Below are 56,088 nucleotides of genomic sequence, written 5' to 3'. Positions count from 1 at the left end.
GCTCGGCGAGCTCCCTGGCCGTCATCCGGCCCCGTGTCTGCAGGAGCAGCAGGATCGAGACGAGGCGGGAGGCGCGCACATCACTGACACTACATGTCAGCGACCCGCCCTTACCGTCTCCGCATGAACGACTTCGACTTCCTCGCCGGCACCTGGAACGTGGCGAACCGCCGCCTGGTCAAGCGCCTGGCCGGCAGCGACGACTGGGAGGAGTTCCCGGGCGTCTCGACCAGCACCCGCCACTTCGGCGGCGCCGCCAACTTCGACGAGATCCACTTCCCGACCCTCGGCTACAGCGGGCTGACGCTGCGGCTGTACGAGCTGGCCACGCGGCTGTGGTCCATCTACTGGTCCAGCAGCCGCACCGGCACGCTCGACCTGCCGCCCATGGTGGGCGGCTTCGACGGCGACCGCGGCCGGTTCTACGCCGACGAACTGCACGAGGGGACGCCGGTGCGCTCCCGGTTCCTGTGGACCGTGCTCGGGCCGGACGCCTGCCGGTGGGAGCAGGCGCTCTCGGCCGACGGCGAGCGGACCTGGGAGACCAACTGGACGATGGACTTCACCAGGGCCTAGGAGTTGGCCGACAGCAGCACGGCTGCGGCCAGCGCCACCACCAGCAGCAGGACGCCGCCCACCGCGAACAGCCACCACCAGCCCGACCGGGACCTCCTGGTCTCGTAGGCGACGTCGGGCAGCAGGTCCGGCGTGTAGTCCAGCCGCTGCGTCCGGTTGTCCTCCGGCGGCGGCATGCGCGGAGGCTGGGGGAACAGGGGCGCCGCGTTCGCGGGCGGCGGGAGGGGGTGCGGGGGCGTCGCCTGCCGCCGCGGCGGGGGCGGGGCCGGGCCGTCCCAGCGACGCCTGATCGTCATGTCCCCTTCGGGACCGCCGGGCTGCTCTGGATTCATGATGCCCTTCGGAGGCGGGGTGTGCTCCAAGATTGTCACATCTGCCGCCTTCGTCCCATCCGGATCGGTCAGGTCGGGGGCTGCTGCCAGCCCTGCGGGTTCTGGTAGGGCCCGGGGTTCGGGTTCTGGTACGGGCCCGCCTGCGGGTTCTGGTGCGGGCCGGCCGGGGGCTGCTGCTGCCAGCCCTGCTGGGGGCCGGGCTGCGGCTGCTGCCAACCCGGGGCGGCGGGCTGCGGGGTGCGGCGGGCTACCACGGCCCAGATCAGGAGGCCGACGCCGGTCGTCGCCAGCACGAACGAGACCAGCCCCAGCAACGCCAGCACGCCGCCCGCCTCGCGGAGGCCGACGGTCTCCACGATGGTCCGCAGGAAGATCGTCTGGCCGAGCCGGAGCAGGCCCTCCAGCAGCAGCGCGACGCAGCCCAGCAGGCCGATGACCGCCGCGCGTCCGTGGGTCCGCCGGCCCATGGCCGTGACCACGACGCCGATGCCCGGCACCGCGCAGGACAGGATCGCGAGCAGGACGTTGAGAAGGTTCGAAGAGGCCATGCCGGAGATCTCCATCCGTCAGGGGGTCTTTTTCCCGGGGGCGGCGGCGGGGCGTGCCTTCTCCACCGCTTCGATGATCGGTGCGAGGTCCAGCCTGCCTCGGTAGCGTACGCCGTTGATGAACAGGGTCGGGGTGCCTCGTACCCCGCTTTCCCGGCCTGATCGCTCGTCGCGCTCGATCCTGGCGGCGCGGGCGGCGATCGGAGCCGACAGGTCGACCTTCAGCTCGGCCGCGTAACGCGCGAGGTCGGCGTCGGCGAGCGCGCGCTGGGCGGCGTAGAGCTTGTCGTGCATCTCCCAGAACCGGCCGTCGCGGCCGGCCGCCTCGGCCACCAGCGCGGCGGCCAGCGCGCGCGGGTGCATGTCGCGGAGCGGGTAGTGGCGGAACACGAACCGCACGTCGGGGCGGCGGCGCCGCAGCTCCTCCAGGATCGGGTGCAGCCGCCCGCAGTAGGGGCACTCGAAGTCGCCGTACTCGACCACGGTGACGGCGGCGTCCGCCGGGCCGCGCACGTGGTCGTCGGGGCCGACCGGCGTGCTGAGCAGCTCCGGCCGCTCCTCCTCCGGCTCGGCGGCGGCGTCCGGAGGGGCGCACACGCCGCCCCGGTTCCACGCCAGTTTGAAGATGATCCAGCCGAGCAGCGCCGAGGCGATCGACCCGGCGAGGATGCCGATCTTGGCCTCGCTGATCAGCAGCGGGTCCTCGAAGGCCAGCTCCACGATGAACAGCGAGACCGTGAACCCGATGCCGGACACCGCCGCGCCGCCCAGCACCTGGCCCCACACCAGGTTGCCCGGCAGGACGCCCCAGTTGAGCCGGAGCGGCAGCCAGGTGCCGAGGGTGATGCCGAGGAGCTTGCCGGCGAGCAGGCCCAGCGCCACGCCGATGGAGATCGGCGAGGTCATCGCCGCGCTCAGGGTCTCGCTGTCGAGCCGGATGCCGGCGTTGGCCAGCGCGAAGATCGGCACGATCACGTAGCTGCTCCACGGGTGGAGCAGCAGCTGCAGCCGTTCGTTCACGGAGACCGACATGCGCACCAGCCGCGTCGCCTCCACGGCCGCCCGCGGGTTGGGCGCGTAGGTCAGCTCCTGCACGGCCTCGCCGGCCCTGATCAGCTTCCGGTCGCTGGGCGCGTACACGAAAACCAGCACGCCGAGCGCGATGCCGACCAGCGTCGGGTGCACGCCGCTCTCCAGCGTCGCCACCCACAGCGCGAAGCCGAGCACGATGTACGCGGGCGCGCGCCAGATCCGCAGCCACCGCAGCAGCATGATCGCGGCGAGCAGCAGCACCGCGGTGACGAGCGCGGGGACGGACAGGCTCGCCGTGTAGAAGATGGCGATGATCATGATGGCGAGCACGTCGTCCACGATCGCCAGCGTGAGCAGGAAGGCCCGCAGCGGGTCGGGGCAGCGCGCCCCCACCACGGCGAGCAGGCCCAGCACGAACGCGGTGTCGGTGGCGATCGGCACGCCCCAGCCGACGGCGCCGGGCCCGCCCGCGTTGAGCATCAGGTAGATGCCCGCGGGGACGACCAGCCCGCCGAGCGCGGCGAGGGCCGGCACGGCGACCAGCCGGCGGTCGCGCATCTGCCCGAGGCGCATCTCGTAGGAGATCTCCAGGCCGATGACGAAGAAGAAGATCGCCATCAGCCCGTCGTTCACCCAGTGGCGCAGATCGAGGGAGAACGTGGCGTCGCCGAACGTGAGCCCGACCGGGATGTGCCAGAACGCCTCGTAGGTGTCGCCCCACGGCGAGTTGGCCCAGAGCATGGCCACGATCGTGGCGGCGAGCAGCAGCGTGGTGCTGCCTGCCTCGGTCTTGAATATCGCCCGGAGCATCGGCGGCTCACCCCCTGCGCTCGATCTTAGGGTTCCGCGGGGAGTGCACGGGAGACCTTTCGGGTTAGGTAAGGCTAAGCTAATATACGGACCACAGATCGGTAAATCCGGAGGAGTCCCCATGCCCACTGTCCCGCGTAGGGGACTCGTCACCCTCGCCGTAGCCGCTCTGCTGGGAACCGCCGCGTGCGGCGGGACGGAGGCGCCGCCCGCGTCCGCGCCGTCCGCCTCCGCGCAGGAAGCCTGGACCTGGACGGACGACCGCGGCAAGAAGATCTCCCTGCCGCAGCGGCCGGAGCGGGTGGTGGCCCAGTCCGCCTCCGCGGCGGCGCTGTGGGACTTCGGCGTGCGCCCGGTCGCCGTGTTCGGCCCGCACCGGCTCAAGGACGGCGGGCGCGACCCCGAGGTGGGCGAGGTCGACATCGCCGCCGTGGAGTCGATCGGCAATACGTGGGGCGAGTTCAACGTCGAGAAGTTCATCTCGGTCCGGCCCGACCTGCTCGTCTCGGGCATGTACCTGAAGGACTCGCTCTGGTACGTGCCCGAGGAGTCGGCGGACGCCATCGAGCAGGTCGCCCCGACGCTCGGCGTCCTGCTCGGCGGCAAGAAGCTCACCGAGGTCATCGAGCGCTACGCCGGCCTGGCCGCCGCGCTGGGCGCCGACCTGGACGCCGCGCCGGTCGCCGAGGCCAAGTCCCGCTTCGAGGCCGCGAGTGCCCAGCTCAAGGAGTCCGCCGCCGCCAGGCCGGGGCTGAAGGTCATGGTCGTCACGGCCACCCCCGACAACCTGTACGTCGCGTACCTGCCCGACCACCCTGACCTGGCCTACTTCAAGGAGTTGGGCCTCGACGTCGTCTCCCCGGCCGGTCCGACGGAGAGCGAGGGCGGCTTCTGGGAGGTGCTGAGCTGGGAGAACGCCGACAAGTACGAGGCCGACGTGATCCTGGTGGACGCCAGGGCCCAGTCCATGAAGGCCGGCGAGATGGCGAAGAAGCCGACCTGGAGCGAGCTGCCCGCGGTCAAGGCCGGTCAGGTCTACCCGTGGCGTGCCGCCGAACGGTACAGCTACCTGGGGTACGCCGAGGTGATGGAGGAGCTGAAGACCAACGTGGATTCAGCCAAGGACGACGTAGTGGGCTGAAAATCGCATATCTGGGTCTTTTCAGGGTGCCGTGCTCTGGTTAACGTTCCAGCGCGACTTGAATCGGGGGAGACAGTCCCAACCAGATTCCTTGCGGAGGAGCCGAATGCGCTTCCACCTCCCCAAGGGCGTGGCCCGAGCCGGCACCCTGGCAGTGGCCCTCGCCCTTCCTGTCGCCCTCGTCACCCCGGCACAGGCGGATCCCGATCCGACGGCCTTGGCCAGATCGGTCAAGGCCAAGCCTGTCGTCCGGCACCTGGAGGCGTTCCAGAGGATCGCCGACGCCAACGGGGGCACCCGCGCCTCGGGCACGCCCGGCTACGACGCCTCGCGCGACTACGTGGCGGGCAAGCTGCGCCAGGCGGGTTACAAGGTCACGATCCAGCCGTTCGAGTTCCCGTTCTTCATGCAGAACTCCACGGCCACCATGCAACGGATCTCACCCGATCCGCGCACGTACACTCCGACCCCGCCGGACGGGAGCGTGGTCGGCGAGTTCGCGACCATGACGTACTCCGGCGCCGGGGACGTGACCGCGACCGTGCAGAACGTGGACCTGCAGATCCCGCCGCCCGCCCAGCCGGGCTCGACCTCCGGCTGCGAGCCGGCGGACTTCGCCGGTTTCACGCCCGGCAACATCGCGCTGATCCAGCGCGGCAGCTGTGACTTCCGCGTCAAGGCGGAGAACGCCCAGGCCGCGGGCGCCGCCGGTGTGATCATCTTCAACGAGGGCCAGGAAGGCCGCACCGCGACCTTGCAGGGCACCCTCGGCGTGCCCACGGTCACCATCCCGGTGGTCGGCACCGGCTTCGAGATCGGCGCCGAACTGGCCGCCACGACCAGCGTGGTGCGCCTGGCCACCGACACCGAGAGCGAGACCCGCACCACCTACAACGTGATCGCCGACTCCCGGAGCGGTAACCCGGGCAACGTCGTCATGTTCGGCGCGCACCTGGACAGCGTCACCGCCGGCCCCGGCATCAACGACAACGGCACCGGCAGCGCGGGCATCCTGGAGACCGCCCTGCTCATGGCCAAGCTGCCGACGGTCAACAAGCTGCGCTTCGCCTGGTGGGGCGCGGAAGAGCTGAACCTGATCGGCTCCGAGTACTACGTGGCGAACCTGCCGGCCGCGGAGCGCGCGAAGATCAAGCTGTACCTGAACTTCGACATGATCGGCTCGCCGAACTACGCGTACAAGATCTACGACGGCGACGACTCCGACGCGACCGGCGCGCCCGCGGGCCCGCCCGGCTCCGACGAGATCGAGGCGACGTTCGAGCGGTTCTTCGACGCGCTGCGCCTGCCGCACGGCGGCACCGACTTCGACGGCCGCTCCGACTACGGGCCGTTCATCGAGGCCGGCATCCCGTCCGGCGGCCTGTTCACCGGCGCCGAGGGCGTGAAGACCGAGGAGGAGGCCGCGAAGTACGGCGGCACGGCGGGAGTCGCCTACGACCCGTGCTACCACCGGGCCTGCGACACGATCGACAACGTCAGCACCGAGGCGCTGCTGGTCAACACGGGAGCCATCGTGCACTCCGCGGTGACCTACGCCTACGACCGCAGCCTGCCGGGCGGCACGACCGCCCGCACGAACGCCGGGGCGCCGCTCCAACTGCGCGGCGCGCCGTACCACGGGCACAACCACCAGGTCAGCCGGTAACCGTCACCGGCCGACGCTCCGGCGGGGGAGCGGCGCACCACGCCGCTCCCCCTCTCACCCCCCACGGAGGACCCCGTGAAGTTACTCCCGGCGCTCTGCGCCGTCGTGCTCGCCGTCCCACTGGCCCTGACCGCGCCCGCCGCGGCGGCGGCCGCCGCTCCCGACATCCCCCTGTCGAACGTGAAGGCCCACCTGAGCCAGTTGCAGTCCATCGCCACCGCCAACGGCGGCAACCGGGCGCACGGCAGGCCCGGCTACCTGGCCTCCGCCAACTACGTCAGGAACCTGCTCAACGCCGCCGGCTACGCCACCACCCTCCAGTCGTTCACCTACAACGGCGCCACCGGCTACAACGTCATCGCCGACTGGCCCGGCGGCGACATGGACGACGTGCTCATGGTCGGCGCCCACCTCGACAGCGTGACCGCCGGCCCCGGCATCAACGACAACGGCTCGGGCTCGGCCGCCATCCTCGAAGTCGCGCTGGAGGTGGCCCGCCAGGGGCTGCAGCCGAACCGGCACCTGCGCTTCGCCTGGTGGGGCGCCGAGGAGCTGGGGCTGCGCGGCTCCCGCTACTACGTGAACAACCTGCCCGCCGCCGAGCGCGCCAGGATCGGCGGCTACCTGAACTTCGACATGGTCGGCTCGCCCAACGCCGGCTACTTCATCTACGACGGCGACGACTCCGACGGCACCGGGGCGGGACCGGGCCCTGCCGGGTCGGCCGAGCTGGAGCAGGTCCTGCAGAGCTACTTCGCGGGCATCGGCGTGCCCACCCGGGGCACCGACTTCGACGGCCGCTCCGACTACGGGCCGTTCATCAGCGCCGGGATCCCGGCGGGCGGCACGTTCACCGGCGCCGAGGGCATCAAGTCCAGCGCCCAGGCGCAGCTCTGGGGCGGCACCGCCGGGCAGGAGTTCGACCCCTGCTACCACCGCTCCTGCGACACCACCGCGAACATCAGCGACACCGCGCTCGACCGCAACACGGACGCCGTCGCGCACGCCGTCTGGACCCTCGCCACCGCCGAGCAGCCGCAGCCCGTCTGGTCCGACACCTTCGAGACCGCCACCGGCTGGACGGTGAACCCCGGCGGCACCGACACCGCCACCACCGGCGTATGGGAGCGCGGCGACCCGCAGGCCACCGACTCCAGCGGCCCCAAGCAGCTCGGCACCACCACGAGCGGCGTCAACGCCCTGGTCACCGGCCCGCTCGCGGGTTCGAGCGCCGGCGCGTACGACATCGACGGCGGCGTGACCACCGTCAGGTCGCCGGCGATCACGCTCCCGACAAGCGGCCAGCTCCGGTTGTCGCTGTCGTGGTACCTGGCCCACGGCAGCAACGCCACCAGCGCCGACTTCTTCCGGGTACGGGTCGTCGGCACGACCACGGCGACCGTGGTGGAGCGGCTCGGCGCGGCCGTCGACCGCGACGCGGCCTGGGCCACCGCCACCGCCGACGTCTCCGCCTTCGCCGGGCAGACCGTGCGCGTCGTCGTCGAGGCGGCCGACGCGGGCACCGCGAGCCTGGTCGAGGCGGCGGTGGACGACGTGGTGATCACCCGGCAGTGAACCGGAGGGCCGGGCGGGACGCATCCCCGCCCGGCCCGTCACCCAGGACCCGGAAGGAAGGCGGAGCCGGCCTCGCCGGAGGACTCCAGGGCGTCCAGGCAGGCGGCCGCCTCCTCGACGTGGTCCTCGCCGAACACCCGGATGCCGTGGCGCTCCAGCAGGGCCGTGGTCACGCCCCGGCCCGCGGCGCGACGGCCGGTGAACGTCCCGTCGTACACGGCCAGCGTGCCGCACGACGGGCTGCCCTCCTTCAGCACCGCCAGCCGGGCCCCGGCGTCGCGGGCGGCGGCCAGCGCGGCCCGCGCCCCCGCCAGGAACTCGGCCGTCACGTCGGACCCGTCGGCGGCCAGCACGCGGGCCCGCCCGTCCAGCACCGCCGCCCCGCCCGCGCCGCCCTCGATCTCGGCGGCCGGCCGCGGCACGGGCAGCCCGCCCTGCACCTCAGGGCAGAACGCCACCAGCCGCCCCTCGCGCCGCCAGGCCGTCAGCCGCTCGTCGGAGCTGGTCTTGGCGCCGCCGTCGTAGCGGACCCGGCGGCCCATCAGGCACGCGCTGACGAGGATCCTCTCCATACCTCCGATCCTAGGCAGCGGGCCGAGGGCGCCGGACGGGATCGGGAACCGGCCCGGGCGGGCGATAACCTGTGCTGCGATGAACACCACCGTTGCCACGATCGTCATCGTCGGCGCGCTGCTGCTGGCGCTGGCGAGCCTGATCACCGCCATCCGCGACCGGCCCATGGGCGTGATCCTGCTGGCCGGGTTCGTCCTGCTCGAAGTGGCGGTCCTGGTGCAGGCGGGGTTCGTGATCGCCGCGCTGGCCGGCGGCGAGGGGCCGTCCGGCGAGACGGTCACGATCTACGGCTACCTGATCGCCGAGGCGCTCATCCCGCCCGCCGGGGTGTTCCTCGGGCTCGCCGAGCGCAGCCGCTGGGGTCCGGCCATCCTGGTCGTGGCCGGGTTCGCGATCGCGGTGATGACCGGGCGGCTGCTGCAGATCTGGCAGGGCGTGGCGTGACCACCACCGGCATCGGCTCCGGCCCCGGCCGGGCGCTGCTCGCCCTCTACGGGCTGTTCGCGCTGGCCGCCGGAGCCCGGGCCGCCGTGCAGATCGCCACCAGGTTCGGCGAGGCGCCGCTCGCCTACTCGCTGTCGGCCTTCGCCGCGCTGGTCTACCTGCTGCTCACCGTCGCGCTCGCGCGCGGCGCGAGGCGGCTCGCGCTGGCGGCGCTCCTCATCGAGCTGGCCGGGGTGCTCGTCATCGGCACCGTGAGTCTGCTCGACCCGGCCGCCTTCCCCGACGAGACCGTCTGGTCGGGCTATGGCAGGGGCTACCTGTACATTCCGCTCGTACTGCCGCTCGTGGGCCTCTACTGGCTGTGGCGCCGACGTTAGGCGCGCGCGTGCCCGGGCAGCAACGAGTCCCATGAGTACGATCGAGCACGCCGTAGAGGTCAACGTTCCGATCAGGGTCGCGTACAACCAGTGGACCCAGTTCGAGAGCTTCCCCGAGTTCATGGAGGGCGTGGAGTCCATCAAGCAGGTCACGGACACGCGTACCCACTGGATCACCGAGATCGCCGGCGTCAAGCGGGAGTTCGACGCCGAGATCACCGAGCAGCACCCCGACGAGCGCGTCGCCTGGCGGTCGGTCGAGAGGCCGCACCAGGCCGGCGTCGTCACCTTCCACCGGCTCGGCCCGGAGACCGCGAGGGTCCAGCTCCAGATGGAGTACGACCCCGAGGGGTTCGTGGAGAAGGCCGGCGACTGGCTCAACATCGTCCAGGCGCGCGTCAAGGGCGACATGCAGCGCTTCAAGGAGTACATCGAGGGGCGCGGCGGCGAGACCGGCGCGTGGCGGGGCGACGTCCCCGGCCCGCACCAGCACGGCTCCGCGCTCGGCGGCGGCGACCGCCCGGTCCCGCCCGGCACGGTCGGCGGCGACACCGGCTTCCCCCAGGACCCCGGCACGCTCCCGCCTCCCGGCCCCGTCCCGCCGCGCAACGAGCCGCCCCAGGGCCCCCGGCCGGTTCTGTAACGTCCCCGTTCCCCCGCAAGCCCCCGATGTTTCGGGGGCTTTGCCATGCCCGTGGAATAGATGTCTCATTTGTAACTGTTATCCTGTCGATTCATCCCATGACTTGATGAGTGGAGGATTCCGTCCGGCATGAGCGTGCTCACTCAGGAGGCCCGGCCCAGAACCGGCCCTCTCGCCTGGCTCCTCGTGCTGGGGATCGTCCTGGCCGCGCTGAACCTGCGCACCGCCGTCACCAGCGTCGGCCCGCTGCTCGACCAGCTCGCCGCCGCGCTCGGCATGTCCAGCGTCGGCACCGGCCTGCTCACCACGCTGCCGGTGCTGGCCTTCGCCACCGTCGGCGCGATCACGCCCACGCTGGCCCGCCGCGTCGGCGAGCACAGGCTGCTCCTGCTCGCCCTGGTCACGCTGGGCACGGGCATGCTGGTGCGGGTCCTGGTCGACTCCGCGCCGGTGTTCCTGGCCAGCAGCGCCGTCGCCCTGTCGGGCGGGGCCGTCGGCAACGTGCTCATCCCGACGCTGATCAAGCGACACTTCCCGGCCCGTACCGGGGTCATGACCACCGTCTACACCACCTCGCTGGCCGTCGGCACCATGCTGGCCGCCGCGGCCACCGTGCCGATCGAGCAGGCCTCGGGTGACTGGCACGTGGCGCTGGGGGTGTGGGCGGCGCTGGCCGCGGTCTCCGCCATCCCGTGGCTCGCGCTCCTGCGCAGTGAGCCTGAGCGGGGCGACGGCCGGCCGGGTGGCGGCCTGCGCCGGATGGCGCGGAGCAGGCTGGCGTGGGCGATCGCCGTCTACTTCGGCACCCAGTCGATGATCGCGTACATCATGTTCGGCTGGCTCGCCACCATCCTCACCGAGGGCGGTTACACGGTGAGCCAGGCGGGCGTGATCCTCGGCGTCTTCACCGCGCTGAACATCCCCGTCTCGCTCCTCGTCCCCCTCGTCGCCGCCCGCTTCCGCGACCAGCGGCCGGTGGTGGTCGGCCTGGTGGTCGCGTACACGGCCGGCTTCCTCGGGCTGTGGCTGGCACCCGCCTCCACCGCGCCGGTGTGGGTGGTGCTGGTGGCGGCCGGCATGGGCTCGTTCCCGCTGGCGCTCACCATGCTCGCCGTGCGCACCCGCACGCCGGAGACCACGGCGTCGCTGTCGGCGTTCGGGCAGAGCGCCGGCTACCTCATCGCCGGCGCCGGCCCGCTGCTCGTCGGCGTGCTGCGCGAGGTGGGCGGCGGGTGGACGCTCCCGTACCTGCTGATCTTCGCCGTGCTGGTCGCGCAGCTGTTCACGGGCCTGTACGCGGGCCGTGACCGGTATGTGGAGGACGAGCGGCGGGTGTCTCTGCCAGGATGACGTCCGTGAATTCGACAGTCGTCACCTTTCCCTACGGTCATGTCAGTGGCCGTTCCACGATCGTCGAGGCCGTGCCGGTGGGGGAGCGGCACGGCCTCATCGTCACCGAGACCCCGTTCCACCCCCTCGACCACACCTGGCCCGACCAGCCCGCCGACCGGGGCACCATCGGCGGGCTGCCGGTGCTCGACTGCGTGACCGGCGCCCGCCCGGCCGGGGGCGACATCGTCCTGGGCGGCGACATCCCGGTACGGCGCGGCGCCGAGGGCTGGGACTGGCTGGTCGTGCACGTCACCGAGACCCCGCTGGACGTGGGCGCCGAGGTCGGCCTGGAGGTCGACGCGGCGCACCGGGCCGCGCTCTCGGCCGGGCACACCGCCTGCCATCTGGCCGCGCTCGCCCTCAACGCCGCCCTGGCCGGCCACTGGCGCAAGGAGCCCGCGCGCGACCGGCTCGGCAACCCCGACTTCGACCAGAGCGCCATCACCACCTCGCGGATCTCCCCGTACGGGAGCGTCGACGCGTACCGGCTGGGCAAGTCGCTGCGCAAGAAGGGGTTCACCGCCGAAGGGCTGGACCCCGAGGAGACGGCGCGTGAGGTCGCCGCCCGGCTGAAGGCGTGGGTGGCGGCTGACGCGCCGGTCCGGATCGACGTGCCGGGCCCCGGGCTCACCGCCCGCCGCACCTGGCACTGCGCCCTGCCCGGCGGCGAGGCGTCGATCCCGTGCGGCGGCACCCACGTGCGGAGCACGGGAGAGCTGGGCGAGGTCACGGTCACGCTGGAGACCGGCGAGCAGTCGCTCACCATGCGCACCACCGTCACCTCGCCCTGACACATGACACGGGCGGCCCCGGATTCGGATACACTTGGCGACGCATCCGCAAGGGGCTATGGCGCAGTTGGTAGCGCGCTTCCATGGCATGGAAGAGGTCTGGGGTTCGAATCCCCATAGCTCCACCCCTGTCGGGCAGCCGATCCCCCGGAGGCCGTCCTCGTGGAGCTCATTCCCGTCGATTTCGAGGCGTTCGACAAGCGCATCGCGGCCGTCCGCGGCGACAGAAACCTCGAACGCCTCCACCGTGGGACCCGCTGGGCCGAAGGGCCGGTCTACTTCCCGGCGGGCCGCTTCCTGGTGTGGAGCGACATCCCCAACGACCGGATGCTCCGCTGGGACGAGCAGACCGGCGCCGTCGGCCCGTTCCGTCAGCCGTCCGGCTACGTCAACGGCAACACCCTCGACCGTGAGGGCCGGCTCATCTCCTGCGAGCACGGCGCGCGCCGGGTGACCAGGACCGAGCACGACGGCTCGGTCACCACCCTGGCCGACAGCTGGCGGGGCAGGCGGCTCAACAGCCCCAACGACGTCGTGGTCCGCTCCGACGGGTCGATCTGGTTCACCGACCCGCCGTACGGCATCCTGGGCGACTACGAGGGACACCGGGCCGAGCAGGAGATCGACGGCTGCCACGTCTACCGGATCGACCCGGGCACCGGCGCGACCGAGATGGTCGCCGGCGACTTCGCCAGGCCCAACGGCCTCGCCTTCGACCTCGACGAGAGCAGGCTCTTCGTCGCCGACACCCAGGAGCGCCACCTGCGGGTCTTCGACGTGCGCGACGACGGCACGCTCACCGGCGGCCGGGTGTTCGCCGCGCACGACGGCAAGGAGGGCTTCGACGGCCTGCGCCTGGACGACGGCGGCCGCGTGTGGGCCGCCGTCGGATCCTCGGTGCACTGCTACGACCCGGACGGCACGCTCCTCGGCAGGCTCAACCTGCCGGAGAGCGTCTCCAACCTGGTCTTCGGCGGGCCCAAGCGCAACCGGGTCTTCATCACCGCGACCACGTCGCTGTACTCGGTCATGCTCAACATCCGCGGCGCCCGCCCGGTCTGGGCCTGACCCGTCACTTGAAGGCCCAGGCGAAGAGGTGCAGCTCGCCGTCCTCCGCCGGGGCGAAGGTCAGGCTGGCCACCTTCTTGGCAGGGTCCAGCACGATCGGCTGAGCCGCGAACACGTGCGCGCCGATGGGCTGGAACGCCCATGAGCCCCAGAAGAGCCTGAGCGGCGTGCTGGCCACGGGCTCGTTGCCGAACGCCGGCGGCTCGCCGCCGAAGTCCAGGATCCATTCGCTGAGGCCGAGCTTGCCGGTGCTCGTCGAGCCGTCGGTGTAGGTGACCGTCACCTTCGACTCGGGCCAGCCGTTCACGCCCGACCCGAGGAACGCCAGCTCGCTCGCCCCGTCGGGCGCCGCCACCTCGATCGGCGCGGTGCCCGGCCGCAGGTTGTCCCACTCGCCGGGCTTGCGGTCGGGCCAGGTGAAGTCGAAGCCCTTCCAGGAGACGGTGCCGCCCGGCTCGACGCCCTCGTCGGCCAGGGCCTGCGCCGAGTAGCTGAACCCGGGCCCGTCGATGTTGGCCTCGTCGGGCACCGCGGCGTCGCCGATGCCGGCGTTGTTGTGGTGCCACGCCAGCGTGCCGCGCTCGGCCACGTTCAGCCGCACGCCGCCGGTCGCCTCGCCCGCGACGATCGGCACGGTGTGGAAGCCGAGCGCCACGCCGGGGTCCACGGTGATGCTGATCTTGCGGGTCGTGGCGCGCCCGGCCGGCACGAGCAGGCGTCCGCTCGACGGCGTCACCGTGATCCCCGGCGGCGGCGTGGCCTGCCACGCTACCGTGGCCGTCCGCTCCATGGACCGGATCGTGAGGTCGGCCTCGAAGGTCCCGCCGGGCGCCACCGGACCGCTTCCCGGGTTGAGCCCCAGCAGGTACGGCTCGGTGCCCTCGCCGAACGACGGCGGCGCGTCCGACGGGCGGGCCCCGAAGGCGAGGTTCGGCGAGCCGCCCACCGTGAAGTCCAGCCGCCCGCCCCGCGTGGCGAACGTCTCCGGCAGCCACGCCTGCGACACCGGGGCGCCGTTCACGCGCAGCGCCCGGATGTAGCCGCCCGCGGACCCGGGCGCGTTGATCTGGATGTCGCCGCCGGGCCTGTCGATGGTGATCCGGTCGAACAGCGGCGTGTTCACCAGCAGCTCGGCCCGGCCGGGAATGGCCGGGAACAGGCCCATGGCCGACCACACGTACCAGGCGCCCATCGTGCCCAGGTCGTCGTTGCCGACGAGCCCGTCGGGGCCGGGGCCGAACAGCTCCTTCTGCGTCTTCCGTACGACTTCCTGCGTCCTGTACGGCCGGCCCGCCCACGCGTACAGCCACGGCGACTGCAGCGCGACCTCGTTGCCGAGGTAGGCGTACGGCCGGTGCGGGCCGGCGTTCAGCTCCTTGAAGTAGTCGTCCAGCCTGGTCACCGCTTCCTGGGCGCCGCCCATCGCGGTGATCAGCCCCTGCGGGTTGTGCGGCACCATCCAGTGGTACTGCGCCCCGTTGCCCTCCATGTAGACGTCAGCGGCGGCCGGGTCGAACGGCGACTTGAACGCGCCGTCCCCCATCTTGGGCTGGACCCAGCCGTTGGCCGGGTTGAACAGGTGCTGCCACGCCTGCGCGCGCTTCATGAACTCCGCCCGCGTGCCCTGGTCGCCGAGCCGGGAGGCCAGCTGGGCGATGCCGAAGTCGGCCACGCCGTACTCCAGCGTCGCGGACGGGTCCGACGGCACGTACCCCTTGTCCATGTACGCGGCGTTGCCCGGCCGCTCGTCGTAGTCCAGCAACGGGTGACCGATGTCCATCGGGCCGCTGCGCCGGGCGGCCTCGGCCATCGCCTTCAGGGCTGCGGCGGCCTCGAAGTCGCGCGCGCCGAAGGCGTGCACCGTGGAGAGGATCACGTGGAACGGGTCGCCCACCATGACGCCGGTGACCGCGTTCTGGTGCGACCAGCGGTCCCACACGTTGCCGAGCGCCTGGGCGTTGACGTACATCGACTGCGCGATGTCGCTCGCCACGTCCGGCGCGAGCAGGGCCAGCAACTGGACCTGGCTGCGGTAGACGTCCCAGCCGGAGAAGGTCGCGTAGTGGTGGTGGCCCGGCTTGACCCGGTGGATCTCGTAGTCGGAGCCGACGTAGGTGCCGTCGGCGTCGTCGAAGACGTACGGCTGGAGCAGCGCGTGGTAGAGGCTGCTGTAGAAGGTGCGCCGCTGGGCGTCGGTGCCGCCCTCGATCCGCACCTGGCCGAGACGGGCGTTCCAGACGGCCTCCGCCTCGCTCGCCACCTGCTCCAGGTTCTTGGCGCCGATCTCCGTCCGCAGGTTGTTCCTGGCGCCCTCGACGCTCACGTACGACAGGCCCACCCGCATCTGCACCGGCGTGGCGGGGTCGAACTCCAGGTACGCGCCGGACCCCGGCCCGTTCACCACCACGTCGTCAGAGGTGACGACATGACCCTTCACCTTGCCTTCGGAGGCGTTGGCGACGACCCGCGCGCCGGGCAGCACCTGGTCGTCCTTCCAGGTGCCGAAGCCGGTGACCGGCCGGTCGAAGGTGGCGTGGAAGTAGACCTTGTAGCGCGTCGGGGGGCCGCAGAACCCGCCGGTCAGCACCCAGCCCTCGACGGTGTTCCCGCTGATCCGGGTCTCGCCGTCGTCCACGCCGTTGATCGAGCCGCTGGTGTTCAGCAGCAGCGTGGCCGGCTTGCCCTCAGGGAAGGTGAAGCGGCCGATGCCCGCCCGCGTGCTGACCGACAGCTCGGTCTTGACGCCGGTGTCCAGGGTGACGCCGTAGAAGCCGGGCGAGGCCTTCTCGGCGGTGTGCTGGAAGGTCTGGACGTAGTCCATCCCGTGCGTCGCGGGGGAGCGGCCGATCCGGCCGGAGAAGGGCATCACGGGGAAGTCCTGGGCGCCGGTGCAGCCCGGCCCGGAGATGTGGGTCATGGAGAAGCCGCGCAGGCGGTCGTCCTCCCAGCGGTAACCGCCGCCGGCGTCCTCCACCGTGTCGGGGCTCCACTGCATCATCCCGAACGGCAGCACGGCGCCGGGGAAGGTCATCCCCCCGCCGCCGCCGTGCCCGAAGTCGGCCGCCGCCTCCTTCGTACCGTGGAAGACGTTGACCAGCGAGGCCGGGTCGCGCACGGCGGCGGATCCCGGATCGGGGGTCGTGACGGCCCCGGCGGGGAACACCGCCGTGGCCAGCAACGTGGTGACAATCGGTAACGACCACAAGGACATGTCGCACACCTTTCGAGGGTGAGATCGAATCATCGAAACCCGCCCCCACACCCCGGTCAACGAGCGAAAACGGCGCGCACAAGTTGCCATCCGCGCAGGCGTGAATAGGGGTTGGCCGGCACCCCGGCCGTTGACACATTCGATGGGTGCCACGGGTCCACGGACCCGTGAGAGACCGTCGAGCACAGGGGATCAGGGATGACCGTCTTGCCCACGCTGCCGGACGAGCTGCCGGACGAGCTGCCGGTGAGCCGCGCGCCGGCCGAGCGCGGGGCGGAGCCCGCCGCCGACCCGCGCGCCCCTTCGGTCAGGCTGGCCCGGCTGCTGGACCCGGGCACGCCCGTCGCGCTGCACGCGGACGACGACAGCGGCGTGAGCGCGGTGCGGGGCCGGGTGGACGGGCGGCCCGTCATCGCCTTCTGCACCGACGCCAGGAAGATGGGCGGCGCGCTCGGCGCGGCCGGGGCCCGGCACATCGTGGCCGCCACCGACGCCGCCGTGGCGGAGGGCTGCCCGGTGATCGGCCTGTGGCACTCCGGAGGCGCCAGGCTCGCCGACGGCGTCGAGTCCATGGACGGCGTGGGCCGCATGTTCGCCGCGATGACCAGGGCCTCCGGCGTGGTGCCGCAGATCTCGGTCGTCCTCGGCCCGGCCGCGGGGGCCGCCGCCTACGGTCCTGCCCTGACCGACGTGATCGTCATGACCGGCTCCGGGCGCGTCTTCGTGACCGGCCCCGACATCGTGCGGAGCGTCACCGGCGAGAAGATCGACATGGCGGCGCTCGGCGGCCCCGACGCGCACGGCCCGAGGTCGGGCGTGGTGCACGTGCAGGCCGCCGACGAGGACGACGCCTGCTTCCGCGCCCGCCGCCTCGCCGGGCTGCTCCGCGCCGGGCAGGGCCGGTTCGAGCTGGCCCCGCTGCGCGAGCCGAGAGACCTGCGCGCGCTGCTGCCCGAGTCGCCGCGGCGCGCCTACGACGTGCGGCCGCTGGTGCGCGCCCTCGTGGACGGTGACGCGCGCGGGCCGGTCTTCGAGGAGCTGCAGCCCCGCTGGGCGGCCAACGTCCTGGTCGGCCTCGGCCGGCTCGGCGGCCGTCCGATCGGCGTCCTGGCCAACAACCCGATCCGCAAGGGCGGCTGCCTGGACTCGCTGTCGGCGGAGAAGAGCGCGCGGTTCGTCCGCATGTGCGACTCCCTGGGAGTTCCCCTGGTCGTGCTGGTCGACGTCCCCGGCTTCCTGCCCGGGGTGGACCAGGAATGGGGCGGCGTCGTCCGGCGGGGCGCCAAGCTCCTGCACGCCTTCGCCGAGTCCGTGGTGCCGCGCGTCACGCTGATCACCCGCAAGGCCTACGGCGGGGCCTACATCGCGATGAACTCCCGCTCGCTCGGCGCCACCGCGACCTTCGCCTGGCCGGACGCCGAGGTGGCGGTCATGGGCGCGGAGAGCGCCGTACGCGTCCTGCACCGCAAGACCCTGGCCGCCGCCCCCGACGACGAGCGCGAGGAACTGAGCGCCCGGCTGGCCGAGGAGCAGCGCCGGACCGCCGGCGGGGTGGCCCGCGCGATCGCGCTCGGCGTGGTCGACGAGGTGATCGCGCCGGAGACGACCCGGCTCAGGCTGGCCCAGGCGCTGGACCGGGCGCCCCGGGCGCGCGGACGCCACTCCAGCATCCCGCTGTGAACACCTCTCACCAAGAGGAGGCACCATGAAGGAGATCAGAGCCGTCCTGGTCGGCGGACCGGAGGCGGTTCCGGCCGAGCGGCGGGTGCAGCGCGTGAGCCCCGGCACCGAGGTGTTCAAGCTCCCGCACGGCGCCGGGTACGAGCACTTCAGGCGCGGCGGCGAGAGCGCCACCGTCGACGGCGAGCGCGCCGTCGTCTTCGAGTGGGTCATGCGCACGGCCGTCGCCGAGTGAGATCGCTACAGTGACCTGCCGGCCAGACCGGCCGGCAGGTCACGGCGGCGCGAGACGTTGAGCTTGCGGTAGATCCGCGTCAGGTGCTGCTCCACGGTGCTCACGGTGATGAAGAGCTTGCCGGAGATCTCCCGGTTGGAGTACCCGTCCGCGGCCAGCGCCGCCACGCGCTGCTCGGCCTCGCTGAGCGCCGCTTCCGGGCTCTGCCCGCCGGCGTGCCCGTTGAGCCGGCCGTTCACCTGACCGTTGACCTGTCCGTTCACCTGGCCGTTCCTGCGGGCGCGGGCCGGATCGCGGATCAGCGCGCCGGCGTGGCATTCCTGGGCCAGCGCGCCGGCCCGGCCGCTCAGCATCCCGGCCCTGCGGTGCTCGCCGATCGCGTGGTACGCCTCGGTGAGGTCGAACAGCGCCCTGGCGTGCTCGTACCGGTCTCCGCCCGCGCGCAGCAGGTCGGCGGCGCGGCGCAGGAGCATGACGCGGTGCCGCACCTCGCTCGCCGCGGCGAGCAGGCGCAACGCCATCCCGTGCACCCGCTTCGACCGCTTGCCACAGCCGGCGAGCTGGGTCTCGATGAGCCCGCGCGCCTCGTCCACCTCGCCGAGGCGGATCAGCGCCTCGGCCGCCTCCAGCCGCCACGGGACGAACTCCGGGACGTCCAGCCCCCACGCGCACGTCAGCTCACCGCACAGGCGCAGGTCGCGCAGCGCCTGCCTGGGCTGGCCCGACATCAGCGCGAAGCGGCCCTTGCCGTAGAGGTACTGGGCGGCGAACCGGGTCTCCAGCATGGCCTCAGGCACCGGCTGGGCGGCCTGGCGCAGGTAGTCCAGGTGGCGGCCCATGCCGGCCCCGGCCATCAGCAGGATGCCCAGCGGCGCGCCGACGGCGACCCCCCAGCTCTCCGGCGAGACGAGTTCCAGGGCCCGCTGGGCGTCGCGCGCCGCCGCGGCCAGGTCGCCCCGGCGCAGCGAGATCTCCGCCCGGATCGCCGACAGCCTCGCCTGACGGCTGGGCGCGTGCCGGTCGGCCGCCTCGGACACGAAGACGTCGCACCAGGGCGCGGCCCGATCGGCCCGGTCGCTGTAGATCAGGGTCAGCAGCGCGCACTCCACCGCGTCCATGGACATCTCGTCCAGGCGGGAGCCGCGCAGGATGCGCTCGGCCACGGTCACGAGCTCCTCCTGCGGGCCCTCGCGCAGCGTGGAGGCCAGCGCGTCGGCCGACACCAGCCGGCGGTCGGCGCCGAGCGAGCGGGCCGCGGCGCCCGCCTGCTCGGCGGGCGGCTCAGGCAGATGCGGCAGGAAGGCGGGCCAGCTGCTGCGCAGCCAGGCGCGGGTCGCGCCCAGCTCCGCCACCGCCTCGCGGTCCAGCTCCCCGCCGTCGCCCAGGCAGCCCAGGACGTCCTTGGCGTCGGCGACGTGGCCGTGCCACAGCAGCGCCCTGGCCAGCACGATGGCGTCGCCGCCGCCCAGATGGCCCTGGTGCAGCGCCTCGGTCAGCTCGGCCAGCTGGCCGGTCTGCGTCCCCGGGTCGATCCGCCACCTGGCCCGCACCAGCGTGGTGGTGATCCGCGCCCTGCGCCGCTCGTCGTCGCACGCCTGCCAGGCCAGCTTGAGGTACTCGATGGCCGACTCGACCCCGTCGTCGCGCAGCGCCTGCTTGGCGGCCTCCTCCAGCACCGACAGCGCCCACGGGTCTCCCGCGTGGGTGGCCCGCAGGAGGTGGCCGGCCACGACGGCGGCGGGCGCGCCCTCCTGGTAGGTCAGCTCCGCCGCCCGGCGGTGGAGGTCGATCAGCTCCGAGGTGTCCAGCCCGGCCAGCACGGCGGACGCGGCGGCCTCGTGCCGGAACCGGCCGCCGGCGAGCAGCCCGGCCCCGGCCAGCGCCTGGACCGCCCTGGCCGTGGCCGCCTCGCCCCGGCCGAGCAGCCGTCCGGCGGCGCCGGGCTCGCCCATCACGGCCAGCGCGCGGGCCACGGGGAGCAGGTCGGGATCGGCGCGCTGCAGGCAGGCCAGCACCGCGTCGGCGTACCTCTCGCCGGGCTCGCCGGTGGCCCGCAGGTCCTCCAGCGCCGCGTCCGCCAGCAGCCGGTTGCCGCCGCTCAGCTCGTGGCACCGGGCGGCGAAGCGGTCGGCCGCCTGCGCCCCCTCCCGCTGCCGCACCCGCTCGGCCACGCCCTCCTCCGCCAGGTGCGCCAGCCGCACCGGGCGGCAGTGCGGCTGGCGCTCCACCTCGGTGCGCAGGAGCGGGTGCGGGTGGGCGTGGTGGTCAGGGCCGCTGAGTACGAGCATGACCCGGGCGTACCTCACCCGGCGCGCGAGGTAGGACAGGCACAGCTGCGAGGCGCGATCGGCGTGCTGCACGTCGTCCACGACGATCGCCAGAGGGCGGCGCTCCGACAGTTTCAGCAGCACCGTGCAGAGGGCGTCCACGATCTGCGCGTCCACGTGCGCGAAGGACTCCGCGCCCGGCGCGCGTGACAGGTGCGCGCGGGCGCCCTCGCGCAGCAGGTCCAGCGTGGCCGCGCGGTGCTCGTCGGCCGGCGTGTTCCGCACGAGCTGCGAGAGCACGCCGAGTGGCAGGTCGCGCTCGGCGAGGGAGCCTGTCGCGGACAGCGGGAGCGCGCCGTGCCGGAGCGCCTGCTCGGCGAAGTCGTGCAGCAGCTCGCTCTTGCCGGTGGCGACGGCGCCCGTCACCATCGCGATCCGGCCCCTGCCGGCCTTCGCCTCCTCCAGCAGCTCCATCAGGAGAGCCGCGTCCTGCCGCCGATCGTCCGGTGCCATGATCCTCCTCTTGCGCGGGTTCAGTAGGGCAGCTTGCGTCCGGAGGGCGTCCGCAGGTCGAGCGCGTCCTGGCCGGATCGCCTGGGCCTGGGGCGTCTGGTCCTGATCCGTGACATGACGGGCTACTCTCCGGCGGCCATCAGGTGGGGGCGGTCGGCGGCCGGGCGCGCGCGGTCCTGCGCCTGGGCCGGCCGGTCGGCCCTGCGGGCCAGCCTGCGGCCCGCCGCCCGCACGGCCGACAGCGCCGCGGCCGTCACGTCCGCGCCGATGCCGGCACCCCACGCCACGCCCGTGCCCGCGCCGGTGCCCGTGCCGCACTCGGCGTAGACCACGACGTCATCGGGGGAGTGGCCGGCGAGCGCCGGCTGCTCCGGGGTCAGGTCCGCGTCCAGTGGCGGTGCGGTGCGGTGCACGGCGCGGAGCCGGACGCCCCACGGGGCGAGCGCGGCGCCGAGCGTGCGGACCGCGTCGGCGCGCGGCCCGCTCATCTCCATGCGGCCGTCGATGTGCAGCGTGGCCACGAGCGGTGTCCTGCCGATCGCCAGCGGTGCGGCGGGGTCGCCCCGGTACAGGTACTCCTCGCGGAACACCGCCCCGATCCCGCTCGGCGACAGCTCGCCCTCCAGCGTCTCGGCCCGCTCCTGGACCCGGGCGGCCAGCTCGGCCTGGAGCCCGCGCGGCAGGTTGAGCCCGTGCCAGGCGCTCATCACGTACGCGACGCCGCCCTTGCCCGACTGGCTGTTGACCCGTACCACCGCCTCGTAGGTGCGGCCCACGTCCTTGGGGTCCACCGGCAGGTACGGCATGCGCCACGGCAGGCGGGACGGGTCCGCGCCGGTGGCCGCGGCCTGGCGCTCCCGCTCGTCGAAGCCCTTCTTGATGGCGTCCTGGTGGGACCCGGAGAAGGCGGTGTAGACCAGGTCGCCGCCGTAGGGGTGCCGGGGGTGCACCGGCAGTTGGTTGCACAGCTCGACGGTGCGGCGCACGGCGTTGATGTCGGAGAAGTCGATGCCGGGGTCGATGCCGTGGGAGAACAGGTTCATGCCCAGGGTGACCAGGCAGACGTTGCCGGCGCGCTCGCCGTTGCCGAACAGGCAGCCCTCGATCCGCTCGGCGCCGGCCAGCAGCGCCAGCTCCGCGGAGGCCACGCCGGTGCCGCGGTCGTTGTGGGGGTGGACGGACAGGCACACGTGCTCGCGGTGCGGCAGGTTCCGGTCCAGCCACTCGATCTGGTCGGCGAACACGTTGGGCAGCGAGCGCTCGACGGTGGTCGGGAAGTTCAGGATGATGCCCCGGCCCGCCTCCGGCTGCCAGACGTCCATGACGGCCGAGCAGACTTCGAGGGAGAAGTCGGGCTCGGTCTCGTTGAACAGCTCGGGAGAGTACTGGTAGCCCAGGTCGCAGTCGCCCAGCACGCGCTCGGCGTGGTCCATCATCACCTGCGTGCCGCGGACCGCGAGCTGCCTGCAGCCGGCGCGGTCGAGGTCGAAGACCAGCCGGCGGAACAGCGGGGACGTGGCGTTGTAGATGTGGACCATGGCCCGGTCCGCGCCCTTGAGCGAGTCCAGGGTGGCCCTGATCAGCTCCTCGCGCGCCTGGGTCAGCACGGTGATCCGCACGTCGTCGGGGATCAGGTCGCGCTCGATGAGCAGCCGTACGAAGTCGTGGTCGTCGCGGCTGGCGACGGGGAAGCCGACCTCGATCTCCTTGTAGCCCATGGAGACCAGGAGGTCGAACATCATGAGCTTGCGCTCGGGGGTCATCGGGCGCGCCAGGGACTGGTTGCCGTCACGCAGGTCGGTCGAGAGCCAGCGCGGGGCCGAGCGCAGGCGCCTGCTGGGCCAGGTCCGGTCGGGGAGGTCGAGGGGGGTGAAACCGGTATAGCGTTCGGCGCCCTGCATGGTCTGATTTCCTTCCTGATGACGTCCTGTTCTGGGATATGCGGCGGATGGGAACCGGCCGTGGCGGAGGCGGATTCCGGCAGCGTGCCGGGGTTCTCGAATATCGCGGGATTCATCACGGAAATCGTCCCCGGAGCCTTCTCCGGAGGGCGACTTTGCGCGCCGGTCTCGAAAGTCGACGGATCTCTGGGTACGAGGGCGAAACTATAGGGGTCGCCAAGGCGGGACAAGCGGGTGCACCATGAGTTCGGGACCGGTATCCAAGGAGGCAATCTGGGGTATCGAAAGGCGTAGACCCACTACAACTTCCGTGCGCCCCTCTTATCAGGCGGGTCACCCCTGGTCACAATCCCGAATATGTCAGCCAATTGGACACTGTTGGCCCCTTTCCCCGCCCGCGTCATCACGCTGTGCCTCGCCGAATCCCGCCCGTCCGTGCTGGCCGTCTCGTCGCTCCGCTACCTGACCGGGGTCGCCCTGGCCCTGCCGATCACCTCGCTCGCCGATCCCCTCATGGTCTTCCAGGGAGGCGTCGCCTGGGTGGCCTCGATCTTCGCGATCTACCTCTACAACGGCGTCACCGACATCGCCGAGGACCGGATCAACGGCTCCGGCCGGCCGATCGCCAGGGGCGAGCTGCGCCCCCGCACCGCCGCGGCCGTGGCGGCGGTGGCCGCCGTGCTGTCGCTCGTCGCCACGGTGGGCCTGCCCGGCCCGATGACCTGGATCATCGCGGTCAACCTCGCACTCGGCTATCTCTACTCGGGGCCGCCCGCTCCGCTGAAGGCCAGTTCGAGCGGCACGGTGATCGTGCTCATGCTGTCGGGGCTGCTCTCCTACCTCGCCGGGTTCACCGTCGCGACGGCCGGGACCGGCGAGGTCGCGCCGACCGGGCTGATCGTGTTCGCCGCCGCCGCGGTCTGCTGGATGGTGCTGGTCGGCGTGCCGGCGAAGGACCTGTCCGACATCCCGGGTGACGCGGCGGCGGGCCGGCGCACGCTCGGCGTCCTGATCGGCGAGAGCGCCGCGCGCCGGATGATGATCGTGGCGGCGCCCGGACTGCTCGCCGCCTTCTGCGTGGCGGTCGTCGTGTGGGACGTGCCGCTGGTCGGCGTGCTGGCGGTGATGGCGGCCGGCGTCGTGGCCGTGGTCGTCGCGGGGACGCGCGCCGTCGGCCGGGAGCAGGGCCGCGCCGCGCGGCGCAGGCCTTACGAGACGTTTATGGCGACGCAACAGCTCGTTCATGTTACGGCTGTCCTGTCGAACATATGACGATAAATGTTGCGCACATCACTCGGATGATCGATAGTGGAAGGCGTGCTTGTACTCGGCCCACGGGCGGAGGGGACGTCAGTGGAGGGGGAATACAAGGCGGCCGATGATCCGGCGAGATGCGTGGAGGCCTGTCGGGACGAAATCCTGGCCGAATTCGAGTCGGCCTTGCTGACCGCCGGAAACGCGGCCTTCACTGCCTCTCAGGCCCGGCATCAGGCCCTATTGACCGCGCAGTACATCCTGGAGGACGTGGCCGCTACGCTACGCGCCGGAAAGGTTCAGGTAAGTAACCTCTACAAACATCACGCGCGGGAAGTCGGGAACGCGCGCGCGGCGGGAGGGGTTCATCCCGCCGCTTCTCTTGAGGCTGGCTCACTTTTCTTCGGCACCGCGGTCGCTCATCTCGCCCGGCGAATAGCCGCCGACTTCGATTCGCCCGCCGAGGTGCTGGCGCTGGCGGTCACCGGCATGGAGGAGAGCCTGTCGCGGCGGGTCCGCGAGGCCTCGGAGAGCTACCACGGCTTCCTGCTCAACCAGGTGCACCAGGCCCAGGAGGACGAGCGCCGGCGCATAGCGCGCGAGCTGCACGACCGGATCGGGCACGGCATCAGCGTCGCCCACCAGCAGCTGGCCCTGTCGGAGGTCTACCACGCCACCGACCCGGCGCGGGCCCTGGCCAAGATCGCGATCGTGCAGCAGGCCGTACAGGAGATCATGGAGAACCTGCGGCAGATCACCTCCGAGCTGCACCCCGCCGCCTCCGTGGGAAGCCTGGAGAAGTCGCTGCTGGCCTTCCTGGAGACCGTCGACGAAGACCGGATCTGCATCGGGCTCGACGTCAACGGCGACGAGTCGTGGGCCGAGCCGAGGTGCATCGACGAGGCGTTCCTCATCATCCGCGAGGCCGCGCGCAACGCGCTCACCCACGCCGAGGCGGCGGCCCTGTTCATCCGGGTGGACATCGCCCCCCACGCGCTGATCGCCTCGGTGCAGGACGACGGGCGGGGCTTCGACCCGGCGAGCGCCCGCGAGCACGGCGGTGTGGGACTGGCCTCGATGCGGGAGCGGGCCACGCTGCTCGGCGGCCGGGTCGCGATCTCCAGCGAGCCGCGCGGCGGATGCCTGGTCGAGCTTTTCATCCCGCTCAAGAGGCAGAGCGACGGCCCCGATGGTGGCTGACGACCTCATCATCACCATCGCCCTGGTGGACGACCACGCCCTGTTCAGGGAAGGGCTGCGGGAGATCCTGGAGTCCGTCGGCGACATGCGGATCGTCGGCGAGGCGGGCGACTCCATGTCCGCGGTGACCATGATCGCCGACACCTGCCCGGACATCGTGCTGCTGGACGTGGAGATCCCCGGAGACGAGGTCACCGAGACCGTGTCGCGGATCCGTACCCTGTCGCCGGACACCAGGATCATCATCCTGAGCATGTACGACGGACCCCAGCTGCTCAGCCGGCTGCTGGGCGCGGGCATCCGCGGCTACCTGCTCAAGAGCGTGCACCGGCACGAGCTGATCGCGGCGGTGCGCAGCGTGCACGAGGAGCCCACGAGGATCGTGCTCGCCGTCTCGCGCAACAGCGTCGCGCAGGTGGAGGCGACGGCCGCGCCCACGCTGACGGACAAGGAGCTGGAGGTGCTCCAGCTCGCGGCGCACGCGCTGAGCAACAGCCAGATCGCCCGCAAGCTCGGCCTGGCCGAGGCGACGGTGAAGCGCCACATGCGCAACATCTTCGTCAAGCTCAACGCGGTCTCGCGGATCGACGCGGTCAACAAGGCACTCGCCGCCTCCCTCATCGCGCCGCGCACCCGGGGCGACCTCGACTGAGGCGCCCGGCCCGCGTCAGAGCAGGGGAGCGGGCGACCGGCCGCCGGTGTCGGGGGGGAAGCCCTGGGGAGACAACCCCGTCAGCCACTCGCGGGACTCGGGAGGCAGCTCGACCGCCGAGGCGGCGATGTTCATCTCCAGGTGCACCTGGTCGCGCGTGCTGGGGACCGGCACGATGTGCTCCTCGCGCGACAGCAGCCAGGCCAGCGCCAGCCGGCCCGAGCCCAGGTCGAGCCGCGCCGCCACGGCTTCGAGCCGCTGCAGCGGCCCGGCGTGCGACCGGAGCCGCTCGGGCCGGAACCTGGGGTCGGCGCGCCGCCAGTCGCCCGGGTCCAGGCGGTCGTCGGACCTGATGCGGCCGGTGAGGAAGCCGCGGCCGAGCGGGCGGGCGGCCACGACGGACACGCCCAGCTCGCGCGCCGTGGCGAGCAGGGCGGAGTCGACGCAGGTGCCCCAGAGGGAGTACTCGATGGCGAGCGCCGTGACCGGATGCACGGCGTGCGCCCGCCGGAGCTGGTCGGGAGTGCCGTTGGACAGCCCGATGTAGCGGATCTTGCCGGCCCGCACCAGGGCGGCCAGGCGGGTCATGCTGTGCTCGATCGGGACGCGGGAGTCCTGGCAGTAGAGGTAGTAGATCCCGACGTGGTCGGCGCCGAGGCGCTTGAGCGAGGACTCGCAGGCCTGTTCGAGATAGTCGGGCCTGCCGTCGAACTCCACCGGCTCCTCCGGCCCGCGCACGCGGGCCCCGCCGCGGGTGGCCACCACGACGTCGTCGGACCGCCCGGCGACGGCCCGGCCGATCAGGCGCTCCACCTCGCCGGCGGCGTAGAAGTCGGCCGTGTCGAGGAGGGTCACACCGGCGTCGAGCGCCCGGCGGACCACCCGTTCGGCCTCGGCGGGGTCGACGCTGCCGTAGGCGCCGCTCAGAGCCAGCGAGCCGAGCCCGATGTTCGAGATGAGAGGCCCCATCCGGCCTAGCCTCGTGTAACGCACCGAATTCCCTTCATGCGTCCATTATCGGGAACAGTTCCCGGTGAATCGCCGGTATTTTACGACCACTCGGGTAGAGCAGGTGCCGTGATTTGCCCGAGATGTGTTATGCCACAGACTCCCCCTGCGGCAGTAGGGGTTTCAAGGCCGGGCCCGGCAGAGACCCCCCTATCAGCCCCCTAATTCCGGTGACAGAGGCGGAGGTCCTTCTTTCGGGGCCGCAGGAAATCGTGGTATTTCGTTACTGTGCGCGGGTTTCCCGCGGCGACGGGTGCGAGGAGGGAGATGCGGGTGATCGAAGCGATTCTGCCCGCGACGATCCACTCCTACGACGCCTTCGGCGACCCGCCCGACGCCGTGCTCCTGCCCGCCGAGGAAGAACTCGTCCGCCAGGTTGCCGACAAACGGCGCCAGGAGTTCACCACGGCCCGCCACTGCGTGCGCAAGGCCATGGAACGACTGAACCTGCCGCCGGTGCCCGTCCTCACCGGCACCTACGGCGAGCCCCGCTGGCCGGCCGGCCTCATCGGCAGCATCACCCACTGCGACGGCTACCGTGCCGCGGCCGTCGGCGCCGTCGGCGGGACCGTCGGCATCGACGCCGAGCCCGACGCCCCGCTGCCGTCCGGCGTGGAGGAGGCGGTGACCCTGCCCAGGGAGCGCGAGATGCTGCGCCGCCTGGCCGCCGAGCACCCGGGCCTCAACTGGGACCGCCTGCTGTTCAGCACCAAGGAGTCGGTCTACAAGGCGTGGTTCCCGCTGGCCAGGCGCTGGCTGGACTTCCAGGACGCGGCGATCGTGCTGGACCCGGAGCGCGGCACGTTCCACGCGCGCCTCATGGTGCCGGGGCCGCGCTGGCAGGGCCGGCCGCTGACCGGGTTCCACGGCCGGTGGACGGCCGGGCGCGGTCTCCTCCTCACCGCCATCGCCATGATCGAGCCCCGGGCCGCCGCCGTGCCCCGGCAGGCCCGCCGCTCCGAAGGAGCCGCCCGATGACCCCTCTGCGGTTCGGCGTCGTCCTGATCACCGAGGACTGCTCGGGGGCCGGATGGGCGGCCAAGTGCCGGCGCGCGGAGGCGCTGGGCTACGACGTCATCGCGGTGCCCGACCACCTGAACCTGCTCTCGCCCTTCCCCAGCGCGACGCTGGCCGCCGAGGCCACCGAACGGGCGGTCATCGGGACGTACGTGCTCAACGCCGCGTTCCACCACCCCGTCCTGCTGGCCAGGGACGTCACCACCACCGACCGGCTCATCGGCGGACGGCTGGAGCTGGGGGTCGGCACCGGCTACGTCAGGTCCGAGTTCGCGGCCCTGGGCCTGCCCGACGACCCCGCCTCGCGCGTCCGCCGCCTGGAAGAGCTGGTCGGCACGCTCGACACGCTGCTGCGGCACAAGGGGCCGCCGCTGATGATCGGCGGCCACGGCGACCGGGTGCTGCGGCTGGCCGCCCGCAGGGCCGAGATCGTCAGCTTCACCGGCGCCCCCTACCGGGCGGAGTACGGCAGGACGGCGCTGGTCGACGCGGAGACGCTGCTGCGGCGGGTCGAGTTCGTCCTGGCCGAGGCGGGGGCGCGCGCTCCGCGGATCGAGCTGAACGTGCTGTCCAAGGCCACGGTGCTGACCCGCGACCGGCGGGCCGGCGCGGAGACCGTCCGCCGCTACGCCCCGGACCTGCCGCCCGAGCGGCTGCTGGAGCTGCCGACGCTGTTCGTGGGGACGCCCGCGCAGATCGCGGAGCAGGTGCGCGAGCACCGGGAGAGGTTCCGCCTGTCCTACTTCACCGTGATGGAGCCGGCCATGGAGGACTTCGGCAAGGTCATCGAGCTGCTGCGGTGAGCCGCTCGTCGCGCGTCAGGCCGTGCAGGCAGGCGACGAGGGTGCGGGCCTCCACGTTGAGGTAGTAGCTGTGCCGCAGCAGCTCGTCCAGCTGGTGCAGGGCCAGCCAGCGGAAGTCCGGGTGGCCGGGCAGCGGGTCCTCGTCGGTCTCCACCACGAGGTAGCGGTTGCGGGCCCGGTAGAAGCGGCCGCCCTCCTCCGACAGCACCGTGTCGAAGCGCACGCTGTCCGGCCGGGCCGCCAGCACCTCCGTCAGCAGCGGCGGCCGGGCGCGCGGCGGCAGGTGGTCGTAGTTGCCGGGGGTGCACTGCACGGTCGGGGCCAGCTCCACCACATCGGTGTAGCCGGGGTCGGCGCGCGCGTGCGCGAGAGCGTGCAGCACCCCGCCGATCCGCATGACCAGGAACGCGACGACCCCGGTGCCGACGGGCGCGATCATCGGCTGGTCCCAGCCGCCGACCTCGCGCCCATGCGCCCGCACGCGCACCCCGATGACCTCGAAGAACCTGCCGGTGTCGTGCGCGATGCGGCCGCCGGCCCGCCGCCACCCGCGCAGCCGCCCGAGCGCCAGCGGCCTGGCCTGGATGTCGGTCGTGGAACGCAGGCCGCTCAGCCAGCTCAGGATCTCGCCCATGCCGTGCGCGGCCCGCCGCCCCGGCACGCGGGAGCGCGCCACGAGCGCGCCGAAGCCCTCGTCCCCGTCCCGCGCGCCGCCCTGGGGCGGCAGACAGGCCAGGACCGTACGGGCGTCCATGTTCACCAGGTCGGGCACGGCCAGCAGCTCGTGCACGTGCCGCAGCGGCATCCAGCGGAAGCCCTCGGCCGCCGGCACGTGCGCGGCGACCTCGACCACCATGTTGCGGTTGCGCTTGCGGTAGAACCACGCGCCCTGTTCGGACTGGCGCACGTCCACGAGCACCCGGCCGCGCGGCTCGCGGAAGAAGCCGAGGTACGGCACCCGCCGCCCCTCGTGCACCCGCGTGTAGTTGCTCCTGGTGGCCTGCACGGTGGGCGAGAGCTGCGGCCCGCCGACGTTCCCCGGCTCGTTCTTGGCCTGCATCAGCAGGTACGGCACCCCGTCCACGCGCTTGAGCAGGATGCCGAGTATGCCCGCCTCGGGCTGGTTGATGATCGGCTGCGTCCAGGAGGTCACCGGCCCCGCGGGATGCCGGACGTCGAGGCCCTCCACGGTGAAGAACCGCCCGCTCCGGTGGCGGATGTCGCCCGTCTCCGGGTCCTCCCGCCAGCCGGTCAGCTCGTCCAGGGGCACCCGCGTCGCCTGCATGAAGGTGTGACCGGCGATCTCCGCCAGCCAGCCGCGAACGTCGATGATGGCAGCCTCCTCACCCCTGGCCCCCGTCACGGCCGAACCTGTCACGGCGCGGCGACGCCGCTCAACCCCTACCGGCCCGGCCTCGGTCCCCTGTCGGGCCGGCCTCGGGGAAATAGGGGTTATGCGCCGGTGAGACCCTTCATAGCCTTCTAGGGTGGACGCCATGACCGAGCAGCCGGACATGCGAGCAAGCGACCAGGATCGTGAGAGAGTGGCCGAGATGCTCCGCGTCGCGGTCGGCGAGGGACGCATCACCCTCGAAGAGCTCAACGAGCGGGTCGACCGCGCCTACACCGCCATCACCCGTGGACAGCTGGAAGCGCTGGTGGCGGACCTGCCGCAGATCGGCCTGCCGGTCCCGGTCAGTCCCACGATGCCGCTGTCCGTCCCCACCACCGGCGGGCTGGAGTTGCACACCCGCAGCGGCAAGGTCGTGCGCCACGGACGCTGGTCGGTGCCCCCGTACATCAGCGCCAAGGCGGGCCGCTTCGGCACCGTGAAGATCGACTTCACCATGGCCGACTGCCCGCACCGGGAGATCGTGCTCGACGTGGAGATCACCTCCTGGTTCGGCGACGTGGTCGTCATCCTGCCGCGCGGCTGGCTGGTCCGTGAGGAAGGAGTCGTACGGCGCTGGATGGGCGCGGTCTTCAACCGCCCGCCCGTGCCGCTCGCGCACGACGGTGTCCTGATCCGGCTCACCGGTTACGTGCAGACCGGGGACGTGTGGGTGCGCTACCGCCATCCCGAGGGCTGAACGATCATGGAGGAGCGCATGGAGTGCCGCGTCTGTTCAGGAAAGCTGCACCGGTTCGCCGACTTCGGGAGGCAGCCGCTCTCCGACCACTTCGTCCTCCCCGGTGACCCGGCGCCCGAGTTCTTCTTCCACCTGGCCGTGGGGGTCTGTGAGGACTGCTCGATGGCCCAGCTCCTCGAAGAGGTGCCGAGGGAGCGGATGTTCCACGAGAGCTATCCGTACCTCTCCTCGGGGTCGGCGGTGATGCGCGAGCACTTCGAGGGCGTGGCGAAGCGGCTGCTCGCCACCGAGCTGGCCGGTCCTGACCCGTTCGTGGTCGAGCTGGGCTGCAACGACGGGACCATGCTCAAGACCGTCGCCGACGCCGGGGTCCGGCATCTCGGCGTCGAGCCGTCCGGCGGGGTGGCCGACCTGGCGGCGGCCCGGGGCGTGCGCGTGCGCAAGGACTTCTTCGAGGCCGGCGTCGCCGCTGCCGTCCGCGCCGAGGACGGGCCCGCCGACGTGATCTACGCGGCCAACACGCTCTGCCACATCCCTTACGTGGACTCCATCCTGAGCGGGGCCGGCGCGCTGCTGCGCCCCGGGGGCGTGCTGGTCTTCGAGGACCCCTACCTCGGCGACATCGTGACGCGCCGCTCCTTCGACCAGATCTATGACGAGCACTTCTACTTCTTCTGCGCCGCCTCCGTCCGAGCCATGGCCCGCCGCCACGGGTTCGAGCTGGTGGACGTGGAACGGCTGCCGGTGCACGGCGGCGAGGTCCGGTACACGCTGGCCAGGCGCGGCGCGCGGACCCCTGCCCCGGCGGTGGCCGCCCTGCTGGCGGAGGAGGAGGCCCGGGGGCTGACCGAACCGGCGACGCTGCGCGACTTCGCGGCCCGGGTCGCCGCCAACCGCGACGACCTGGTGGCGCTGCTGACGGGCCTGCGCGAACAGGGCGCCCGCGTCTACGGGTACGGCGCGACCGCCAAGAGCGCCACCGTGCTCAACTACTGCGGCATCGGCCCGGACCTGGTGGCGTTCGTCTGCGACACGACGCCCGCGAAGCAGGGCAGGCTCACGCCCGGCTCCCACATCCCGGTGCGCGGGCCCGAGGCGTTCGCCGACCCGTACCCCGACTACGCGCTGCTGCTCGCCTGGAACCACGCGGAGGAGATCATGGCGAAGGAGACCGCCTTCCGGGAGGCGGGCGGCCGCTGGATCCTGTACGTCCCCGAGGTCCACCTCGTGGGGGCCTGACCGTGGGCCCCGGCCGTGCGCGGCGGGCCGGAGGGCGCCCGTGAGGCACCGTGAGCTCGCCGTGACCGGCGCGTACGCGTTCGATCCGGACGTCTTCCGCGACGAGCGGGGCGACTTCGCCTCGCCTTACCAGGAGAGGGCGTTCGTGGCCGCGGTCGGGCGGCCGCTGTTCCCCGTCGCGCAGGCCAGCAGGAACGTCTCCCGGCGCGGCGTGGTGCGCGGCATCCACTACACGCTCACGCCGCCCGGCACCGCCAAGTACGTCTACTGCGCGGGAGGGCGGGTCCTCGACCTGGTGGTGGACCTGCGGGTGGGGTCGCCGACGTTCGCCCGGTGGGACGAGGTGGAACTGACCGCCGGCAACGGCCGCGCCGTCTACTTCCCGCCCGGCGTCGGCCACGCCTTCGTCGCGCTGGAGGACGACACCGTGGTGAGCTACCTGCTCTCGGCGGAGTACCGCGCGGAGAACGAGCTGACGCTCTCGGTGTTCGACGAGGAGATCGGGCTGCGGCTGCCCGCCGGCCCGCCGCCGATCCTCTCGGAACGCGACAGGACCGCGCGCACCCTGGGCGAGGCCGCGGCGGCCGGCCTGCTGCCGGAGTACACCTCCTGAGCTGTCACAGGACGTCGCGGAGCGCGGAGATGACCTTCTCCTGGAGGCCGGGCGGCAGCGACGGGTACATCGGCAGCGAGAAGATCTCCCCGGCCAGCGCCTCGGTGACCGGGAGGCTGCCCGGCGCGTGACCCAGGTGCGCGAAGCCCTTCATGGTGTGCACCGGCCACGGGTAGCTGATGTTGAGGTGGATGTCGTACCCGCGCAGCGCCTCGATGATCTCGTCGCGCCGCGGATGGCGCACCACGTACAGGTAGTAGGCGTGCTCGTTGCCCTCGGCGGTCTCGGGCAGCACCAGGCCGGTGCCGGCCAGGCCGTCGGCGTAGCGGGCGGCCACCGCCCTCCGGCCGGCGACGTAGCGGTCGAGCCGGGTCAGCTTGCGGCGCAGGATCTCCGCCTGCACCTCGTCCAGGCGGGCGTTGTGGCCCGGCGTCTCGACGACGTAGTAGGTCTCCTCCATGCCGTAGTAGCGCAGCCGCCGCAGCGCGCGGTCGACCTCGCCGTCGGAGGTGATCGTCGCGCCGCCGTCGCCGTAGGCGCCCAGCACCTTGGTCGGGTAGAAGGAGAACGCCGCCGCGTGGCCGATCGACCCCGCCGGCCTGCCGTGGTGGCGGGCGCCGTGGGCCTGCGCGCAGTCTTCGAGTATCACCAGGTCGTGGCGGGCCGCCAGCCGCTCCAGCGGCGCCATGTCGACGCACTGGCCGTACAGGTGGACGGGCAGCAGGCACCGCGTCCGCGGCGTGAGGGCCGCCTCCACCTGGGCGACGTCCATCAGGTACGTCCGAGGGTCGACGTCGACGAAGACCGGGACCGCCCCTACCGCGTCGACGGCGACCACGGTCGGCGCGGCGGTGTTGGCCACGGTGACGACCTCGTCGCCCCTGCCCACGCCCAGCGCCTGCAGGGCCAGCTTGATGGCGTTGGTGCCGTTGTCGACGCTCACGCAGTGGCGCACCCCGTGGTAGGCGGCGAACTCCGCCTCGAAGGAGCGCACGCTCTCGCCCAGAACGAGCTGACCGGAGCGGAACACGGTCTCGACGGCGTCGATGATGTCCGCTCGCTCGGATTCGTATTCCGGTAGATAGTCCCAGACCCGCGTGGGCATCGTCGTCCTCCTCGCAATTGCGGCCAGGGTAAACAGCGCCGCAGGCCGCGCGGAACCCCTAGGAATGGGGGTGGATTCAGGGGGAGGCGAAGCGCGGTGAGGGGGAGTTTAGGGGTGCTGCCTTCCGGCGGCCGATCATTAGCTTGAGTGAGCGACCGATACGCTGAACCAGCGGGAGAGTTGACATGACACGGCACTTTCTTTTCATGTGTCAGCCCGATCACGGTCATGTGATTCCCCACCTTGCCGTGGTCGCCGAATTGGTCCGCCGGGGAAACCGGGTCACTTATATGACCGCGCGCTCGATGGCGCCTCAGATCGAGAGCGCGGGCGCCACGGTGCTCTGCTACGACTCGGCCTACCAGTCGGTGGATCTGCGCAAGCTGGAGGACGACCCGCTGGGCCTGCTCTCCCTTTTCCTGGACGAGAGCGCGGCGATGCTGCGGGCGGCCGAGCGGCTGCGCGACCGGCCCGACCTGATCGTCTACGACATCTCGATCCTGCACGCCGGCCGCGTCCTGGCCAGGAAGTGGAAGCTCCCGGCCACGCAGCTGATCCCGGTGTTCGCGTCCAACGCCCACTTCTCGTACCTCTCGTCCATCTACGGCGGGCAGGAAGCGGAGCGGGAGCTGCCCGGCTGGGTCGACGACATGCTCGGCAGGACGCGGGACCTGGCGCTCGCGCACGGCGTCGAGGCCGACCCGGCCGAGCTGTGGTGGGAGGTCCAGGACTCCAACCTGGTCACCCTGCCGCGCTCGTTCCAGTTCGCCGGCGAGACCTTCGACGAGCGGTTCGCCTTCGTCGGACCGTGCCTGGGAGAGCGGGCCTTCCTGTCCGGATGGGAGCCGCCGGGCGACGGGCTGCCGGTCGCGCTGCTGTCCTTCGGCACCGTCGCCAGCGGGCGGCCCGACCTGGTGCGCACCTGCGTGCGCGCCTTCGCCGAGCTGCCCTGGCACGGCGTGGTGACGCTGGGCGACGGCATGGACCCGGCCGAGCTGGGCCCGCTGCCGCCCACGATCGAGGTGCGCCGGTGGGTGTCCCACCTGCGCGTGCTCGAACACGCCTCGGTGGCGGTCACCCACGGCGGCATGGGCACGGCCATGGAGGCCCTCTACTGGGGCTGCCCGATGGTCGTGGTGCCGGCCACGGCCGTCGACCGGCCGGCCGCGCGGCGGATCGGCGAGCTGGGGCTCGGCCGGGTCGTCGAGCCGGCCGAGCTGACCCCGGAGAGCCTGGTCGACGCGGTCCTCGCGGTGGCGGCTGACCCGGAGTCGCGCCGCAACGCCGAGGCGATGCGCCGCGACATCAGGGCCGCCGGCGGCACCTCACGGGCCGCCGACGTGCTCCGGCGCCGCGCGGCCGGGGCCGCCTGATGGGCGCGCCGCTGTCCGGGCCCGCGCCGGGGCCCGCCTTCGAGTTCCGCGTGCTGGGGCCGCTCCGGGTGTTCAAGGACGGCGACGAGCTGCCGATGAGCGCCAACAGGGAGCTGGCCATCCTCGCCTGCCTGCTCCTCAACGCCAACCGGGTGATCAGCGTGGACCGGCTGGTCGAGGCGGTGTGGGCCGGCTCCGCGCCGCGCAGCGCCTGGCGGCAGGTCGCGATCTGCGTGTCACGGCTGCGCCGCAGGCTCGGCGCGGGCGTGATCGAGACCTCCAGCCCCGGCTATCTCCTGCGGGCGCCCGACGACAGCATCGACTGGCTCAGGTTCACCGCCATGGTGGCGCGGGCGCGCGAGCAGGCCGCCCGCGACCAGCAGGGCGCCGTCACGCTGCTGCGCGAGGCGCTGGCGCTGTGGAGCGGCAGCCCGTTCGAGGACCTCAGAGGGCTGCGGTACGACGTCGCGCGGATGGCCGAGTGGCGGCTGGAGGCGCTGGAGACGTGCCTGGAGCTGGAGATCGAGCTGGGCAGGCACCATCAGGTGATCCCCGAGCTGCTCGCCCTGGTCGCCGAGTCGCCGTTCCGCGAGCGGGTGCGCGCCCAGCTGATGCTGGCCCAGTACCGCGCCGGGCGCCGGGCCGAGGCGCTGCGCACGTACCAGGAGACGCGGCGCTTCCTGCTGGAGCAGATCGGCCTGGAGCCGGGGCCCGCGCTGCGGCGGCTGCACGAGCAGATCCTGCGCGACGAGACCGCGCTGATGCGCCCGCCCGCGCAGCGGCCCGCCCCGGTCGTGCCCAGCCAGCTGCCGCCGCAGGTGCTGCCGTTCGTGGGCAGGGACGGGGAGCTGGCCGGGCTCGACGCCGCCCTGCGGCCCGGCCGGGAGGCGCCCGGCGCTCTTGTGGTCACCGGTCCGCCGGGGGTCGGCAAGACCACGCTGGTGCTGCGGTGGGCGCACGCCAGGATCGACTGGTTCCCCGACGGCCAGCTCTTCGCCGACCTCGCGGGCATCGAGGGCCACGCCGTGCTGGACCGGTTCCTGCGGGCGCTCGGCGAGCGTGACCTTCCCGCCGACCACGCCGAGAAGGTGGCCCTGTACCGCAGCCGGACCGCCCGCCGAAGGATGCTGGTGGTGCTGGACAACGCCGGCGACGGCGACGAGGTGGCGTCCCTGTTACCGGGCGGCGCGGGCTGCCGGGTCGTGGTGACCAGCGCCGACCCGCTGGACGACCTGGTCGCCAGGCAGGGCGCGCACCGCGTGTTCCTCGCGCCGCTGGGGGAGGAGGCGGCGCGTGAGCTGGCGGACATGCTCGTGGGCGCGGCGGGCACGGCGCTCGGCCCCGAGGCGGTGACCGACCTCGTCGCCACCTCCTGCGGCAACCCGCTCTCCCTCCGCCTCGGCGCCGCCCGCCTCCGCACCCGCGTCGCCCGTGTCTGACCCGCGCGGCCGCTCCCTGCGTCCGCGTCGCCCGCGTGCACCGCGCCCATGCTCTGCGCGCCCGCGTTCGGGGTGCCTTTGACCTGCGCGCTCGCGGTCGGGGCGGGTGTCAGTTCCGGGCGAGGACGGCCGAGAGCGCTGTGGACAGCTCTTGCGCCGCGTCGTGCGGAGGGGACGTGGTTCGCCAGGCGACATGGCCGTCCGGGCGGATGAGGACCGCGCCGGCCTCGCCGACGCCGTACTCCTCCGTCCAGGTCCCCGAGCTGTACGGGGCGGTGGGGGAGATTCGGACCGTGGCCAGGTCGGCGCCGGTCTGGGCGGAGGCGCGCGCCCACGCGGGGTCCGCCGTCATCAGGGTGAAGCGGGGGCCGAGCAGGTCCAGGGTCGAGACCTGCCCGCCGGGGCCGGTCAGCCACACGTGGGGGGCGCGGTGGCCGGGCCGGGCCGAGGGGACGTAGGTGCGGTAGGGGTCGGCGGGCGCGGGGGCGGGAGTGCCGTCCGGGACCACGGCCGCGGACTCGTACGCGAAGCCGAGCACCAGCCCTTCGCAGCTGCGCCGGCCCGCCTGCTGGTCGACGGCCTCCCGCATGGACAGCCGCCCCTCCATCATGTTGAAGGTGATCAGGGCGTTGTTCAGGCTCTCGTCCACGGTCCACACGGCGACCGGACGCCGTTCGGCCGTGTAGGTGTCCAGCAGCGCCGGGCCCGCCGCGCCGCGCAGCACGGCGGCCAGCTTCCAGGCCAGGTTGTGGGCGTCCTGGATACCGCAGTTCATGCCGAACCCGCCCTGGGGCGTCGCCACGTGCGCGGCGTCCCCGGCCAGGAAGACCCGGCCGGACTGGAAGCCGTCGGCGACCTTGGCCTGCTGCAGCCAGGGCATCACGCCGAGGATGGTGACCGGCAGGCCGGGCACGCCGACGGCGGCGCGCACGGCGGCCAGGCACGCCTCCTCGGTGAAGTCGGCCGGGCTGCCGCCCTCCTCGGGCTCGTACCCGGTCTGCACCATCCACCGCCGCCCGCTGTCGACCGCCTCCACGGCGCACGGGGGGTCGCGCAGGAAGGACAGCGCGGCCCGCCGGTCGCGGGGCAGGAAGCCCAGGTCGGCCTCGAACATGATGCTGATCATGTGGCCGAGTACCGGCGGCCCCTCGGCCTTGATGCCGAGCGAGTCGCGCACCCCGCTGCGGCTGCCGTCGGCGGCGACCACGTACCGGCAGCGCACCAGGGTCTCCTCGCCGCCGCCCGAGACGACCGCCTCGACGCCGCCCGCGACCTCGCGCATCGAGGTCATGGTGGTGCCGAACCTTACCTCCGTCGCCGGCCCCGACTCGGCGGTGCGGCGCAGGATGACCTCCAGCAGGTCCTGGGAGCAGAGGAAGGTGTAGGTGGGGCTGTGCGGGGCGTCGCGCCGCAACGCCGCCGCCGACCGTACGAAGTCGTCCGCGGTCAGCGAGCTGCCGACGCCCACGGCGAGGAACTCCTCGCGCGGCATTCCCACGGCTTCTACCTCGTCCTGAATTCCCCACGAACGGAAAATCTCCATCGTGCGGGTGGTGATGAGCCGGGCCTTGGGGAAATGCGACGTCCCCTCGTGTTTTTCGACCAGCAAGGTGGATATTCCGTGGCGGGAAAGCTCGATGGCCGCGGACAATCCGACGGGCCCGCCCCCGACCACCAATACATCGGCCTCGCGCTGATCCATGGCGTCAGCATCGAATATGTCGATTACCTCAGTCAATGCGGGGATATCCGCATGATACAGGCGTGATATCCCCAGTTAGTAGCTTACATGGGGTAGATCCAGACAAGTCATTCTGCGATTGCCGAATTCCTGGAGACGCCGATGCTGTTCACCCAAGGCTCCGTGGCCCTGGTCACAGGGGGGTCGCGCGGGATCGGCCGGGCCGTCGCGCTCGACCTGGCCAGGGAGGGCGCCCACGTCATCGTCAACTACGCCAGGTCGGAACAGGACGCCAAGGAGGTCGTCGCCCTCATCGAGGAGGAAGGCGGCAGCGCGACGAGCGCGCGGGCGGACGTCACCGACGAGGAGTCGGTACGTCGCGTGTTCCGGGAGATCCGGGCCGACCACGGCCGCCTCGACGTGCTGGTGACCAGCGCCGGCATCACCCAGGACCGCTTCCTCATCGCCATGAGCCTGGAGCAGTTCCGCGGCCCGGTGGACACCAACCTCATCGGCACCTTCCTGACCTGCCGGGAGGCGCTGAAGCTGATGCAGCACCAGCGCAGCGGCTCCATCGTGACCCTGTCCTCCTCCAGCGGGCTGGACGGCGGCTTCCCCGGCCAGACGAACTACGTGGCCTCCAAGGGCGCCATCATCGCCTTCACGCACGCGCTGTCCAACGAAGCGGCCCCGCACGGCGTGCGGGCCAACGTCGTCGCGCCCGGGTTCGTCGCCACGGACATGACCCGCAAGGTCCCCGTCGCCATCAGGAAGCAGTACGAGTCGCGCATCCGCCTCGGCCGGATGGGCCGGCCCGAGGAGATCGCCTCGATCGTCAGCTTCCTGGCCTCCGACAAGGCGTCGTACATGTCCGGCTCGGTGGTCGTCGCCCACGGCGGCGGCCTCGGGTGAGCCGGCCCTCCCGACCCAAGGCACTAGGCCGTGTTCTTAGGAGAAATCATGACCATCGACGAACTGCGCGCGAAGGCCGCCGAACGCCAGCAGACCTGCGACCAGATCAAGAAGATGATCGTCTCGCGGCTCGACCTGGAGATCGAGCCGGGCTGGATCACCGACGACCAGCCGCTGTTCGGCCGGGGCCTGGAGCTGGACAGCCTCGACGTGCTCGAACTCTACGTCGCCATCGAGGCGGAGTTCGGGGTCGCGCTCTACGACAGCGAGATGGCCGTCTTCGGCTCGGTGTCGCGGCTGGCCGACGAGATCAACCCGGCGCTGCGGGCCCGGGGATGACGGTTACCGAGGCGAAGCCCGCCGGCCTGCGGCCGGTGAACGGGCTGACCCACGACCAGATCCGCGCGGTGCTGCCGCACCGCTGGCCGATGCTGCTGCTGGACCGGGTCGGCAAGGTGGAGCCGGGGGTCAAGGGCACGGCCACCAAGAACGTCGCCGGCACGGAGCTGTGGTTCCAGGGCCACTTCCCGAACGAGGCGGTGCTGCCCGGGATCGTGATCGTCGAGGCGCTGGCCCAGCTCGCCGGCGTGGTCTTCGCCCTGGCCGGAGCCAGCGAGATCAGCTACCTGGCGGGCGTCAGGTCGATGCGCTTCCGGCGCCCGGTCGTCCCCGGCGACCAGCTCGCCCTGACGGCCGAGCGGACCGGAGGCGGCGGCGGATTCGCGGAGTTCCGCGTGTCGGCCCGGGTGGCGGGCCAGGTGGCCGCCGAAGGAATTCTCACGATCGCCGATCCGGCGGGTCAACGTTCTGTGCGAAAGGTGTGAACCATGACCAACGTCCTCGCGGCCACGCATCCTGAGGGCACCGTCTACGGCGAGATCGGCGACGCGACCGTGCCGCTGCGTTTCTCGGCCTCGCCCGAGGCGCTGTCGGAGGAGTACACGGCGCTGAGGGAACGCGCCGCGGTCATCGACCTCGGCGGGCACCGGCTCATCGAGATCACCGGCCCCGCCGCGGTCGAGTTCGCCCAGCGGGTGCTGGCCCGCGACGTGGAGTACCTCACCTCCGACCGCTGCATGATGAGCCTCGTCCTCGACGAGGACGGGCGGATCGTGGACCAGGTGATCGCCTTCGGCCGGGAGGACGGGATCCTCCTGGAGAGCTCCTGCGGCGCGGGCGCCCGCCTGCTGGAGCACCTGCGGGAGCGGAACGACGAGGGCGCCGAGATCGCCGACCGCTCGGAGGACCTGGCGATCGTCGGGCTGGAGGGCCCGTACGCCTGGGGCGTCGTCGGCCGGTTGATCGACGCCGAGCTGGCCTCGCTGCCGTTCGAGTCCGTGGCGGAGGCCACCTGGGACGGCGTGGACGTCGTCTTCGCCAGGACGGGCTTCACCGGCGAGTACGGATACCAGATGATCGTGCCCCGGGAGTCGGCCCCGGGCCTGTGGAGCCTGTCGGTCGAGCACGCCCGCCCGGCCGGGCAGGAGGCCCTGGAGCTGGCGATGCTCGAGGTCCGCCAGCCGATGCCGCGCCACGAGGCCACCCCGGGCGCCTCGGTGATCGAGATCGGCGCCAACTGGCTGGTCGACATCACCAAGGAGTCGTTCGTGGGCCGCGAGGCCGTGCTGGAGGCGTTCGAGTCGGGCGCCGGGCGCTCCACCGTCGGCTTCACCTGCGCGGTCGGCGTGCCCGCGCCGGGTACCCGGCTCATGGCGGGCGACCAGGTCATCGGCGAGGTCGTGCACGCCGTGCACAGCGTCGGGCTGAACGCCACCCTCGGCCTGGCCCGCGTGGACCGCGACCTGGCGGCGGCCGGGCTCGAACTGTCGGCCGGCGGCGTCGGTGTCACCACGCTCACCAGTCCCTACATCGTCCCCAAGAGCTGGAGCGTGCCGATCATCTGATCGGCCGGCCCGCTTCTCGTGAAGGAGACATCCATGGCGCTGCGGCCCGTCGTCGTCACCGGCCTGGGCATCATCTGCGCGGCCGGTCGCGACCCCGCGGACTTCTGGCTCCGGCTGACCAGCGGCAGCGGTGGCCTCACCCCCATGCGGGACGAGGCGTACGCGGTGTTCGAGGCCAGGCACGCGGGTCAGGTGCCCGACGAGTGGATCACGTCGCAGCTGCCGGACGCCGACGCCTCTCTCGACCGTACCGCCCAGCTGGCGCTCGTCGCCGCGCGCCAGGCGATGGCGGGGCTGACGGCCGCCGACCCCGGGCGGTTCGGGATCATCCTCGGCAAGTGCCAGGCGACGCCGGACCAGGCGGGGCGCTACCAGCCGATGCACCGCACCGGCGACGTGGTCGCCGAACGGCTGGGCCTGCGCGGGCCCCGCATCCTGGTCTCGACCGCCTGCGCGGCCGGCGGGAACGCGGTCGGCCTCGCCAAGGACAAGATCCTGGCCGGCGAGGCGGACGCCGTCCTGGCCGGCGGCGTGGACCCGCTGCTGTTCGGCACGTACGCGGGCTTCGCCGGGCTGCAGGCGCTCAGCACCGGCCCGTGCCGCCCCTACAGCCGCTCCGACGGGCTCAACCTGGGCGAGGGGGCGGCCTTCCTGCTGCTGGAGCCGCTGGACCTGGCCCTGGCCCGGGGGGCGGTCCCGCTCGCCGAGGTCGCGGGCTACGGCCTGTCGGCCGACGCCTACCACGCGACGGCGCCCGACCCGACCGGCAGGGGAGGGGCCGCGGCCATGCGCCGCGCGCTCGCCGACGCGGGCCTGTCGCCCGGCGACGTGCACTACGTCAGCGGTCACGGCACCGGCACCCCGGCGAACGACGCCATGGAGGCCAAGGTGATGCGCCTGGTGTTCGGCGAGCGCGCCGGGCAGGTGCCCACCAGCAGCATCAAGTCCTTCCTCGGCCACACGCTCGGCGCGGCCGGCGCGGTCGAGGCGGTCGCCGCGGTGCTGGCGCTGCGCCACGGCGTGGCCCCGCCCACCATCGGCTTCGACGGGGAGCCCGCGGCCGCCGACCTGGACTTCGTGCCGAACGTGGCCCGGCCCATGGACATCGAGACGGTCGTGTCCAACAACTACGCGTTCGGCGGCAACAACGTCTCCCTCGTGCTGACGCGGCCACGCGGGCCGCGCGCGTACGAGGACCCGCCCCGCAGGGAGGCGGTGATCACCGGGCTGGGGCCGGTCACCGGCGCGGGCACGGGCATCGCCGAGGTGAGCGCGGCCATCTCGGCCGGGCTCCGCGCGGCGGGCCGCCCGCCGTCGCTGGACGGGCGGACGTACGCGCCGCGCTCGCTGTGGCGGCACATGAACCGGCTGTCCCGGATGGCGATCGCGGCCTCGCGCCTGGCGTGGGAGGACGCGGGGCTGAAGCTGCCCAGGAAGGCGCTGGACGACGTCGGGCTCATCTTCGCCACCGGCGCGGGGTCGGCCGAGAGCACCGGCGGCTTCGACGAGAGCATCGCGCTCAACCCGAACAAGCCGGCGGTCCTGAGCTTCTCCAACGTGGTGCTGAACGCCACCGGCGGAGCCGTCTGCCAGACGCTGGGCCTGCGCGGGCCCACCACCACCATCTGCAACGGCGGCGCGTCGGCCTCGATCGCGCTCGACTGCGCCCTTGAGCTGATCAGCGCGGGCAAGGCCGAGGTGGTCCTGGTGGTCGCGGCCGACGAGCGGCCCGGCGAGGCGTTCGGTGACCCCTCCGACCCGCCGACCCCGTACGAGACAGGCGCGGCGGAGCCCGTGCCGGGGTCGGCGGCGGTGGCCTTCGTCGTCGAGTCCGCCGACCACTGCGCGGGCCGCGGCGGCCGGGCCTACGCCCGGGTACTCGCCACCACCCACACCACCCACGACCCCACGGACGCCCTTCACCCGGCCCTGGAGTCCTCGGCGGGGGTGGTGGTCGGGGTGGGTGCTGGTTCGTCGCGGGACCGCGAGGAGGCGGCGGCGGTGCTGGGGACGGCGGGCGGGGTGCTGACCTCGTCGGCCGCGCTGATCGGCGACTGCCAGGCGGCGAGCGGGGCGATGAACATCGCCATGGCCGCGCTGGCCGTCCGCGACGGGATCGCGCCCGCGCTCACCGGGCTCGCCCGGCCGGTCGCCGGGGACCTCGGCCGGTATCTGACCGATCCCGTGCTGCCGGGGCCGGTGGAGCAGGCGCTCGCGCTCACCGCCGCCCCCGGGTCCGTGTCGGGCGCCGTTCTGCTGGGGGCGGTATGAGCACACCGCCCTTCGACGTGGCCGAGACCGACCGGCTGCTGACGACGACGCGGTCCGTGCGCCGCCGGCTCGACCTGGACCGGCCGGTGCCGCCCGAGATCGTACGGGAGGCGCTGGAGGTCGCGGTGCAGGCGCCGACGGCCAACAACCACCAGAACTGGCGCTGGCTGGTGATCACCGAACCGGCGGTGAAGGCGAAGCTGGCGGAGATGATCCGCTCCTCCTGGACCTTCCACCGCAACGACATCTGGACCAACGCCGGCCGCCGCCGCAACGACGCCCGCGCCAAGCGCAACTACGCCTCCGCGCTCGCCCTCACCGAGACGCTCGAAGCGGTGCCGGTCCTCGTCATCCCGTGCGTGCTCGGCCGACCGCCGGACATCGCGGCCATCAACGAGGCGTGGCGGGTGCGGATGGCGGACAAGGTCGCGGAGGACCCCGGCCACCTGGTGCGGCACGGCGAGACCAGGGCCAGCATCTTCTACGGCTCCATCTTCCCGGCCATCTGGTCCTTCCAGCTCGCGCTGCGCAGCAGGGGCCTCGGCAGCACCATCACCTGCCTGCACGTCCCCCACGAACGGGAGGTCGGGCGCCTGCTCGGCATCCCGTCGGGGGTCACGCAGGTGTGCATGATCCCGGTCGCCTACACCCTGGGAACCGACTTTCGCCCGGCTGAGCGCTACAGCGCGGAGGAACGCACCTACTGGGAGAGGTGGGGGAGTTGACACACGTGTCCGAGCAGCCCGACGTCGTCATCGTGGGCGGCGGCATCGCCGGAGCGTCCGCGGCCTGCAAGCTGGCGGCGGGCGGCCTGTCCGTGGTGGTGCTGGAGAAGCAGGAGGCCTACAAGGACCTGGTGCGCGGCGAGTGGCTGGCGCCGTGGGGCATCAGGGAGGCCCGCCGCCTGGGCGTGGAGGACTGCTTCTGGGACGGCGGCGGCTGGGAGATCCGCGAGTGGATGACCTGGGACGAGGCGGTCGCCGACGACGAGGTCGAGGCCGTGGACATGACCGGTTTCATCCCCGGCTTCGGCGGCCCGATGGCCTTCCCGCACCACGCCGTGTGCGAGCTGATGTCGGAGCAGGCCGTGGCCGCCGGCGCCCGGCTGGAGATGGCGGCCGCCAAGATCACGGTCACGCCGGGGCCGCGCCCGGTCGTCTCGTACGGCACGCCGCTGGGCCCGCGTGAGCTGCGCCCCCGGATCGTGCTCGGCGCGACCGGCCGGGGCTGCACGGTCGGCCGCCAGGTGGGCATCACGATGCGCAACTCCATGCACCACTGGGGCGGCGGCATGATGGTCGAGGGCATGGACGGCTGGCCGCCCGACGTGCAGGCCATGGGCACCGAGGGCGACGTCATGTTCATGGTCTTCCCGCAGGGTTACGGCCGGGCCCGCCTCTATCTCAACTTCCCCACCGTGAACAAGCACCGCTACCGGGGGCCCGGCGGCGTGGACCGGTTCCTGGCCGCGTACGAGCTCAAGTGCCTGCCCGACCACGGCAAGGCGGTGACCGCGGCCACGCCGGCCGGGCCGCTGTCGGTGTGGCCGTCGGTGTCCAGCGTCCCCGAGGGGCCGCCGCTGACCGAGGGCGTGGTGCTGATCGGCGACGAGGCCGGCAACGCCGACACCGTGCTCGGCACCGGCCTGTCCTGCGCGCTGCGCGACTCCAGGACCGTCTGCGACATCCTGCTCGGCTCGGCCGACTGGTCGCCGGCCGCCTTCGCGCCGTACGTCGAGGAGCGGGAATTCCGCCTGGAGCGGCTGGACTTCGGCGCCTCCATCATCAGCAGGCTGCACGTCGAGTTCGGGCCCGCCGCCGTCGAGCGCAGGCGCCGGGTGCGCCGGCTGATGGCCAGGAACTTCGCCGCGCAGGTGACGGGACTGCTCAACATGGTCGCCCCCGAAGAGGTGCCCGAGTTCGGCTTCAGCGAGTTCTTCGCTGAGCGGTTGTTCAGGGAGACGGCATGATGGAGAAGAAGACGGTCCACGTCAACGGCGTCGACCTCGCCTACGTCGACGAGGGCGAGGGCCCTCCTGTCGTGCTGCTGCACGGCTTCCCCGATTCCTCCTACCTGTGGCGCAACCAGATCCCCGCGCTGGTCGAAGGCGGCTTCCGGGTCATCGCGCCCGACCTGCGCGGCTTCGGCGACTCCGGCAAGCCGCAGGAGGTCGAGGCGTACGGAATGCAGACCATCGTCAACGACGTCGTGGCGCTGACGATGGAGCTCGGCGTGAGACGGCCGCACCTCGTCGGCCACGACTGGGGCGCGGCCATCGCCTGGATGTACGCCTTCCTCATGCCGCGCAGGATCGACCACCTGGTGGCCCTGTCGGTCGGGCACCCCGGCGTCTTCGCCACGCCGTCGATCGAGCAGCGGGCGGCCTCCTGGTACATGCTCTTCTACCAGTTCCCCGGTGTGAGCGAGGAGCTGCTGCGCCGCAACGGCTGGCGGCTGTTCAAGGAGATCATGGGCAGGGACGGCGACCACGACCGCTACCTGCGCGACCTGGCCAGGCCGGGCGCGCTGACCGCCGGGCTCAACTGGTACCGCGCCAACCGCTCGCCCGCCTCCGAGCTGCGGATCACCCGCCGCTTCCCGCCGGTGCTCGCGCCGGCCCTGGGCATCTGGGGCGCGGGCGACAAGGCGCTGCTGGAGGAGGGCATGGCCGCCTCCGGCAAGTTCGTCAAGGGGCCCTGGCGCTACGAACGGATCGAGGACGCCGGGCACTGGCTGCCCCTCGACGCCCCCGACCAGGTCAACAAGCTGCTGCTCGGCTTCCTCGGTACCGAGCGGCCGGCCCACGAGGAGCGCCGGCCGCGCCGCCGCCTGTGAATGGAGCTCACTTCATGTTCGGCTATCTCTTCCCCGGCCAGGGCACCGTACGGGTCGGCATGGGGGCGTGGCTGCGCCGCAGGCCGGTGGCCCGCGACCGGCTGGACGAGGTCGACGCGCTGCTGTCGCGGCCGATCTCGCCGCTGTGCGCGCGCGGCCCGCTCGACCGGCTGGTGTCGACCGAGCACGCCCAGGTGGCGGTGACCGCCTGCAACCTCGCCGCCCTGGCCGTGCTGACGGAAGAGGGGTACGAGCCCGCGGTCGTGGCCGGGCACAGCGTGGGCGAGCTGACCGCCCTGCACGCGGCGGGCGTGCTCGACCTGGCCGGGACCGTACGCCTGGTGGAGACGCGCGCCCGGCTCATGGCCGGGGCCGGGCGGGTCGCGGGCGGTATGCGCGCGGTGATGGGGCTGTCCGCGGAGCGGGTGGAGGAGCTGGCGTCGGCGGCCGCGGCGCCGGGGGAGCCCGTCGTGGTGGGGCTGGAGAACGCGCCCGGTCATGTGGTCGTCTCCGGTGCTGTCCCGGCTCTGGACCGGCTGGAGAAGCTCGCCACGGACGCCACCAAGATCGTGCCGCTCAAGGTGGGGGGCGCGTACCACTCCCCGCTCATGGCCGGCGCGGTGCCGGGCTGGGCGGCGGCGGTGGACGCGGCCCCGATGCGGGAGCCCCGCGTCCCCGTCGTGCCGAACGTCACCGGCGAGCCCACCACGGACCTCGGCGCGCTCCGGCGGGCGCTGGTGGCGCAGCTCACCGGCAGGGTCCTGTGGACCCGTACGGTCGGCGCGGTCGACGCGGTCGCGCCCGGGGTGGAGGTCGGCGACAGCAAGGTCCTGGCCGGGCTGTCCCGCCGGGCCGGGGCGCGCTGCCTGAGCATGGCCGATCCCGGCACCCTGCGCCGCCTGGCCAGGGAGGTGGCGGCGTGAAGCGCTGGGGCGGCGCGGCGGTCGGTTACGCCGGGCTCACGCGGCCGGTGGAGCTGCTCGACGGGATGCGGGTCGAGGACGTCTTCACCTCCGCCGAGCGGGTGCGGTCGTCGGGGCGCACCCTGGACCACTGGGCCGGGCGGCTGGCCGGCAAGCGGGCGGTGCTGCGGCTCCTCGGCCTGCCGCCGACCGCGACCCACCTCGGCCAGGTCGAGATCCTGCCCCTGCCCACCCCGGCCTGCCAGGCCGACGCGACCTGCCTGGACGGCCACCCACCGGCCGTCCACCTGCACGCCGACCTTGCCCGGCGGACCGACCCCCGCGGCATCCGCGTCTCGATCAGCCACACCGGCAGCCACGCCCTGGCCGTCGCCCTCTCCTCCCCCCACCTCCCGGAGGACGACCGCCGGGGTGGGGTGGCGGGCGGCGTCGTGCTCTCCTCTGTTCGCGGCTCGGCGGAGCGGGGTGGGGTGGTGGGGGCGTTGCGGCTTTCTCCGCCCGCCTTTTGGAGGGGAGGGGCGCATGGGTGACGTGCGGAAGGTCGTGGAGGCGCAGCTGGCGGCCTGGAGCGCGGGGGATCCGGCGGCGGTGGCGGCCACGGTGGCGTCCTATGCCGATCCCGACTCGGGGGGCGTGCTGAGCGGTGACGGGCTGGCCGGGTACGCGGCGCGGGTGCTGGGGCGGTTCGCCGGTCAGCGGTTCCTCGTGGAGCGGATGGTGGGCGGGGAGGACGAGGTCGCCGTCTTCTGGACGTTGCGGGCCGGTCACCGCGGCGCGTACCTGGGGATGCCGGCGACGAACGGGACCGTCACGGTGTCCGGCACCGACCTGGTGACGCTCGGCCACGACGGCGCGCACGTCCGCAGGAGCTACGACAGGCTCGCGCTCGCCGAGGCGCTCGGTTACGCGGCGCGATTCGTACCGGCCGCTGACGAGACCCGCCAGTACGGCATGAGCGCCAGGGTTCCCACGGGCCGCACCGAGCGCCCAGGCGCGCTGGTGCTGACCTGGCTGGAGATCCGCGACGACGCGGAGGCCGCCGACGTGGACCTGCTCAGCGTGGAGATCGTCAAGTCGCTGCGGGCGTCGCGCGGCTTCCTCGGGGCGGCCACCTTCGACGCCGGCGACCGCAAGTTCACGCTGAGCGCCTTCGACCGGCCGGAGTCGCTGCGCGCGGTGCACGCCCGGCCGCACCAGCGGGCCATGCGCCGCTTCTTCAGGAGCGGCCTGTGCACCCGCGTGCACACCAGCGTCTGGTATCCCGCCTCCGCGCGGGACTACGCCCGCTGCCCAAGCTGCGCCGCCGTCGTCGCGACCGGCGAAGGCGCGGCGTGCGCGTGCGGGTGGACCCCGGAGGACGCCGCCACGCTGTGATGCCCGAGCCCCCTGCGAACCATGTGGAGACGGAAGTGACCGGAGCCTCGATGATGGACTTCACCGCCGAGCACCGGCTCGGCGACAGCCCCAGGCCCGCCGTGGTGTTCATGTCCGCGCTGTTCGCGGGAGGGTGGATCTGGGAGCACCCCTACCGCCACCTGGAGCGGGCCGGCCTGCCGGTGCTGCGTACGAACGAGGCCATCTGCGCGCTCGACCGCCGGGTCGCCGGCTCGATCGAGCGGCTCGGCGACGCGCTGCTGCGCGCCTGCGACGAGGCGGGGGCCGGCGAGATCATCCTGTGCGCCAACTCGCTGGGCGGCCTGGTCGCCATCGACCTGGCGGGCCGCCGCCCCGACCGGGTGCTCGGCATCGTGGTCAGCGGCGCGCCCGGCCTCACCGCCGACCCCGACGTCGGGCTCAGCTTCGACCGGCGGGGGAGCGTGCGGCCGTTCGGCGACGAGTTCGGGGAACGCATGGTGGCCGCGCTGTTCCACGGCGGGCGCAGCCTGTTCTCCGACGACCGCATGGCGGAGGTCGGCGACATGCTGCGGCGGCCCGAGTCCATGGTGAGCATGGCCCGCAGCCTCAAGGCCACCCGCGGGTACCGGGTGCGGGCGGCGCTGGACCGCGTGTCCTGCCCGGCCATGTACCTCTGGGGCAGGCACGACAGGATGACGCCCGTCGATCCGTGGCTGGAGGTGCTCGCCGGCTACCCGGGCAACGAGATCCTGCTCGTGGAGGACTGCGGGCACATCCCGATGGTCGAGCGCGCCGACGAGTACACCGCCGCGCTGATGCCCTTCGCGGACCGCTGTTCGGGGGCGTTGGCGTGAGCGCCGGCGCCGCCCTCATGGGCGTGGACATCGTGGAGGTCGACCGGATCGCCCGCGCGGCCCGCCGGGGCGGGGACGTGTTCGCCCGCCGGCTCACCACCGCCGCCGAGCGCGCGCTGGGGCCCGGACCGGCCGCGTTCTCCGTCAAGGAAAGCCTCATCAAGGCCGTGGGCAGCCGGCCTCCCGGGTTCACCTGGCACGACTTCGAGGCCGAGGCCCGCCCGCCGTCCGGCTGGAGCGCCTCCCTGCTGGAGGAGGCGGCCGGCGAACTGGCCGCCTCGACCGGGCTGCGGCTGACCGGAGGCGCGGCGTACACGGTCCGGGGCGCGAGCGGCCGGGCCGCCCTGGCGCGGCTGCGCCCCGCCCCGGACGGCGCGGGCCGAACCGCCGCCGGGGCCGCGGCGGGTGCGGCCCGACGGCGGAGCGGCGACGGCGGGATCGTGGCCGGGGCCGCCCGCTGGGGGAGCGGCGACGGCCTGTTCGTATCGCTGGCGATCGTGTTCGTGGACGGGAGTGTGGGATGACGCGGACGATGACGGTACGGCCCGGAGAGTCGATCCAGCGGGCGCTGGACGAGGCGGGCCCGGGGGCGCGGATCTCGCTGGCGGAGGGCGTCCACCGGCAGCACGTGTGGATCAGGCACCCGGGGGTTACCCTGACCGGGGCCGGGGCCGGCCGGACCGTGCTGGCGCCCGGCGAGGGCGGGCCGGTCGGCGTGCCCGGGTTGCACGACGCGGGCGACGACGTGGTCAGCGGCGTCACGGTGCACGGCGAGGGCGTCGCCGACGTGCGGGTGGAGAAGCTGTCCGTGCGCGGCTTCTCCGGGGCGGGGATCTACGCCCACACCGTCTCCGGCGTGACCGTCCACGAGGTGACCGCCGAGGACAACGCCGTGTGGGGCGTCTACCTGCGCGAGTCGAGCGGCTGCGCGGTGACCGGCTGCCGGGCCTCGGGCAGCCAGTACGGCGGCGTCGCCCTCAGTTTCTGCCCCCGCTCCGGCGCGCTGCTCGACGGCAACGAGACCTTCGCCAACGCCTTCGGCATCTTCGTCGACAACTCCTCCGGCGCGCGGGTGGTGCGCAACTCCTGCCACGGCAACGCGATCGGCGTGCTGCTGCTCAACCAGGTCTACGAGGGCGAGCCGGAGGGCGGCGTGCGTGACTGCCTGGTCGCCGGCAACGACCTGTACGGCAACGACCTGGCCGCCGGCGTGGAGCCGGACGGCCTCGGCGCGGCGGGGCCGCCGATCTCCGGCGTCGGCCTGGCGCTGATCGGCACCCACCGGGTGAGCGTCGTCGACAACCACATCCACGACAACCACCCCAGCGGGGAGTCCGTGATGGGGGCGGGCTTCGTGATGGGCTCCTCCAAGGAGTGGGGCGGCGACGACGCCCTGGACAACCACGTGCTGTGGAACCGGATCACCGGCAACAGCCCGCTCGATTTCCAGCTCGGCACCGACCTGGCACGGCAGGTGTTCGCCGGGAACGTCGCCGACAAGGGCGAGCCGCCCGGGCTGACCGCCGCCGAGGGCTGGGGCCCGCGGTGACGGCCACGCTGGCCTGCGAGGGCCTGCGCAAGAGGTACGGGGACGTGACGGCGGTCGAGGACGTCGGCTTCTCGATAGCGCCGGGCCAGGCCTACGGACTGCTCGGCCCGAACGGCGCCGGCAAGACCACGACGATCTCCATGCTCGTCGGCCTGCTGCGCCCCGACGCCGGCACCGTCCTGGTCGGCGGCACGGACCTGGCGGCCGACCCGAGGCGCGCCAAGGCGAGGATCGGCTACGTCCCGCAGGAGATCGCCCTGTACCCGGAGCTGACCGGCCGCGAGAACCTGCGCTTCTTCGGCAGGCTGTTCGGCCTGGCCCGGCGCGGGCTCGCCGGCCGGATCGAGGAGGTGCTCGACCTGATCGGGCTGTCCGACCGGGCCGACGGCAGGCTGGACACCTACTCCGGCGGGATGCGGCGGCGGATCAACATCGGCGCCGCCCTCCTGCACCGCCCCGACGTGCTGATCCTGGACGAGCCGACCGTGGGGGTGGACCCGCAGAGCCGCAAGGCGATCCTCGACGGCCTGGAACTCCTGGTCGGCGACGGCATGTCGCTGCTCTACACCTCCCACTACATGGAGGAGGTCGAGCGGGTCTGCGACCGGGTGGCGATCATCGACCACGGCCGGATCATCGCCGAGGGCACCAGGCGCGAGCTGATCGCCATGGTCGGCAGCGCCGACAAGATCGAGCTGGTGCTCGACGGGGACGTGGAGGCGGCCTACGCCAAGCTCCGCACCGTCGAAGGCGTCATCGAGGCGGCCAGGACCGGCGCCGAGTCCGTACGGCTGATCGCCGAGGGCGGCAGATACCTGCTGCCCGCGCTGATCTCCGCCGTGGAGGGCAGCGCCACCGTCACCGCCACCCAGGTCATCGAGCCCGACCTCGAGGCGACCTTCCTACACCTCACCGGCACCTCCTTACGGGACTGACCATGTGGCGGGCGATGCTCACGGTGAGCGCACTCGAACTGCGCACCCGGCTGCGTGACGGCACCGCGATCGTCATCGCGGTGATCGTGCCGGTGACGCTGGCCACCCTGTTCGGCCTGGCGCTCGGCGGCGACGATCCGCCGCTGCGCGCCACGGTCGGCTTCGTGGACCTGGACCACGGCGAGTTCCCCGCCTCCGTGCGCCGCGAGGTGCTGGCCTCGGAGGAGCTGAAGGGGGCGGTGACCCTGCGCGACCTGCCCGGCGAGGAGCAGGCGCGGCGGGCGCTGGACGCCGGGGAGATCGGCTCGGCCATCGTGTTCCCCGCCGGGTTCAGCCAGAGCGTGGGGGCCGGGCGCGGCGGCGACGTCGCGGTGCTCACCTCGCCGGAGTCACCGCTGGCCGGGGTGGTCGCGGGCGCCGTCGTGGACCGGATCTCGGCGGTGGTGGACGCCAGGACCCTCGCCGTGCACGCGGTCCTGCTCGCCGGAGTGCCCGGCGAGCGGGTCAAGGAGCTGGTGGAGCGGAACGGGGCCGCGGGCCCCGCGCTCACCCTGGCCGAGGACCCGCTCTCCGGCGGCAAGGTGGACCTGTCGGTCTACTACGGCTCCGGCATGGCGGCGCTGTTCGCCTTCTTCGTGGTGGGCGCCTCGTTCCGCGGCCTGCTCACCGAGCGCAAGCTCGGCACCCTGGACCGGATACGGGCCGGTCCGGTCGCGGCGTGGGTGCCGGTCGCCGGCAAGGGGGTCGTCGGGTTCGGGCTGGGCGTGGTCAGCGTCTGCGTCTGCTGGGCCTCCTCCACGCTCATCTTCGGCACCACCTGGGGGGATCCGGTCGCGGTGTTCGCGGTGCTGGTCGCGCACGTGCTGGCCGCCGCCGCGATCACCATGCTGGTGGCCAGCCGGGTGCGGACCGACGCGCAGGCCGACGGGGTGATCATGGTCGTCTCGTTCGTGGCGGCGTTCTTCGGCGGCAGCCTGGTCCCGCTCTACGACCTTCCCGAGCCGTTGCGCGCGGTGGCGCTGCTCACCCCGAACGGCTGGACCTCCACGGCGCTGACCGAGCTGGCGGGCGCGGGCGCGGCGGGTTCCGTCGGCGCGGTGGCCGGCCCGATCGGCGTGCTGTGCGCCATCGCGCTGGCGGCGGGCGGGACGGCCGTCGCCGGCTTCAGGAAGGGACTGCTGCTATGAGCGGACGCCCGCGGCCGGTGGCGGCGCTCGTGGCCGCCAACCTGCGACGCCTCACGCGTGACCGGGTCGGCCTGTTCTTCATGGTGATCATGCCGTTCGTGTCCATCGCGTTCGTCGGGATGGCGCTCGGCGGCGGCACCGCCGGCTCCGACCGGCTGCCCGTCGGCGTCGTCGCCGAGGGCGCCGAGGGCTCCGACCCGGTCACCACCGCCGTGCTGGCCGAGCTGCGCCGCCATCCGGACCTGACGGTGATCCCCATGGACGACGCCGCCGACCTGCGCTCCGGCGTACGGGAGGGATCGCTGGCGGCGGGCCTGGTCGTCCCCTCCGGCTCGACCCGGCTGGAGCTGGTCATGACCGGGACCAACGGCAGCGGGATGGCCGCGCGCGGCGCGGTGGACGTCTCGGTGAGCCGGGTGGCCGCCGTGCTGGAGGCCACCAGGGCGGCGACCGTCGCGGGCGCCACCGAGACCGAGGCCGCCGAGTACGTGCGGCAGGCCCAGGCCGAGGCCGGCCGGGTCTCCGTGAACGACTCCGCCACGACCGGCGGCGACCCGCGCGGCTTCGCCTACACCGCCCCGGCCAACCTGCTGCTGTTCACCTTCATCAACTCCATGGCGGTCGCCGCGGCGCTGGTGGAGAGCCGCAGGCTGGGCATGCTGCAGCGGGCGCTCACCGCCCCCGTGCGGCAGCGGTCGGTGCTGTTCGGCGAGGCGGTGAGCAGGTTCCTGGTGGCCGCCGCCCAGGCCGTGCTGATCATGGTGGTGAGCTCGCTGGCGTTCGGCGTCTCGTGGGGCGACCCGCTCGCCGTGGCCGTCGTCGTGGGCGTGTTCTCCCTGGTCGCCACCGGCGCCGCGATCCTGGTGGGCACGCTGCTGCGCTCGCCCGACCAGGCGCCCGCGATCGGCCCGCCGCTCGGCGTCGTGCTGGGCATGCTGGGCGGCTGCCTGTGGCCGCGCGAGGCCTCGGGCGAGGTCATCAACGCCATCGGCCACGCCTTCCCGCACGCCTGGGGCATGGACGCGCTGCTCACGCTCACCCGGCCGGGCACCGGGCTCGGCGCGGTCCTGACCGAGGTGGCCGTGCTCGCCGGGATGGCCGTCCTGCTGCTGGGCGGCTCCCTGATCCTGTTCGACCGGCGCACCCGGGTCACCTGAACGCCGGGAGGGGATGGTTCGCATGAAGGGGATACTGCTCGCCGGGGGGCGCGGCACGCGGCTGCTGCCCGCGACGCTGGCGGTCTCCAAGCAGCTCCTGCCCGTCAACGACAAGCCGCTCGTCTACTTCCCGCTGTCGGTGCTGATGCTGGCCGGGATCCGCGACATCCTGCTGATCTCCACGCCGCAGGACCTGCCGCAGGTCCGCCGGCTCCTCGGCGACGGCTCCCGGCTCGGCCTCCGCCTCACCTACGCAGAGCAGGCGGAGCCCAACGGGATCGCCGAGGCGCTTGTGCTCGGCGCCGACCACCTGGGCGGCGAGCCGGTCGCGCTCATCCTGGGCGACAACGTCTTCCACGGCTACAACTTCCAGGAGCTGCTGCGCGAGGAGTGCCGCGCCGTCGACGGCTGCGTGCTGTTCGGCTACCCGGTACACGACCCGCACCGGTACGGGATCGCCGAGACCGACGCCGGCGGCCGGCTGCTGTCCATCGAGGAGAAGCCGGAGCGGCCCAGGTCCAACCGGGCGATCGTCGGCCTCTACCTCTATGACGGCGATGTCGTGGACATCGCCAAGAACCTCACCCCGTCGGCGCGCGGCGAGCTGGAGATCACCGACGTCAACCGCGCCTACCTGGAACAGGGGAGGGCGAAGCTGGTCGACCTCGGCCGCGGCTTCGCCTGGCTCGACGCCGGGACCCCCGACTCGCTGCTGCAGGCGGGCCAGTACGTCCAGCTACTGGAACGCCGGCAGGGAGTGCGCATCGCGTGCCTGGAGGAGATCGCTCTCCGTATGGGCTACATCGACGCCGAGGCCTGTCATCGGCTCGGCGTCGAACTCGAGAAGTCCACCTACGGCCAGTACGTCATCTCGGTGGCCGAGCAGTTCATGAACAGGTGAGAGGAAGACCGATCGATGAGTGTGACGACATTGTTCCCGGGCAGATCGCCCGCCTTCGGCGATCTGGTGACCGACGTGTACCGCTACGCCTCCCGCAAGGGCGTGATCGAGGCCGTCGAGGTGGCCGCGGAAGATCTCGGCTTGACCGTCCGCGACGTGCGCGAGGCGGTGGCGAACCTGGTGGAGAGCCGGCTGCTCAGGGTCGACGACAGCGAGGGCGTACGGTTCGTGCCGGTGGACCCCGAGCTGGCCGCCGCCTCCCTGGTTTCCTCGGTGGAGCGGGAGATCTACCAGCGCCGCGAGCTGATCGACCAGATCCGCGAGCGGATGGGGGCGTTGCAGTCGGAGTACGCCGGCGCCGGCCGGGGTTCGGCGGCCGGTGCGGTGGAGTATCTCGTGGGAGCCATGGAGGTGCGCGGCTTCCTGAAGACGGCCGGCGACGCCTGCCGCGACGAGGTGCTGGCGATGCAGGCCGGTGGCGGCGACGTCGAGGACCTGTCACAGATGTATCTGACGCTGCTGGCCAGAGGGGTGACGGTGCGCCTCATCTGCCAGCACCGCAACCGGGCCGACGTGTCCACCCGGATGCTGCTGAAGCGGCTGACGGACGCCGGCGCGGCCGTCTTCACCGTCAGCCACGTCCCCAGGTCGGCGGTCGTCTTCGACCGGGCGCTGGTCGTCATGTTCGGCGTGGAGGACGACGGGGAGGCGAGCGTCGCCCGGGTGCACAACCACGGCATCGCGCAGTTCCTGCTGGACCTCTTCAACCACCTGTGGGAGACCGCCACCCCGCTGGAGGGCGTCGAGGTCGGCTACGCCAACGTGGCCGACGACCTCCAGCAGGCCATCGCCGCGCTGATGGCCAAGGGCTACACCGACGAGGTCGTGGCCAGGAAGCTCGGCATGTCGGTGCGCAGCTGCCGCAGGCACATCGCCTCGCTGATGCGCGACCTGGACGCGACCAGCAGGTTCCAGGCCGGGGTGCAGGCCGCCAGGAGATACCTCGGGGCCGCCGGTTGACGTCCCGTCCGCCGCGTTCCCGGGAACGCGGCGGA

General features: G+C 72.8%; 54 protein-coding genes and 1 tRNA gene (1 of these 55 only partly in view). 43 read left to right on the top strand and 12 right to left on the bottom strand.

Annotation, left to right across the window (positions count from 1 at the left end; translation table 11 throughout):
- Positions 1-79, bottom strand: the start of a protein-coding gene (locus KME79_RS32600) for a helix-turn-helix transcriptional regulator (protein WP_219548642.1). It extends 896 nt beyond the left edge of the window; only the first 79 of its 975 coding nucleotides appear in the window; the start codon lies at positions 77-79; its stop codon lies beyond the left edge, outside the window.
- Positions 80-123: 44 nt separating this feature from the next.
- Between KME79_RS32600 and KME79_RS32595 the strand changes: the two genes are divergently transcribed.
- Positions 124-576, top strand: coding sequence for a hypothetical protein (locus KME79_RS32595; RefSeq protein WP_219548640.1), 453 nt, complete (start codon positions 124-126; stop codon positions 574-576).
- On the opposite strand, the gene KME79_RS32590 is transcribed toward KME79_RS32595, so the two are convergent.
- The 3 genes from KME79_RS32590 to nhaA all read right to left on the bottom strand — a co-directional run bounded on the left by KME79_RS32590 (position 573) and on the right by nhaA (position 3,298).
- Positions 573-872 (bottom strand): hypothetical protein, encoded by a 300-nt coding sequence (locus KME79_RS32590; RefSeq protein WP_219548638.1) that lies wholly within the window; start codon positions 870-872, stop codon positions 573-575. The two genes, KME79_RS32595 and KME79_RS32590, sit on opposite strands and share 4 nt — an antisense overlap.
- Positions 873-976: 104 nt before the next feature.
- Complete coding sequence (locus tag KME79_RS32585) at positions 977-1,456, bottom strand: hypothetical protein (protein ID WP_219548636.1); 480 nt, start codon at positions 1,454-1,456, stop codon at positions 977-979.
- An 18-nt stretch (positions 1,457-1,474) separates the two neighbouring features.
- Entirely contained in the window at positions 1,475-3,298 is a 1,824-nt protein-coding gene (gene nhaA / locus KME79_RS32580) for a Na+/H+ antiporter NhaA (RefSeq protein WP_219548634.1), read from the bottom strand.
- A 121-nt stretch (positions 3,299-3,419) separates the two neighbouring features.
- Here nhaA and KME79_RS32575 point away from each other — a divergent pair, with 121 nt between their 5' ends.
- From KME79_RS32575 to KME79_RS32565, 3 genes are all read left to right on the top strand, one after another.
- Positions 3,420-4,439 carry an ABC transporter substrate-binding protein gene (locus KME79_RS32575; protein ID WP_219548633.1) on the top strand — a complete coding sequence of 340 codons (1,020 nt, stop codon included), beginning with the start codon at positions 3,420-3,422 and terminating at the stop codon, positions 4,437-4,439.
- A 106-nt stretch (positions 4,440-4,545) separates the two neighbouring features.
- Positions 4,546-6,105 carry a M28 family metallopeptidase gene (locus KME79_RS32570; protein ID WP_219548632.1) on the top strand — a complete coding sequence of 520 codons (1,560 nt, stop codon included), beginning with the start codon at positions 4,546-4,548 and terminating at the stop codon, positions 6,103-6,105.
- Positions 6,106-6,180: 75 nt separating this feature from the next.
- A complete protein-coding gene (locus tag KME79_RS32565) occupies positions 6,181-7,680 on the top strand; it encodes a M28 family metallopeptidase (protein ID WP_219548631.1) in 1,500 nt (499 codons plus the stop codon).
- A 38-nt stretch (positions 7,681-7,718) separates the two neighbouring features.
- Here KME79_RS32565 and KME79_RS32560 read toward each other — a convergent pair whose 3' ends face one another.
- Positions 7,719-8,252, bottom strand: coding sequence for a 2-thiouracil desulfurase family protein (locus KME79_RS32560; protein ID WP_219548630.1), 534 nt, complete (start codon positions 8,250-8,252; stop codon positions 7,719-7,721).
- A 79-nt stretch (positions 8,253-8,331) separates the two neighbouring features.
- Between KME79_RS32560 and KME79_RS32555 the strand changes: the two genes are divergently transcribed.
- The 7 genes from KME79_RS32555 (at position 8,332) to KME79_RS32525 (ending at position 12,968) form a co-directional block, all read left to right on the top strand.
- Positions 8,332-8,697 (top strand): hypothetical protein, encoded by a 366-nt coding sequence (locus KME79_RS32555; RefSeq protein ID WP_219548629.1) that lies wholly within the window; start codon positions 8,332-8,334, stop codon positions 8,695-8,697.
- A complete protein-coding gene (locus KME79_RS32550) occupies positions 8,694-9,074 on the top strand; it encodes a hypothetical protein (RefSeq protein ID WP_148029998.1) in 381 nt (126 codons plus the stop codon). The genes KME79_RS32555 and KME79_RS32550 overlap by 4 nt, the downstream gene beginning before the upstream one ends.
- A 31-nt stretch (positions 9,075-9,105) precedes the next feature.
- Entirely contained in the window at positions 9,106-9,717 is a 612-nt protein-coding gene (locus KME79_RS32545; RefSeq protein WP_219548627.1) for an SRPBCC family protein, read from the top strand.
- 129 nt (positions 9,718-9,846) lie between these two features.
- Positions 9,847-11,067 carry a CynX/NimT family MFS transporter gene (locus tag KME79_RS32540; RefSeq protein WP_219548625.1) on the top strand — a complete coding sequence of 407 codons (1,221 nt, stop codon included), beginning with the start codon at positions 9,847-9,849 and terminating at the stop codon, positions 11,065-11,067.
- Positions 11,068-11,072: 5 nt separating this feature from the next.
- A complete protein-coding gene (locus KME79_RS32535) occupies positions 11,073-11,900 on the top strand; it encodes an alanyl-tRNA editing protein (protein WP_308249132.1) in 828 nt (275 codons plus the stop codon).
- 52 nt (positions 11,901-11,952) lie between these two features.
- Positions 11,953-12,025, top strand: a tRNA-Ala gene (locus tag KME79_RS32530).
- 37 nt (positions 12,026-12,062) lie between these two features.
- Complete coding sequence (locus KME79_RS32525; RefSeq protein WP_219548621.1) at positions 12,063-12,968, top strand: SMP-30/gluconolactonase/LRE family protein; 906 nt, start codon at positions 12,063-12,065, stop codon at positions 12,966-12,968.
- Between the two features lie 4 nt (positions 12,969-12,972).
- On the opposite strand, the gene KME79_RS32520 is transcribed toward KME79_RS32525, so the two are convergent.
- Positions 12,973-16,179, bottom strand: coding sequence for a GH92 family glycosyl hydrolase (locus tag KME79_RS32520; protein WP_219548619.1), 3,207 nt, complete (start codon positions 16,177-16,179; stop codon positions 12,973-12,975).
- Positions 16,180-16,377: 198 nt separating this feature from the next.
- On the opposite strand from KME79_RS32520, the gene KME79_RS32515 reads away from it, so the two are divergent.
- Both KME79_RS32515 and KME79_RS32510 read left to right on the top strand, forming a co-directional pair.
- On the top strand, positions 16,378-17,859 hold the full coding sequence (locus KME79_RS32515) for an acyl-CoA carboxylase subunit beta (protein ID WP_219548617.1): 1,482 nt from the start codon (positions 16,378-16,380) through the stop codon (positions 17,857-17,859).
- Between the two features lie 25 nt (positions 17,860-17,884).
- A complete protein-coding gene (locus tag KME79_RS32510) occupies positions 17,885-18,094 on the top strand; it encodes a DUF5988 family protein (RefSeq protein WP_148030005.1) in 210 nt (69 codons plus the stop codon).
- A 5-nt stretch (positions 18,095-18,099) separates the two neighbouring features.
- On the opposite strand, the gene KME79_RS32505 is transcribed toward KME79_RS32510, so the two are convergent.
- Together KME79_RS32505 and KME79_RS32500 are read right to left on the bottom strand one after the other, a co-directional pair.
- Positions 18,100-20,874 carry a helix-turn-helix transcriptional regulator gene (locus tag KME79_RS32505; RefSeq protein ID WP_219548615.1) on the bottom strand — a complete coding sequence of 925 codons (2,775 nt, stop codon included), beginning with the start codon at positions 20,872-20,874 and terminating at the stop codon, positions 18,100-18,102.
- A 122-nt stretch (positions 20,875-20,996) separates the two neighbouring features.
- Positions 20,997-22,775 (bottom strand): 2-isopropylmalate synthase, encoded by a 1,779-nt coding sequence (locus KME79_RS32500; protein ID WP_219548613.1) that lies wholly within the window; start codon positions 22,773-22,775, stop codon positions 20,997-20,999.
- A gap of 357 nt (positions 22,776-23,132) precedes the next feature.
- Here KME79_RS32500 and KME79_RS32495 point away from each other — a divergent pair, with 357 nt between their 5' ends.
- The 3 genes from KME79_RS32495 (at position 23,133) to KME79_RS32485 (ending at position 25,881) form a co-directional block, all read left to right on the top strand.
- Positions 23,133-24,047, top strand: coding sequence for a UbiA family prenyltransferase (locus KME79_RS32495; protein WP_219548611.1), 915 nt, complete (start codon positions 23,133-23,135; stop codon positions 24,045-24,047).
- Positions 24,048-24,494: 447 nt separating this feature from the next.
- The gene (locus KME79_RS32490; RefSeq protein ID WP_148030009.1) at positions 24,495-25,229 is read left to right on the top strand and encodes a sensor histidine kinase; all 735 of its coding nucleotides are present in this window, start codon (positions 24,495-24,497) and stop codon (positions 25,227-25,229) included.
- Positions 25,219-25,881, top strand: a complete 663-nt coding sequence (locus KME79_RS32485; RefSeq protein WP_148030010.1) for a response regulator — start codon at positions 25,219-25,221, stop codon at positions 25,879-25,881. Before KME79_RS32490 ends, KME79_RS32485 begins: the two co-directional genes overlap by 11 nt.
- A gap of 15 nt (positions 25,882-25,896) precedes the next feature.
- Here the strand turns inward: KME79_RS32485 and KME79_RS32480 are convergent, their stop codons facing one another.
- On the bottom strand, positions 25,897-26,850 hold the full coding sequence (locus tag KME79_RS32480) for an aldo/keto reductase (protein WP_148030011.1): 954 nt from the start codon (positions 26,848-26,850) through the stop codon (positions 25,897-25,899).
- A gap of 312 nt (positions 26,851-27,162) precedes the next feature.
- On the opposite strand from KME79_RS32480, the gene KME79_RS32475 reads away from it, so the two are divergent.
- Positions 27,163-27,867, top strand: a complete 705-nt coding sequence (locus tag KME79_RS32475) for a 4'-phosphopantetheinyl transferase family protein (protein WP_148030012.1) — start codon at positions 27,163-27,165, stop codon at positions 27,865-27,867.
- Positions 27,864-28,709 (top strand): TIGR03621 family F420-dependent LLM class oxidoreductase, encoded by an 846-nt coding sequence (locus KME79_RS32470; protein WP_148030013.1) that lies wholly within the window; start codon positions 27,864-27,866, stop codon positions 28,707-28,709. The genes KME79_RS32475 and KME79_RS32470 overlap by 4 nt, the downstream gene beginning before the upstream one ends.
- Here the strand turns inward: KME79_RS32470 and KME79_RS32465 are convergent.
- Positions 28,690-30,072 (bottom strand): NDP-hexose 2,3-dehydratase family protein, encoded by a 1,383-nt coding sequence (locus KME79_RS32465; RefSeq protein ID WP_271279807.1) that lies wholly within the window; start codon positions 30,070-30,072, stop codon positions 28,690-28,692. The genes KME79_RS32470 and KME79_RS32465 overlap by 20 nt on opposite strands.
- 133 nt (positions 30,073-30,205) lie before the next feature.
- Here KME79_RS32465 and KME79_RS32460 point away from each other — a divergent pair, with 133 nt between their 5' ends.
- The 3 genes from KME79_RS32460 to KME79_RS32450 are packed head-to-tail and all read left to right on the top strand — an operon-like array spanning position 30,206 to position 32,651.
- Positions 30,206-30,799 carry a DUF1707 SHOCT-like domain-containing protein gene (locus tag KME79_RS32460; protein WP_148030015.1) on the top strand — a complete coding sequence of 198 codons (594 nt, stop codon included), beginning with the start codon at positions 30,206-30,208 and terminating at the stop codon, positions 30,797-30,799.
- Positions 30,800-30,817: 18 nt separating this feature from the next.
- Positions 30,818-32,038, top strand: coding sequence for a class I SAM-dependent methyltransferase (locus KME79_RS32455; protein ID WP_219548606.1), 1,221 nt, complete (start codon positions 30,818-30,820; stop codon positions 32,036-32,038).
- 40 nt (positions 32,039-32,078) lie between these two features.
- A complete protein-coding gene (locus tag KME79_RS32450; protein ID WP_219548604.1) occupies positions 32,079-32,651 on the top strand; it encodes a dTDP-4-dehydrorhamnose 3,5-epimerase family protein in 573 nt (190 codons plus the stop codon).
- 4 nt (positions 32,652-32,655) lie between these two features.
- Here the strand turns inward: KME79_RS32450 and KME79_RS32445 are convergent, their stop codons facing one another.
- Positions 32,656-33,756 (bottom strand): DegT/DnrJ/EryC1/StrS family aminotransferase, encoded by a 1,101-nt coding sequence (locus tag KME79_RS32445; protein WP_219548602.1) that lies wholly within the window; start codon positions 33,754-33,756, stop codon positions 32,656-32,658.
- A 185-nt stretch (positions 33,757-33,941) separates the two neighbouring features.
- Here KME79_RS32445 and KME79_RS32440 point away from each other — a divergent pair, with 185 nt between their 5' ends.
- Both KME79_RS32440 and KME79_RS32435 read left to right on the top strand, forming a co-directional pair.
- Positions 33,942-35,129, top strand: a complete 1,188-nt coding sequence (locus tag KME79_RS32440) for a macrolide family glycosyltransferase (RefSeq protein ID WP_308249131.1) — start codon at positions 33,942-33,944, stop codon at positions 35,127-35,129.
- Positions 35,129-36,568, top strand: a complete 1,440-nt coding sequence (locus KME79_RS32435) for an AfsR/SARP family transcriptional regulator (RefSeq protein ID WP_148030020.1) — start codon at positions 35,129-35,131, stop codon at positions 36,566-36,568. The genes KME79_RS32440 and KME79_RS32435 overlap by 1 nt, the downstream gene beginning before the upstream one ends.
- Positions 36,569-36,677: 109 nt before the next feature.
- Here the strand turns inward: KME79_RS32435 and KME79_RS32430 are convergent, their stop codons facing one another.
- Positions 36,678-38,243 carry an FAD-dependent monooxygenase gene (locus KME79_RS32430; protein ID WP_308249133.1) on the bottom strand — a complete coding sequence of 522 codons (1,566 nt, stop codon included), beginning with the start codon at positions 38,241-38,243 and terminating at the stop codon, positions 36,678-36,680.
- Between KME79_RS32430 and KME79_RS47180 the strand changes: the two genes are divergently transcribed.
- The 20 genes from KME79_RS47180 (at position 38,190) to KME79_RS32335 (ending at position 56,053) form a co-directional block, all read left to right on the top strand.
- A complete protein-coding gene (locus KME79_RS47180) occupies positions 38,190-38,336 on the top strand; it encodes a hypothetical protein (protein ID WP_261808894.1) in 147 nt (48 codons plus the stop codon). The two genes, KME79_RS32430 and KME79_RS47180, sit on opposite strands and share 54 nt — an antisense overlap.
- Positions 38,337-38,411: 75 nt before the next feature.
- Positions 38,412-39,161, top strand: coding sequence for a 3-oxoacyl-ACP reductase FabG (fabG, locus tag KME79_RS32425; RefSeq protein ID WP_187281015.1), 750 nt, complete (start codon positions 38,412-38,414; stop codon positions 39,159-39,161).
- Between the two features lie 48 nt (positions 39,162-39,209).
- Positions 39,210-39,500 (top strand): acyl carrier protein, encoded by a 291-nt coding sequence (locus KME79_RS32420; RefSeq protein ID WP_148030022.1) that lies wholly within the window; start codon positions 39,210-39,212, stop codon positions 39,498-39,500.
- The gene (fabZ, locus tag KME79_RS32415; RefSeq protein WP_148030023.1) at positions 39,497-39,985 is read left to right on the top strand and encodes a 3-hydroxyacyl-ACP dehydratase FabZ; all 489 of its coding nucleotides are present in this window, start codon (positions 39,497-39,499) and stop codon (positions 39,983-39,985) included. Before KME79_RS32420 ends, fabZ begins: the two co-directional genes overlap by 4 nt.
- Before the next feature lie 3 nt (positions 39,986-39,988).
- Positions 39,989-41,065 (top strand): aminomethyl transferase family protein, encoded by a 1,077-nt coding sequence (locus KME79_RS32410; protein ID WP_219548596.1) that lies wholly within the window; start codon positions 39,989-39,991, stop codon positions 41,063-41,065.
- Between the two features lie 33 nt (positions 41,066-41,098).
- Positions 41,099-43,336, top strand: a complete 2,238-nt coding sequence (locus KME79_RS32405) for a beta-ketoacyl-[acyl-carrier-protein] synthase family protein (protein WP_219548595.1) — start codon at positions 41,099-41,101, stop codon at positions 43,334-43,336.
- On the top strand, positions 43,333-44,061 hold the full coding sequence (locus KME79_RS32400) for a nitroreductase family protein (protein WP_219548594.1): 729 nt from the start codon (positions 43,333-43,335) through the stop codon (positions 44,059-44,061). Before KME79_RS32405 ends, KME79_RS32400 begins: the two co-directional genes overlap by 4 nt.
- Positions 44,062-44,066: 5 nt before the next feature.
- Positions 44,067-45,305, top strand: a complete 1,239-nt coding sequence (locus tag KME79_RS32395) for an NAD(P)/FAD-dependent oxidoreductase (protein ID WP_148030027.1) — start codon at positions 44,067-44,069, stop codon at positions 45,303-45,305.
- A complete protein-coding gene (locus KME79_RS32390) occupies positions 45,302-46,171 on the top strand; it encodes an alpha/beta fold hydrolase (protein WP_148030028.1) in 870 nt (289 codons plus the stop codon). Before KME79_RS32395 ends, KME79_RS32390 begins: the two co-directional genes overlap by 4 nt.
- 14 nt (positions 46,172-46,185) lie before the next feature.
- Complete coding sequence (locus KME79_RS32385; protein ID WP_219548593.1) at positions 46,186-47,094, top strand: ACP S-malonyltransferase; 909 nt, start codon at positions 46,186-46,188, stop codon at positions 47,092-47,094.
- A complete protein-coding gene (locus tag KME79_RS32380) occupies positions 47,091-47,624 on the top strand; it encodes a holo-ACP synthase (RefSeq protein ID WP_219548592.1) in 534 nt (177 codons plus the stop codon). Before KME79_RS32385 ends, KME79_RS32380 begins: the two co-directional genes overlap by 4 nt.
- Entirely contained in the window at positions 47,617-48,468 is an 852-nt protein-coding gene (locus KME79_RS32375) for an ester cyclase (protein ID WP_219548591.1), read from the top strand. The genes KME79_RS32380 and KME79_RS32375 overlap by 8 nt, the downstream gene beginning before the upstream one ends.
- Positions 48,469-48,503: 35 nt before the next feature.
- Positions 48,504-49,304, top strand: coding sequence for an alpha/beta fold hydrolase (locus KME79_RS32370; protein WP_261808376.1), 801 nt, complete (start codon positions 48,504-48,506; stop codon positions 49,302-49,304).
- Positions 49,301-49,828, top strand: coding sequence for a 4'-phosphopantetheinyl transferase superfamily protein (locus KME79_RS32365; protein ID WP_219548590.1), 528 nt, complete (start codon positions 49,301-49,303; stop codon positions 49,826-49,828). Before KME79_RS32370 ends, KME79_RS32365 begins: the two co-directional genes overlap by 4 nt.
- A complete protein-coding gene (locus tag KME79_RS32360; protein WP_219548589.1) occupies positions 49,825-50,853 on the top strand; it encodes a right-handed parallel beta-helix repeat-containing protein in 1,029 nt (342 codons plus the stop codon). Before KME79_RS32365 ends, KME79_RS32360 begins: the two co-directional genes overlap by 4 nt.
- A complete protein-coding gene (locus KME79_RS32355; protein ID WP_308249130.1) occupies positions 50,850-51,788 on the top strand; it encodes an ABC transporter ATP-binding protein in 939 nt (312 codons plus the stop codon). Before KME79_RS32360 ends, KME79_RS32355 begins: the two co-directional genes overlap by 4 nt.
- 23 nt (positions 51,789-51,811) lie before the next feature.
- Positions 51,812-52,975 carry an ABC transporter permease gene (locus tag KME79_RS32350; RefSeq protein ID WP_219548587.1) on the top strand — a complete coding sequence of 388 codons (1,164 nt, stop codon included), beginning with the start codon at positions 51,812-51,814 and terminating at the stop codon, positions 52,973-52,975.
- Positions 52,972-54,132, top strand: coding sequence for an ABC transporter permease (locus tag KME79_RS32345; protein WP_219548585.1), 1,161 nt, complete (start codon positions 52,972-52,974; stop codon positions 54,130-54,132). The genes KME79_RS32350 and KME79_RS32345 overlap by 4 nt, the downstream gene beginning before the upstream one ends.
- Positions 54,133-54,154: 22 nt before the next feature.
- Positions 54,155-55,033, top strand: coding sequence for a glucose-1-phosphate thymidylyltransferase RfbA (rfbA, locus tag KME79_RS32340; RefSeq protein ID WP_148030035.1), 879 nt, complete (start codon positions 54,155-54,157; stop codon positions 55,031-55,033).
- Positions 55,034-55,048: 15 nt separating this feature from the next.
- The gene (locus tag KME79_RS32335) at positions 55,049-56,053 is read left to right on the top strand and encodes a hypothetical protein (protein WP_148030036.1); all 1,005 of its coding nucleotides are present in this window, start codon (positions 55,049-55,051) and stop codon (positions 56,051-56,053) included.
- Positions 56,054-56,088 lie beyond the last annotated feature (35 nt).

Origin of the sequence: Nonomuraea harbinensis (assembly GCF_019396385.1) — a bacterium.
GTDB lineage: Bacteria > Actinomycetota > Actinomycetes > Streptosporangiales > Streptosporangiaceae > Nonomuraea > Nonomuraea ferruginea.
This window is presented reverse-complemented; position numbering and strand designations above follow the sequence as displayed.

Excerpts from the sequence above, each read along its gene's own strand:
- KME79_RS32595 (WP_219548640.1), top strand. The coding sequence starts at position 124 with ATGAACGACTTCGACTTCCTCGCCGGCACCTGGAACGTGGCGAACCGC.
- KME79_RS32590 (WP_219548638.1), bottom strand. The coding sequence starts at position 872 with ATGACGATCAGGCGTCGCTGGGACGGCCCGGCCCCGCCCCCGCCGCGG.
- KME79_RS32585 (WP_219548636.1), bottom strand. The coding sequence starts at position 1,456 with ATGGCCTCTTCGAACCTTCTCAACGTCCTGCTCGCGATCCTGTCCTGC.
- nhaA (WP_219548634.1), bottom strand. The coding sequence starts at position 3,298 with ATGCTCCGGGCGATATTCAAGACCGAGGCAGGCAGCACCACGCTGCTG.
- KME79_RS32575 (WP_219548633.1), top strand. The coding sequence starts at position 3,420 with ATGCCCACTGTCCCGCGTAGGGGACTCGTCACCCTCGCCGTAGCCGCT.
- KME79_RS32570 (WP_219548632.1), top strand. The coding sequence starts at position 4,546 with ATGCGCTTCCACCTCCCCAAGGGCGTGGCCCGAGCCGGCACCCTGGCA.
- KME79_RS32560 (WP_219548630.1), bottom strand. The coding sequence starts at position 8,252 with ATGGAGAGGATCCTCGTCAGCGCGTGCCTGATGGGCCGCCGGGTCCGC.
- KME79_RS32555 (WP_219548629.1), top strand. The coding sequence starts at position 8,332 with ATGAACACCACCGTTGCCACGATCGTCATCGTCGGCGCGCTGCTGCTG.
- KME79_RS32545 (WP_219548627.1), top strand. The coding sequence starts at position 9,106 with ATGAGTACGATCGAGCACGCCGTAGAGGTCAACGTTCCGATCAGGGTC.
- KME79_RS32540 (WP_219548625.1), top strand. The coding sequence starts at position 9,847 with ATGAGCGTGCTCACTCAGGAGGCCCGGCCCAGAACCGGCCCTCTCGCC.
- KME79_RS32520 (WP_219548619.1), bottom strand. The coding sequence starts at position 16,179 with ATGTCCTTGTGGTCGTTACCGATTGTCACCACGTTGCTGGCCACGGCG.
- KME79_RS32515 (WP_219548617.1), top strand. The coding sequence starts at position 16,378 with ATGACCGTCTTGCCCACGCTGCCGGACGAGCTGCCGGACGAGCTGCCG.
- KME79_RS32510 (WP_148030005.1), top strand. The coding sequence starts at position 17,885 with ATGAAGGAGATCAGAGCCGTCCTGGTCGGCGGACCGGAGGCGGTTCCG.
- KME79_RS32505 (WP_219548615.1), bottom strand. The coding sequence starts at position 20,874 with ATGGCACCGGACGATCGGCGGCAGGACGCGGCTCTCCTGATGGAGCTG.
- KME79_RS32500 (WP_219548613.1), bottom strand. The coding sequence starts at position 22,775 with ATGCAGGGCGCCGAACGCTATACCGGTTTCACCCCCCTCGACCTCCCC.
- KME79_RS32495 (WP_219548611.1), top strand. The coding sequence starts at position 23,133 with ATGTCAGCCAATTGGACACTGTTGGCCCCTTTCCCCGCCCGCGTCATC.
- KME79_RS32485 (WP_148030010.1), top strand. The coding sequence starts at position 25,219 with ATGGTGGCTGACGACCTCATCATCACCATCGCCCTGGTGGACGACCAC.
- KME79_RS32480 (WP_148030011.1), bottom strand. The coding sequence starts at position 26,850 with ATGGGGCCTCTCATCTCGAACATCGGGCTCGGCTCGCTGGCTCTGAGC.
- KME79_RS32470 (WP_148030013.1), top strand. The coding sequence starts at position 27,864 with ATGACCCCTCTGCGGTTCGGCGTCGTCCTGATCACCGAGGACTGCTCG.
- KME79_RS32460 (WP_148030015.1), top strand. The coding sequence starts at position 30,206 with ATGACCGAGCAGCCGGACATGCGAGCAAGCGACCAGGATCGTGAGAGA.
- KME79_RS32455 (WP_219548606.1), top strand. The coding sequence starts at position 30,818 with ATGGAGTGCCGCGTCTGTTCAGGAAAGCTGCACCGGTTCGCCGACTTC.
- KME79_RS32445 (WP_219548602.1), bottom strand. The coding sequence starts at position 33,756 with ATGCCCACGCGGGTCTGGGACTATCTACCGGAATACGAATCCGAGCGA.
- KME79_RS32440 (WP_308249131.1), top strand. The coding sequence starts at position 33,942 with ATGACACGGCACTTTCTTTTCATGTGTCAGCCCGATCACGGTCATGTG.
- KME79_RS32435 (WP_148030020.1), top strand. The coding sequence starts at position 35,129 with ATGGGCGCGCCGCTGTCCGGGCCCGCGCCGGGGCCCGCCTTCGAGTTC.
- fabG (WP_187281015.1), top strand. The coding sequence starts at position 38,412 with ATGCTGTTCACCCAAGGCTCCGTGGCCCTGGTCACAGGGGGGTCGCGC.
- KME79_RS32420 (WP_148030022.1), top strand. The coding sequence starts at position 39,210 with ATGACCATCGACGAACTGCGCGCGAAGGCCGCCGAACGCCAGCAGACC.
- fabZ (WP_148030023.1), top strand. The coding sequence starts at position 39,497 with ATGACGGTTACCGAGGCGAAGCCCGCCGGCCTGCGGCCGGTGAACGGG.
- KME79_RS32410 (WP_219548596.1), top strand. The coding sequence starts at position 39,989 with ATGACCAACGTCCTCGCGGCCACGCATCCTGAGGGCACCGTCTACGGC.
- KME79_RS32405 (WP_219548595.1), top strand. The coding sequence starts at position 41,099 with ATGGCGCTGCGGCCCGTCGTCGTCACCGGCCTGGGCATCATCTGCGCG.
- KME79_RS32400 (WP_219548594.1), top strand. The coding sequence starts at position 43,333 with ATGAGCACACCGCCCTTCGACGTGGCCGAGACCGACCGGCTGCTGACG.
- KME79_RS32390 (WP_148030028.1), top strand. The coding sequence starts at position 45,302 with ATGATGGAGAAGAAGACGGTCCACGTCAACGGCGTCGACCTCGCCTAC.
- KME79_RS32385 (WP_219548593.1), top strand. The coding sequence starts at position 46,186 with ATGTTCGGCTATCTCTTCCCCGGCCAGGGCACCGTACGGGTCGGCATG.
- KME79_RS32375 (WP_219548591.1), top strand. The coding sequence starts at position 47,617 with ATGGGTGACGTGCGGAAGGTCGTGGAGGCGCAGCTGGCGGCCTGGAGC.
- KME79_RS32360 (WP_219548589.1), top strand. The coding sequence starts at position 49,825 with ATGACGCGGACGATGACGGTACGGCCCGGAGAGTCGATCCAGCGGGCG.
- KME79_RS32345 (WP_219548585.1), top strand. The coding sequence starts at position 52,972 with ATGAGCGGACGCCCGCGGCCGGTGGCGGCGCTCGTGGCCGCCAACCTG.
- rfbA (WP_148030035.1), top strand. The coding sequence starts at position 54,155 with ATGAAGGGGATACTGCTCGCCGGGGGGCGCGGCACGCGGCTGCTGCCC.
- KME79_RS32335 (WP_148030036.1), top strand. The coding sequence starts at position 55,049 with ATGAGTGTGACGACATTGTTCCCGGGCAGATCGCCCGCCTTCGGCGAT.